Here is a 57671-nt window from a genome sequence, read left to right as displayed (position 1 = left end):
TCGGCGCCGAGGTGGTCCTCGTCCAGGCGGACGTGGCCGACCTCCGCCAGATGGAGCGCGTGCTGGAGCGGATCGACCGCACCCTGCCGCCCCTGCGCGGCATCATCCACGGGGTGGGCGTGTTGGATGACGGCATCCTCGCGCACCAGACGTGGGAGCGCTTCGCCCGGGTGCTGTCGCCCAAGGTCGACGGCGCGTGGAACCTCCACACGCTCACGGCCCACCGGGAGCTGGACTTCTTCGTCCTCTACTCCTCGGCGGTGTCCCTCATGGGCTCGCCGGGACAGGCCAACCACGCCGCCGCCAATGCCTTCCTGGATGGGCTCGCCAGCTACCGCCGCGCGCAGGGCAAGCCCGCGCTGAGCATCAACTGGGGTCCCTGGTCCGGCAAGGGCGCCGCGTCGGGCAAGGAGCTCGGTGACCGCTGGGCCTTGAAGGGCATCGGCACCATCGCGCCCACGCAGGGCATCGAAATCCTCGAGCAGCTCTTCCTCGGTGCCACGCACCAGGTGGGCGTGCTTCCCGTGCACTGGCCCGCGTTCCTGAGCCAGTTCCCCGAGGAGCAGGCCCCGCGGTTCCTCGAGGACGTCACCCAGGCCCTCGCGCCTCGGGAGGTGGAGCCGGTGCGCGAGGCGCCGCGCACGCCCCAGGCGCCCGCCAACGATCTGCGGCGTCAGCTGGAGCAGGCCGCGCCCGCGCAGCGCCAGCCGCTGCTGGTGACGTACATCCGCGAGTCCATGGCGCGCTCGCTCAAGCTGGCGGCGGCGGAGCTCGATGTCGAGCAGCCGCTCAACACCCTGGGCGTCGACTCGCTGCTCGCGGTGGAGTTCAAGAAGCGCATCCGGACCGACCTGGACATCGACGTCCCGGTGGTCAGCATGTTGGAAGGTCTGAGCATCGACCAGTTGGCGTCTCGCATCTCGGGAGCGGGGCCGTCGTCGGCGCCCGTCCCCGTCGCGGTGGCGGCGGAGCAGGTGCAGGACGTGATCGAGGGTGAGATATGAGTGTCGAGCTGTACGTCTCGGAGTTGGAGTCGCGGGGCATCGAGCTGTGGGTGGAGGCGGAGCGCCTGCGCTACCGTGCCGCCAAGGAGCAGGTGACCCCCGCGTTCCTCGCCGAGCTCAAGGCGCGCAAGGACGAGCTGCTGCCCTTCCTGCGCGCCCGCGCCGAGCTGCCCCGCAGCCACCCGGTCTCCCACGGGCAGCAGTCGCTGTGGATGCTCTACCAGCTGGCCCCCAAGAGCGCGGCGTACAACATCGTGTACGCGGCGCGGCTGTTCCCCTCGCTGGACGTGGAGGCGCTGCGGCGCGCGGCGGGTCTGCTCGTCGAGCGGCATGCGATCCTCCGCACCACGTACAGCTTCAGCGAAGGCAAGCTCGCCCAGCAGGTGCACCCGCGCGGTGAGCTGCGGCTCGAGGTCGTGGACACCTCGGGCCAGGACGCGCGGGCCGTCCAGGCGCTGATCGATCAGGAGTCGGATCGTCCCTTCGACCTGCGCGAGGGGCCGGTGCTGCGGCTCACGCTGCTCACGCGCCAGGACGCGGGCGCCACGGGCCCGACGCTGCTGTTGACGGTGCACCACATCGCGGCGGACTTCTGGTCGCTGGAGCTGTTGGTGAAGGACCTGAGCGCGCTGTACGAGTCGGCGCGCGCGGGCACGGCGCCCACGCTGGCCCCGGTGCGCGTGCGCTTCCCGGACTACGTGCGCTGGGAGTCCGAGCGCCTGTCCGGCGCACGCGGCGAGGCCCTGCGCACGTATTGGACGCAGCAGCTGCGGGGCGCCACCACGGTGCTCGAGCTGCCGACGGATCGGCCGCGTCCGCCGCTCCAGCGCTTCGACGGCGCGCGCTACTCCCTGACGCTCGATGCCACGCTGACGCGGCGGCTGCGCGAGCAGGCCAAGGCCCTCGCGGCCACGCCCTACGTGCTGCTGCTGAGCGCCTTCCAGGTGCTCCTGTCGCGCTACTCGGGCCAGGACGAGGTGATCATCGGCACGCCCACCGCCGGCCGGGACATGGCGGACTCGGAAGGCGTGGTGGGCAACTTCATCAACCCGGTGGCGATCCGGGGAGATGTCTCGGGGGATCCGAGCTTCAAGCAGCTCGTGGGCCGCGTGCGGGGCACCGTCCTGCGGGCGCTCGAGCACGCGGACTACCCGCTGTCGCTGCTGGTGAAGGAGCTGGCGCTGCCGCGTGACGCGAGCCGCTCGGCCCTGTACCAGGTGATGTACACGTGGCATCAGCAGCACCAGCGGGACGGGCAGGGCGCGCTGAGCGGCCAGGGCCTGGTGGCTGAGCTGCTGGACGGCACCATGCAGCGCGGCGCCTCGCAGGAACTGCTGCTGGCGGTGCACGACGCCCCGGAGCGGCTCGTCTGCAACTGGACCTACAGCGTCGACCTGTTCGAGCGCGAGACGGTGGAGCGCATGGGCGCGCACCTCCAGGGTCTGCTCGAGCGCATCGTGTCGGACGTGGACGTTCCGCTGTCGCGCCTGGAGTTCCTGCCGGAGGCGGAGCGGGCGCGGCTGGTGCGCGGCTGGAACCAGACGGACGTGGCGTACGAGGGGCCGGAGACGCTGCACGCCTGGATTGAGCGGCAGGTGGAGCGCACGCCCGGGGCGATGGCGGTGGAGTTCGAGGGCGAGCGGCTGACGTATGCCGAGCTCAACGCACGGGCCAACCAGTTGGCGCACCACCTGAAGCGGTTGGGCGTGGGCCGGGGCCAGCGGGTGGGCCTGTGCCTGGAGCGCTCGGTGGAGATGGTGGTGGGCCTGGTGGGGGTGCTCAAGGCGGGCGCGGCCTATGTGCCCATGGACCCGGGCTACCCGAGCGAGCGCCTGGCGTACATGGTGGGCGACGCGCGGGTGCCGGTGCTGCTCACCCAGCAGCGCTGCCTGTCCCTACTGCCCGCGCACGAGGCGCGCACGGTGGTGCTCGACAGCGGCTGGGCCGAGGTGGCGCGCGAGCCGGAGCACAATCCGGCCAGTGAGGTGGGCGGGGCGGACCTGGCGTATGTCATCTACACCTCGGGCTCGACGGGCAAGCCCAAGGGGGCGATGAACACGCACGAGGCCATCCGCAACCGGCTGTTGTGGATGCAGGCGGAGTACGGGCTGAGCGGGGCGGACCGGGTGTTGCAGAAGACGCCCTTCAGCTTCGACGTGTCGGTGTGGGAGTTCTTCTGGCCGCTGATGATGGGGGCGGGCCTGGTGGTGGCGAAGCCCGAGGGACACCGGGATGCGCGCTACCTGGCGGAGCTGATTGACGCGAGCGGGGTGAGCACGCTGCACTTCGTGCCGTCCATGCTGCAGGTGTTCCTGGACGAGCCGAGGGGCACGGGGCTCGCGAGCCTGCGGCAGGTGTTCTGCAGTGGTGAGGCGCTGCCCAAGGCCCTGCGCGACCGGTTCCTGGAGCGCTACCCGGGCAAGGCGTTGCACAACCTGTACGGCCCGACGGAAGCCGCGGTGGACGTGAGCTACTGGGACTGCCGCCAGGAGAGCGGGTACGAGGGCGTGCCCATCGGCAAGCCGGTGGCCAACACCCAGCTGTACGTGCTGGACAAGCACCTGCGGCCGGTGCCGGTGGGCGTGGCGGGCGAGCTGTTCATCGGCGGGGTGCAGCTGGCGCGCGGCTACCTGGAGCGGCCGGAGCTGACGGCCGAGCGCTTCATCCCGGACCCGCACAGCCCCGTTCCCGGTGCGCGCCTGTACCGCACGGGGGACCTGACGCGACGGCTGCCCGACGGCAACATCGACTACCTGGGCCGCATCGACCACCAGGTGAAGATCCGTGGCCTGCGCATTGAGCTGGGCGAGGTCGAGGCCACGCTCGCGTCGCATCCCGCCGTGCGCGAGACGGTGGTGGTGGCCCAGAAGCAGGGCTCGGGCAGCACCCAGCTCGTGGGCTACTACGTCGTGAAGTCCGGGGCACAGGTGAGCGATGCCGAGCTCCGGGCGTACCTGGGCAGTCGGCTGCCCGACTACATGGTGCCGCCGCACCTCGTGGTGATGGACGCCTTCCCGCTGTCGCCCAACGGCAAGGTGGAGCGCAAGCTGCTGCCCGCGGTGGGCGCGCATCTGGAGAGCAGCTACACGCCGCCCACCACCGAGCTCGAGCAGCTGCTCGTGGGTGTCTGGCGGGACGTGCTCAAGCGCGAGCAGGTGGGCATCCACGACAACTTCTTCCAGCTCGGAGGTGACTCCATCCTGAGCATCCGGATCGTCGCGCAGGCCGCGAGCCACGGCCTCTCGTTCTCGATCCAGGAGCTGTTCCAGTACCAGACCGTCAGCCAGCTCGCGGCGTTCGTCTCGGGAGGCCGGGCGGACACCGAGGCCCGCGCGAGTGCCGTGCGCTTCGGACTGCTCTCCGCGGAGGAGCGCGGCGCGCTGCCGGCCGATGTCACGGACGCCTACCCGTTGACGGCGCTCCAGGCGGGCATGCTGTTCCACTCGCAGCTGGACGCCGGAAGCTCCGTCTACCACGACGTGTTCAGCTTCCACCTGAGGGCCCGGCTGGACGTGGCGTTGATGGAGCGCGCCCTGGTGTCGCTGATGGCGAGCCACGAGGTGCTCCGCACGTCCTTCCTCCTGCGTGACGAGGCCCGGCCGCTCCAGCTCGTGCACCGCGAGGCCCCGACGCCGCTGGCGGTGGAGGACGTGAGCGGCCTGTCCACCGAGGCCCAGGAGACGCGCATCAAGCAGTGGTGCGCCGAGGAGCGGCACCGTCCGTTCGCCTGGGCGCGGGCGCCGCTGTTCCGGGTGCAGCTGCACCTGCGCGACGCGGAGCATTTCCAGCTCACCCTGAGCTTCCACCACTCCATCCTGGACGGGTGGAGCGTGGCGGTGCTCCTGTCGTCGCTGCTGACGGGCTACCACCGGCTGTTGGCCGGCCAGTCCGAGAGTCTGAGCGCGCCGGTGTCCCGGTTCCACGACTTCGTGGCGCTCGAGGAGCAGGAGATCGCCTCGGAGGCCAATCCGCGCTTCTGGCGCGAGGAGCTGAAGGGCGCGGTGGCGACGCAGCTGCCCCGGCTCCCGTTCGCCTCGACGCGCGCCAAGGGTCAGGAGCTGGGCTTCCACGAGGTGCCCCTGCCGGCGCGGCTGTCCGCCCGGCTGACCGAGCTGGCGCGCGAGACGCGGGTCTCGGTGAAGAGCGTGCTGCTCGCGGCCCACCTGAACGTGCTGGGTGTCGTGACGGGCCAGGACGATCTGGTGACCGGTGTCATCTCCAGCGGCCGTCTGGAGGAGGGCGATGGCGAGCGCGCGCTCGGCCTGTTCCTCAACACCTTGCCCTTCCGCCTGCGGCGAGGGGAGGGGACCTGGTCGCAGCTCATCCAGCGCACGTCCCAGAAGGAGCACGCGCTGGTGCCGCACCGGCGCTTCCCGCTGTTCGAGATCCAGCGGCTGCATGACCGGCAGCTCTTCTTCGAGACGGCCTTCAACTTCACCAACTTCCACGTCTTCCAGGACATGTTGACGCTGGAAGGGCTGAAGGTGGTGGCCGCGGACATCTTCGAGCAGACGAACCTGTCCTTCGTGGCCAGCTTCAGCCAGGACGTGCGCACGTCGACGCTGCGGTTGCAGCTGAACTTCGACAAGGCGCTCTATCCCGAGGCCCAGGTGGCGCAGCTCGCCACCTGTTATGCGCGGGTGCTCGAGGCGATGGCCTCCGAGCCCCAGCGGCGCTACGACACCTTCACCCTGTTGCCCGCCGATGAGCAGTCGCGGATCCTCCGGGGCTGGAACGAAACGGAAGTGGGGTACGAGGGGCCGGAGACGCTGCACGCCTGGATTGAACGGCAGGTGGAGCGCACGCCCGGGGCGATGGCGGTGGAGTTCGAGGGCGAGCGGCTGACGTACGCCGAGCTCAACGCGCGGGCCAACCAGCTGGCGCACCACCTGAAGCGGCTGGGCGTGGGCCGGGGCCAGCGGGTGGGCCTGTGCCTGGAGCGCTCGGTGGAGATGGTGGTGGGCCTGGTGGGGGTGCTCAAGGCGGGCGCGGCCTACGTGCCCATGGACCCGGGCTACCCAAGCGAGCGCCTGGCGTACATGGTGGGCGATGCGCGGGTGCCGGTGCTGCTCACCCAGCAGCGCTGCCTGTCGCTGCTGCCCGCGCACGAGGCGCGCACGGTGGTGCTCGACAGCGGCTGGAGCGAGGTGGCGCGTGAGCCCGAGCACAATCCCCAGAGCGAGGTGGGCGGGGCGGACCTGGCGTACGTCATCTACACCTCGGGCTCGACGGGTAAGCCCAAGGGGGCGATGAACACGCACGAGGCCATCCGCAACCGGCTGTTGTGGATGCAGGCGGAGTACGGGCTGAGCGGAGCGGACCGGGTGCTGCAGAAGACGCCCTTCAGCTTCGACGTGTCGGTGTGGGAGTTCTTCTGGCCGCTGATGATGGGGGCGGGCCTGGTGGTGGCGAAGCCCGAGGGACATCGGGACGCGCGCTACCTGGCGGAGCTGATTGACGCGAGCGGGGTGAGCACGCTGCACTTCGTGCCGTCCATGTTGCAGGTGTTCCTGGACGAGCCGAAGGGGACGGAGCTCGCGAGCCTGCGGCAGGTGTTCTGCAGTGGAGAGGCGCTGCCCAAGGCGCTGCGCGACCGGTTCCTGGAGCGCTACCCGGGCAAGGCGCTGCACAACCTGTACGGCCCGACGGAAGCCGCGGTGGACGTGAGCTACTGGGACTGCCGCCAGGAGAGCGGGTACGAGGGCGTGCCCATCGGCAAGCCGGTGGCCAACACCCAGCTGTACGTGCTGGACAAGCACCTGCGGCCGGTGCCAGTGGGCGTGGCGGGAGAGTTGTTCATCGGCGGCGTGCAGTTGGCGCGGGGCTACCTGGAGCGGCCGGAGCTGACGGCCGAGCGCTTCATCCCGGACCCGCACAGCCCCGTGCCCGGCGCGCGCCTGTACCGCACGGGTGACCTCGCCCGGCACCTGCTGGATGGCAACATCGACTACCTGGGCCGCATCGACCACCAGGTGAAGATCCGTGGCTTCCGGATCGAGCTGGGGGAGATCGAGGCGGCGCTCTCGGCGCATCCCGCCATCCGGGAGAGCGTGGTGCTCGACCAGACGGATCCCTCCGGGGACAAGCGGCTCGTGGCCTACGTCGTGCCGGATCAGGAGAAGGCGCTGCCCATCCGGCAGCGGCTGCGCCTGGAGCGCGAGGGCCTGGCCACCCGGAACGCATTCCACGATCTGCCCAACGGGATGACCGTCGCGCACCTCAACCGGGGCGAGACGGAATTCCTCTTCAAGGAGATCTTCGAGCAGCAGGGCTACCTCAAGCACGGCGTCACGCTGCGCGACGGCGACTGCATCTTCGACGTGGGGGCCAACATCGGCCTCGTGTCGCTGTACTTCGGCCTGTCGCGCAGGAACGTGTCCATCTACGCCTACGAGCCCATGCCCGAGGTGTACAAGGCGCTGTGTCTCAACGCGCGGCTCTATGACCTGGACGTGAAGGCCTTCAACCTGGGCCTGGCCGAGCGCGAGCGCGAGACGACGTTCACCTACTACCCGAACAACTCCATCATCTCCGGCCAGAGCTCCGACTCCGGCACCGAGCGTGAGGTGGTGAAGTCCTTCCTGCTCTTGCAGCAGAAGGCGGAGCTGGGCGAGTCCGAGGTGTCCACGTCGGCGGTGGACGAGCTGCTGCACGAGCGGCTCAAGAGCGAGCAGATCTCCGTGCGGCTGAGCTCCGTCTCGGACGAGATCCGCAAGCACGGCCTGAAGACGATCGATCTGCTCAAGGTGGACGTCGAGAAGAGCGAGATGGAAGTCCTCGCCGGCATCCGCGAGGAGGACTGGGCCATCATCAAGCAGGTCGTCATCGAGATCCACGACGTGGATGGCGCGCTGCACAAGGCCACGTCGCTGCTCGAGCGGCACGGCTTCTCGCTCACGGTCGAGCAGGACACCATGCTGCACGGCACGGAGCTCTACAACCTGTACGCCGTGCGGCGCGAGGCCCGCGCGGAGGGCCCCGCGGTGTCCGCCGAGCCCTCCCTGCGCCTGCCGATGTGGAGCAGCTCGGAGGGGCTGGTGCGCGAGCTGCGCGCGGCGCTCCAGGCGAAGCTGCCCGAGTACATGGTGCCCGCGTCCCTCGCGGTGATCGAGGCGCTGCCGCTCAGCCCCAACGGCAAGCTGGATCGCAAGGCGCTGCTGGCGCTCGAGGTGCGGCCCGCGCGCGAGCGGCGGGAGAAGGTCGCCCCGCGCAACGAGGTGGAGAGCCAGCTGGCGCGCATCTGGAACGACGTGCTGGGCCAGACGTCCATCGGCGTCCAGGACGACTTCTTCGAGCTGGGCGGGCACTCCATCCTGGCCATGCGGCTGGTGAACATGGTGAACCGCGCCTTCCAGCAGCGGCTGCCGGTGGGCGTGTTGTTCGAGTCGCGCACCATCGCGTCCCTGGCCGAGCACCTGGCCCGGGCCGCGGGCGGTGCCCTGGAGCACGCGAGCGCCTCGGGCGTGGTGGTGCTCAACAAGGGCAGGGCGTCCCAACCGCCCCTGTTCTTCGTGCACCCGGTGGGCGGCGCGGTGCTGTGCTATCGGCCGCTCGCCGAGGCGCTGGGCGAGGAGCAGCCCTTCTACGGCCTGCAGGCGGTGCCCGCCGGCGAGGACGCGGCGCCCCCGACGATCGAGGGGATGGCGGCGGCCTACGTGGAGGAGCTGCGCGGCCTTCAGCCCCGGGGGCCGTACCTGCTCGGCGGCTGGTCCCTGGGCGGCGTGGTGGCCTTCGAGATGGCGCGCCAGCTGCGCCTGCTTGGAGAGCAGGTGTCCCGGCTCTTCCTGGTGGAGGCGCACCTGCCGGGCCCGGGCAACGCGACGCTGATGCTGGACGAGCCCGCCTTGCCCCTGCTGACGCTCGCGCTGGATCTGGGCGTGTCCTGGGAGCGCATCGGCGCGCTGCGCGAGGCCCTGCACGCCGCGGGCGGCGTGGATCCCGCGGAGCTGCTACTGTCCTGGCTGCGCGCGGAGGGCCGGGTGGTGGGGGGCCTCACCGCGGCGGACCTCCGGCAACACCTCGTCACCATCGAGCGCAACCTGACGGCCTTCAAGGCATACACGCCCGGCGCGCTCGACGCTGAATGCACTGTCTTCAAGGCCGAGGAGCACCCGGTCGGCTCGGTGGTCGCGCCGGATCTCGGCTGGGGCCGGTGGACGCGCGGCACGGATGTGTATGACTTGAAGGGTGATCATTTCAGTACACTGCGACAGCCCTTCGTGGGTATGCTGGCGCTGCATGTGAAAGCGGAGATCGCGAAGGCCGTGGCGCGCAGTCCTCAACCGGACGACGTCCAAGGGCCCGACTCCCTCGCTTCGGAGCAGCCCGGAATGAGTGCGGCGAGCCTGGTGGGCTCGGCCGGGGATCGTCCGACGAACGTCTCGTTTGGAAAGGAATGACGATGGATGTGCTGAATTTCTGGTTGGATTCCTACAAGGATCCCATGTTCCTCAAGTTCCCGATCGCGACGCTCGTGCTCGCCTTCGTGGGCTTCCTTGTCTTCGCGCTGCCCCTGACGCTGCTGGCCTATCTGGATCCGGAGCCGCTGCGGAAGTACAAGGTCCAGCAGAAGCCCTTCCAGGTGAAGAAGTACTTCTGGCCGTCCATTGGCCGGCACTGCATGAACGCCGCCATCATGGCCGTGGTCATCTGCTTCCTGTGGCCGTTCCTGCGGCTCATCAGCAATGGCCGCATCGTGGATGGCGCGATGCCCGCCTGGTACATCATCGTCGCGCAGATCCTCTTCTTCATCTACTTCGACGACTTCATCCTCTTCTGGATCCACCGCGCGCTGCACTCCGGCTGGCTCAAGCGCAACGTGCACTCGGTGCACCACCGCATCACCCGCGCGTGCGCCATCGACAACGCGTATTTCCACTGGATCGAGTACCTGATGATCGGCGGCGTGGGCACGGTGGCCCCGCTCATCACGGGCACGCACATCTACGTGCTCTACGGGTGGATCCTCTTCCGCCAGTTCCAGGGCGCGGACGGCCACTGCGGCTACGTGTTCCCGTGGAACCCGGCGCACCTCATCCCGCTGTACGAGGGCGGCGACTACCATGACTTCCACCACTCCAGCTACAACGGCAACTACGCCGGCTACCTGAACTACCTGGACCGCTTCACCCAGACGTACTCGGGGGCGTACCTGCGCTGGAAGGAGTCGCGGGCGCTCGCGGGCGCCAAGGGCTTCCTCAAGCTCAACTGGCTGGGCGGCGGCGAGAAGAAGGCCGACGTGGAGCTGGGCGGCAATTCCTGACACGAAGACATGAACCCCCCGCGCCCGACAGGGCGCGGGTGTGACACCGAGGTGTGTGGATGCGGAAAGTGGAGAACGGCAAGACGACGGCCCAGATCGCGGCGTTCGCGCGCGCGCTGGGCACCCGGGAACCGGACCCGAAGGTGCGCAATCCGGACTACCTGGCCGAGCGCATGCTGCCCGCGCTGTGCCAGATCGCCTTCCTGCCCATGTTCCGGGGCCTGTCGCGCACGCTGTACGACGCGGGCGCCAAGGGCATGTACTGCTTCCACCAGATCCGCACCCACTACGTGGACGCGATCATCCGGAGCGAGCTGGAGCAGGGCCTCGAGCAGCTCGTCATCCTGGGCGCGGGCCTGGACACGCGGGCCTACCGGTTCTCGGAGCTCTTGCGCGGCCGGCCGGTGTTCGAGGTGGATCACCCCGGCACCCAGCGCTGGAAGCTCGCGCGGCTCGGCGCCGTGAAGGGCTCGCATGACGTGCGCTACGTGGCGGTGAACTTCGAGAAGGACAACCTCGAGGAGTGCCTCAAGGCCCAGGGCTTCGATGGCTCCAAGCGCACGCTCTTCCTGTGGGAAGGCGTGTGCATGTACCTCACCGAGGAGGCCATCTCCGCCACCCTGGGGTTCATCTCCCGCGCGGTGCCGGGCTCCTCGGTGCTCTTCGACTACATCTACCGGGGCATGCTGGACGGCAGCTCCGACTACTACGGCGCCCAGGAGAGCCTCCGCTCGGCCAAGCGGCTCGGCGAGCCCTACATCTTCGGCCTGGACGAGCACTCCGCGCGCGAGTTCCTCTCCGCCCGGGGCTTCGACATCGTCTCGGACGTGGACGTGGAGGCCGTGTCGCGGCAGTTCCTCACCAAGTCGGATGGCAGCCAGCTCGGCAAGACCGCGGCCTACGTGCGCTTCGCCCACGCCCGCGTCCGTCCGCGCTCCTAGTCCTGTTCGCGTCTGACCCACCGGAGCCCCGTCCCCCATGTCCCGGGGGGCGGGGCTCTTGTCGTTTCCGGGGGAACGCCGTCCCCGCGTGGGCCCCCACGCTGAGATTGACTTTGAAAATCAGTCTCAACTATAGCGGAAGCCCTTCGAGGTCCGACGGAGGTGTGGATGCGCGGGTGGTGGCTGAGCGGTGTCCTGGTGCTGGCGGGGCCCGCGCTCGCGCAGGCGCCCGGGGTGGTGGGGGAGGGGGAGGGAGGACGGACCACGGTGGTGACGGGGTCCCGCTCGGTGGAGCACGTCCAGGACGCGCCCGTGGCGGTGGAGGTCATCACCCGGCGGGACATCGAGGCCAGTGGCGCGCGGGACGTGGCGGAGCTCCTGTCCGGTCGGCCGGGCGTGGAGGTGATGACGGGCTTCGCGGGCGCGGGGCTGCGTCTGCGGGGCCTCGGGCCCGAGTATTCGCTGCTCCTGGTGGACGGGGAGCGGGTGGCGGGCCGGGTGGACGGGCAGCTGGATTTGTCGCGCCTGTCCACGGACAACATCGAGCAGATCGAGATCGTCAAGGGCCCCAGCTCGGTCCTCTATGGCAGCGACGCCATGGCCGGCGTGGTGAACATCGTCACGCGCAAGGCGCGCCGGCCGCTCGGCGCCGATGCGCGGGTGTCGTACGGCGGCCTGCGGCAGCTGGAGCTCGAGGGCGGCGGAGAGGCGCGGGGCGAGCGCTGGGGGCTGCGGCTGGGTGGAGGTTTCCGTCGCCGGGACGCGTATGCGTTGGACCCGTCGCGCCAGAGCACCTCGGGCAGTGATCTGGACAGCTACCGCTACGCGGGTCGGGGTGAGTGGAAGGCCTCGGAGCGCTGGCGGCTCGAGGCCAAGGCGGAGGGCAACCGCAAGGTGCAGCGGGGCGTGGACGCGCTGACCACCGGAGCGGTGATCGATCGCGCGAGCCAGGACGAGGCGCTGCTCGCCACGCTCCTGCCCACGTGGGAGTTGTCGGAACACACGACCTTGAGCTTCACCGCGCACTACTCGCGCTTCCGCCACCGCTTCGTCTACGACCAGCGCGGGGGCGCGGCGCTGGATCGGATCGATGAGACGCTGGAGCAGCTCGCCAAGGTGGGCGCGCAGCTCAACCAGGACCTGGGGGCGTCGCACCAGCTCGTGGCGGGCGCGGAGGGGCTGACCGAGGTGCTGGCGTCGAACCGCCTGTCGGGAGGGCGGGGCCGCCGCTCGCGCTTGTCGCTGTTCGCCCAGGACGCGTGGCGGGTGGTGCCCGGGCTCGTCGCGGTGCCGGGCCTGCGCGTGGACGTGGACTCGCAGTTCGGCACCGTGGCCACGCCGCGCCTGGCGGTGCGCGTGGATCCGCTGAGCGCGCTCACCGTGCGCGCCAGCTACGGCTTCGCGTTCCGCTCGCCGAGCTTCCAGGAGCTGCTCATCGACTTCGAGAACCCGAGCGTCGGCTACGTGGTGGCGGGCAACCCCGCGCTGCGGCCGGAGACGTCGCGGGGCGCGGACGTGTCGGCGGAGGCGCGGCCCGTGGACGGCACGCTGGTGTGGCTGAGCCTGTTCCAGAACGATTTGCGCGACATGATCACCGTCGTCACCCTGCCGGAGACGACCGCGGGGCTGCGCTTTGGCTACGACAACATCGCGCGGGCCCGGGTGCGGGGCGTGGAGGTGGGGTGGAACCAGCGGCTGCCGGCCTCGCTGCTCGTGGAGCTGGGCTACACCTTCACCCAGGCGCGGGATCTCACCGAGGACCGGGCCCTGCCGGGACAGGCGGCCCACCGGCTCACCGCGCGCGCGAGCTGGCGCTACCGGCCCTGGGGCCTGGAGGCCTCGGTGCGCGGCGGCGTCGTGGGCGCGCGGCCCTACTTCGAGGACGCGGAGGGCGACGGGGTGGAGGAGACGGTGCGCGCGCCCCGCTACGTGACCGTGGACGCCCAGCTCTCCAAGAGCCTGGGCGAGGCGGTGAAGCTCTTCGTCGCGGGCAACAACCTCGCGGGCGCGGGGGACGCGCGCTTCCTGCCCATTCCTCCACGGGCCCTCTACGCCGGAGTCTCGGCGCGTTTCTGATCGGAGCGTGACATGCGAATGAAGCGGACCGTGGTGGGGCTGGGCCTCGTGGGGCTGCTGGGGGCCTGTGGCGAGGACATTGGTTTGTCCCCCGAGCCCGAGACGAACACGCCCGAGGCCGGCCGGGTGAAGAGCGAGGCGGGCGCGGATGGGAGCTGGACCACGGTCGTGGACGCGACGAGCAGCGAGGTCTGGGTGGGCGTGGACCTGGACACGCGGGCCGAGGCGGACGCGGCGGTGGACGCGACGTGGGACCTGGCCTTCCAGCGCTTCCACGTGCGCACCCGGGGCGGCGCGAACGGCTCGGGGGGCGTGAAGGTGGCGGTGCTGGAGGGCGCGGACTTCGCCGCCCTGCGCGCCGCGCCGACGAGCGGCTACCTGGAGGACGAGGCCTCCGAGGGCACCACCCCGGGCACCGTCTTCGAGCGCGAGGGCGGCTGGTACAACTACGAGGTGGGCACGCACAAGCTCACGCCCAAGCCCAAGGTGTACGTGGTGCGCGGCGATCAGGGCCGCCACTTCAAGCTGCAGGTCGTGAGCTACTACGACGCGGTGGGCACCTCCGGCGTGATGACCGTGCGCTGGGCGGAGCTGCCGACCCCCTGAAAAGAACTTGGGGAGGAGCCACCCCCGCGGCTCCTCCCCAAATCCTCCCCTCGACTGCGTTCCCCCCGGCGAGATCCCCCGATTCCGCCGTCCCCTGCATCGTCCCCCCGGACGAATTCCCCCCGACTGCTGTGTCCCCCCGGACGAGGAGGAGACATAGCAGGCGGCGTGCCAGCCCCGTGGGCCTGGAAAAACCCTGGAGTTTCGCGGGTTTGTGGGAGTGGACGGGGGCGCGTGCGGCGCGGAAACGGTAGGACTTACCGGCGGCCGGGCCCGGGTCTATACAGGCGCTCTCCCTCAGGAGTTCCCCATGGCAATCAAGGTCGGCGACGAAGCCCCGGACTTCACCTTCACCCTCAAGAACGGAAGCGTGGCGAGCCTCGGGGAGCTGCGGCGGCAGGGCAAGGCCGTGGTGGTCTACTTCTACCCGAAGGACGACACACCGGGCTGCACCGCCCAGGCCTGCTCCTTCCGGGATTCCTATGAGGCCTTCTCCGACGCGGGCGCCGAGGTCATCGGCGTGAGCGCCGACGGCTCCGCGTCGCACGAGGCGTTCGCCTCCAAGCACCGGCTGCCCTTCTCGCTGGTGAGTGACGCGGATGGCTCACTGCGCCAGCGCTTCGGTGTGCCGCGCTCGTTCCTGGGGCTGATGCCGGGCCGGGTCACCTACGTCATCGATCGGCAGGGCATCGTGCGGCACGTGTTCAGCTCGCAGCTCCAGGCGACGCGGCACATCTCCGAGGCCCTGGACGTGCTCAAGGGCCTGCACGCGCCCTGAGCGGCGCCTCCCGCGCGGTCTCCCATGCGGCGCGCTCGCCTGCTGATGGCGGTGGGAGTGTCCCTCGTGCTGCACGGGGCCCTGGGGCTCTGGGTGTGGCGGCGAGAGGCGGCGCCCGTGCGTCCCGAGTCCGCGCGCGTCCGCGCCGCGCCGCTCGTCGTGGAGATCCTCCCCCCCACGCCCCGGCGTGAGCCGCCACCTCCCACGCCCGTCCCTCCGCCTCCGGCTCCCGCCAGGCCCCCCGCGCGAGGGCCCGCTCGGGCACGACCTCCGCCCGAGGTCGCCGCGCCTCTGCCGCCGTCGGTGGGGCCGCCCGTCGTCGAGGCCCCCCGACAGGACGTGCCCCGGGCCGTGCGGCTGTTTCCCGGCGCGGGAGGTCTGCCGGTGGCCCCCGCGGCGCCGGGGGCCTCGGCGTCCTCCGAACCTCCGGCGCTCACGGAGCGCGAGCAGGAGCAGGTGAGGGTGACGGAGCGGGTCCAGGGCTTCGTCGCGGACGAGCTGGCGACGGAGCGGGTGGAGAACGGCCTCGTCGACAGCTATTTCGGCGAGATGGATCGCGCGTTGGAGAAGGGGCTCACCGGCGCGCCGCTCTTCTCCTACGAGGGCGTGCTCAAGCACTTCTTCAAGCCCGGCCCGGCGTGGACCGAGGGGCTCAACGCGATGAAGGCCGAGGCCAAGGCCTATGGCGCCTGGGGCGCGCCGGACGCGGTGGGCGGACCCCTGGGCACGGACCGTCTGCAGGACGTGGCGCTCTCGGGAGCGGCGGGGGCGAGGGCCCGCACGGGAACGACGTTCGCCGACCGGGTCGATGCCTACTCCCGGGGCGCGAGCGCGCTGCGGGTCCAGGTGGAGCTGGAGCAATCCCCCTCGGGTCGGGTGCTGGGGGTGAAGCTGCTCGAGTCCTCCCACAATCCGCTCTTCGACACCTATGTGCTGGAGAACGTGCCCAAGGCCCTGGCGGCGCTGGGGCCCGCGTCCGAGCACTTCGCCCAGCGCTCGCGGGCCCCCACCGTGCGCAGCGTCTGGTCGGTCGCCGGGCGGGTGAGCTTCACGCGGACGGTGAAGGTGTCGGAGCTCCCCAAGCTCGGGGCCTCGGATGCCGCCTACTTCTCGGCCCTGGGCGCGCTGGGCGTGTTGTCGGGCGGCTTCGACGAGGTGCGCGGCGAGGTGTACGTGCCGGACTTGCGCCAGCCGCACTTCGACATCCAGACCCGACTGTTACGGGTCTACTGAGGCCCCAGGGAAGACGAGGCCCGCGAAAGGCGAGGAGCCCGTGACCACCGGCGCGCGGTGCCCACGAGCTCCCGTCATCTCCCGCGAGGCGGGACTCAGGCGTTGGCCGTCTTCTCCTGGCCAACGTTGATGCCCTGCTTGCCGAGGTAGTCGATGGCGCGGTCCTTCACGTCCGTGCGCAGCTCGGGGCCGGTCTTGGGCGTGAGCAGCAGGGCGGCGATGCCACCCACGGCGCAGCCGATGACGAAGGCGCCGATGCCGGCGAACGAGGCGCGGGCGGGCTTGTAGGTGGTCAGCCCCACGTAGCGCAGCGCATCATCCGGCTCGAAGTCGTTCCACTGGGTCCGGGCGTACTTCGGCAGCTCCTTGAAGAGCTTCTTGGCGAGATACTTCCGGTACAGGTCGCTCTTCACCGCCAACTTGGCCTTCTTCTCGAAAAACATACCCATCCTCCTCCTGGCCCTCGGCCATGCAAGACGGTGAAGGCCCCCGCGGCGCATCACCCTTGTAAGACGGAAATGTAGGGAGGGTTTTCCGGGCTGCCATCCCCCAGGATCGCGTGTCACTCGGGTCGCGGGGCAGACGTTGAGTGGTGGTCGGATGCGCTCGCCCCGATGGAAAGCAGCCAGCCGAGCGCCTTTCTGGTATGCCGTCGAGCCCCGGGGATGCCGCTTCGGTGGCCCCGTCCACCCCTTTGGTATAGATGCCCCCCATGGACTTCGAACTTCCCGAAAGCCATCGCGCCCTTCAGGCGTCCCTCCGAGACTTCTGCGAGCGGAAGGTGCGGCCCCACGCGCGCGAGTGGGACAAGGACGAGCACTTCCCCCTGGACGTGGTCCGGGAACTGGGCGCGCTCGGTGTGATGGGCATGCTCGTCTCCGAGGAGTACGGCGGAGCGGCGATGGACTCGCTGGCGGTGGCGGTGGCGGTCGAGGAGATCGCCCGCTATGACGGCTCGCTGGCGCTCACGGTGGCGTCGCACAACGGCCTGGGCACGAGCCACCTGCGCGTGTTCGGCAACGACGCGCAGCGGAGCAAGTACCTGCCCAAGCTCGCCACGGGCGAGTGGCTGGGGGCCTGGGGGCTCACCGAGCCGGGCAGCGGCTCGGACGCGGCGGGCATGAAGACCACGGCGGTGCGCAAGGGCGACGGCTGGGTCATCAACGGCGCGAAGATGTTCATCACCCAGGGCACCGTGGGGGACGTGTTCGTGGTGCTGGCGGTGACCTCGCCGGAGAAGAAGCAGAAGGGCATCACCGCCTTCCTCCTGGAGAAGGGCATGAAGGGCTTCAGCCAGCGGTCCATCCACGGCAAGCTCGGCATGCGCTCCTCGGACACGGCGGAGCTGGTGATGGAGGACGTGGAGGTGTCGGACTGGCACCGCCTGGGCGAGGTGGACGCGGGCTTCATCGACACGATGAAGATCCTGGACAAGGGTCGCATCACCATCGGCGCCTTGTCGGTGGGCCTGGGCCGTGGCGCGCTGGAGGAGTCGGTGCGCTACGCCCGCGAGCGCACCGCCTTCGGCCAGCCCATCTCCGAGTTCCAGGGCCTGCGCTGGATGTTCGCGGACATGAAGACGGAGGTGGACGCGGCGCGCCTGCTGGTGCACCGCGCGGCGTGCCTCGCGGACGCGGGCAAGCCCTACAGCCAGGAGGCCTCCATGGCCAAGCTGTTCGCCTCCGAGGCGGCCACGCGCGCGTGCAACAAGGCGGTGCAGATCCACGGCGGCTACGGCTACACGCGCGAGTTCCCCGTGGAGCGCTACCTGCGTGACGCCAAGCTGTGTGAGATCGGCGAGGGCACGAGCGAGATCCAGCGCTCCATCATCTCGCGCGAGGTCTTCAAGCAGGCGTGATGGACTCCGGCCGGCTCGCACAGCTCGGACTGGAGGCCCGGGAGGGCGCGGGCGGCCCGGAGGTGCACCTCGTGCTGGCCGAGCCCCTGGACAACCCGGTGGGGCAGCGCCAGGTGTCGCGGGTGGTGTTCCTCGTGCGCGAGGAGCGGCTCGTGCCCATCTCACCGCCGGAGGTGATGGGGCTGAAGGCCATCGCGCTCGGCGCGGTGACGGGCCGCGGGGACGTGGAGTCCGAGCTGGCCGATGCCTTCCACGAGCACCTCTTCCACGTGCAGCGCCGGTCCGCGGAGCTGCGGGCCCTGGGGCTCGCGCCCCGGGTGGATCCCGTGTCCATGGGCCTGTCGGCGCACCTGTCCGAGCAGGGGCTGTCGCTGACGCTGGTGGCGGACCGGCAGGGCAACTTCCAGGTGTCCAGCGCGGTGCGGCAGGGGCAGGCGCTCGTGGTGCCGCCGGGGCATGGCTTCGAGCTGTCCGAGTTCCGGGAGCGGGGCGCGCTGGTGGGCTACCTGGCGGCGCTCTTCGGCGAGGAGGCCCGGACCCGGGCGCCCACGCCGGGGGAGGGGGAGGGCGTCTTGCGCTTCTCCGAGGTCCTGCGGGCCTTCGGGGAGCGGGCGCTGATTCCGCCGCGCAGCGCCCTGGAACTGCTGGTGGTGCTGGAGGTGGGGGGCAAGCCGTACCGGTTCGCGGCGGCGCGGGTGTCGGGGCGGACGTTCCGGGGCCTGCTCGCCGGGCCCCAGGGCAAGGTGTGGGCGGAGCGCTTCGAATTGGAGGGATTCCCCGGCGTGATTCCCCTGGTGGCCAGTTTGTTGAAGGTCCCAGCGGAGGCGGTGAAGCTGATCGCGACGGATCCCCCACAGGAGTAGGGTTTTGGCACAGGCGAGGCGCACCCAGAGGATGTCCCACCCCGGCGCGTGGATGGCGGCGTGATGACGGGGCAACAGGCCGAGCGGGTGAAGGCGCTGGAGGAGCGGCTGGGCGCGCCCTTCGCGCGGCCAGAATTGGCGCTCGTGGCGCTCACGCACAAGAGCTGGATCAACGAGCACCGCAGCGAGGGGGCCCAGGACAACGAGCGGCTGGAGTTCCTCGGCGACGCGGTGCTCAACCTCGCCGTGGGCCACCGGCTCATGGAGCGCTTTCCCCTGATGAAGGAGGGCGAGCTCACGCCCCTGCGCGCGCGCATCGTCAACGAGGAGGGCCTGTCGCGCATCGCCCGGCGGCTCGCGCTCGGCGAGCTGTTGCTGCTCGGCCGGGGCGAGGAGCTCAGCGGCGGCCGGGACAAGCACTCGCTGTTGGCCAACGCCCTGGAGGCCGTGTTCGCCGCGGTGTACCTGGGCGAGGGGCTCGCGCCGGTGATGACCCTGGTGGACCGGCACTTCGCCGAGGCCCTGGACGGCGTGGCCCAGGCCCTCAGCCGCCTGGACTACAAGACGAAGCTCCAGGAGGCCGCCCAGGAGCACCTCAAGCTCACGCCCCGCTACCGCACCGTGTCCGAGTCCGGCCCGGACCACGAGAAGATCTTCGAGGTCCAGGTGCTCCTAGGTGAGGAGCTGTACGCCACGGCCACGGGGCGCAGCAAGAAGGACGCCGAGCAGATGGCGGCCCGGACGGCGCTGGAGGAGTGGCGGAAGCGACGGGAAAAGCCGGAAGCCCCGGAGGGAATGGGACCCGCGGGCACGCCGGGCTGAAATCTTGGTGTGCTCGGCGGTGGCGAACAAGTAAGGTCGCGCGCCCGCTTTCCGACCGGAAAGGGCGGGACGGATGTTGTTCCGCATGTTGTTGCGGGGAGGAACCCGTCGTCCGGGTTCATCCCGATCACCTTCGACCTTCTGAAGCTCCAGATGCCTTCAACGACACACCGCAGCGGATTCGCCGCGCTCATCGGCCGTCCCAACGTGGGCAAGAGCACGCTGCTCAATCAACTCACCGGCGAGAAGCTCGCCATCGTGTCCCCCAAGCCGCAGACGACGCGCAACCGGATCCTCGGTGTGGTGTCGCGGCCCGAGGGGCAGGTGGCCTTCCTCGACACGCCCGGCATCCACCAGGCCAAGGGGCAGCTCAACCGGTACATGGTGGACGTGGCCCTGCAGGCGGCGGAGGAGGTGGACCTCGTCCTCTTCGTCATCGAGGCCTCGGACAAGGTCGAGGTCGGGCCGGGCAACCGCGTCATCCTCGAGCAGTTGCAGAAGCTCGGCAAGCCCACCTTCCTGGTCATCAACAAGATCGACACGGTGGCCAAGCTGGTGCTCCTGCCGCTCATCGACCTGTACCGCCGCGAGTTCCCCTTCGCCGAGGTGATTCCCATCTCGGCCAAGGAGGACGACGGGGTGGAGGGGCTGTTTCGCACGGTGCTCTCGCACATGCCCGAGGGCGAGCCGCTCTTTCCCGAGGACGTGCTCACGGATCAGGCCGAGCGCACGCTCGTGGCCGAGTACGTGCGCGAGCAGGTGCTGCGCCACTGCCACCAGGAGATTCCCTACTCCACGGCCGTGGTGGTGGACTTCTTCGACGAGTCCGAGCGCGAGCCCCTGCCGGGCACGCCCCCGGGCAAGCTCGCCGGGCTCATCCGGATCTCCGGCTCCATCTACGTGGAGCGGGACAGCCAGAAGGCCATCATCATCGGCAAGCAGGGGCAGATGTTGAAGACGATCGGTACGGACGCGCGCAAGGCCATCCAGCGGCTCTTGGGGGCGCACGTGTACCTCTCGCTCCGGGTGCGGGTGGAGCCCCGCTGGAGCGAGCGGCCCGAGGGCCTCAAGAAGCTGGGTTACGAGTAGGAAGCCGTCAATGAAGCCTTTGGTCGCCATCGTCGGACGCCCCAACGTGGGCAAGTCCACGCTGTTCAATCGCCTCGCCCGGCGCCGCATCGCGCTGGTGGAGGACATCCCCGGCGTCACCCGGGACCGGCATTACTGGGACGTGGAGTGCGAGGGCCGGTTCCTCACCCTCATCGACACGGGCGGCTTCGTGCCCGGCGAGAAGGACTCGCTCCTGCAGCAGGTGCGCGAGCAGGCGCAGCTCGCCGTGGAGGAGTGTGACGCCATCGTGTTCGTGACGGACGCGCGCGCGGGCCTGACCGCGGCGGACCAGGAGGTCGCCACCTACCTGCGCCAGAGCGGCAAGCCCGTGGTGGTGGCCGCCAACAAGCTCGACAGCGAGTCGCACACCGTGCAGGCGCACGCCGCCGAGTTCTTCCGCCTGGGCCTGGGCGAGGTGTTCGCCATCTCCGCCGAGCACGGCCTGGGCGTGGGCAACATGATGGAGGCGGTGGTCGGTAAGCTGCCGCCCATGGACGACGAGGAATTGGCCGCCAAGGCCTTCGCCGAGACGTCCGAGGACGGCGACGCGCTCACCGAGATCGACTTCGGTTTCCAGCCCGACGCGGACGACGACGATCTGGACGACGACGACGAGGACGGCCCGGGCAAGAAGGCGGCCTCGGACACGTCGGACAAGGGCGAGGCGGACGAGGAGGGGGAGGGGGACGCGGGTCCCGCCGCCACCGCGGACGAGGACGAGGAGGAGGAGCGCCCCATCCGCATCGCCATCATCGGGCGGCCCAACGTGGGCAAGAGCACGCTCGTCAACGCGCTGCTCAAGGAGAAGCGCGTGGTGGCCAGCGAGGTGCCCGGCACCACGCGCGATCCCATCGACTCGGCGCTCACCTACAAGGATCGCCAGGTCATCCTCACGGACACCGCGGGCATCCGGCGCAAGAAGACGATCGCCCACCGGTTGGAGAAGTTCTCGGTGGTGGCGGCGCTCAAGTCCATGGAGCGCAGCGACGTGGCGGTGCTGCTCATGGACGCCACCGAGCCCGCGGTGGACCAGGACGCCCGGCTCGCCGGCATCGCCGAGGAGAAGGGCCGCGCGCTGGTCATCGTGGTGAACAAGTGGGATCTCATCAGCACGGATCAGCGCAAGCAGGAGCTCTTCCGCGAGGAGCTCAAGTACGCGCTGAAGTTCGTGCACTACGCGCCCATCGTCTTCACCTCGGCGCTCAACGGCTCCAAGGTGGAGAAGGTGCTGGAGCTGGCGGTGGAGCTGGCGGACCAGTTCCGCTACCGCTCGCCCACGCCGCAGCTCAACCGGCTGCTCAAGCACATCGAGGACAACCACCCGGCGCCCATCGTGGGCCGGGGACCCCTCCGGGTGTACTACATGGCCCAGGTGGGCACGGCGCCGCCCACCTTCGCCATCACCTGCAACCGTCCGGAAGGCGTGCCGGACATGTACAAGCGCTACATCACCAACCAACTGCGCAAGACCTTCGACATCCGCGTCCCCATCCGGCTGCTATTCCGCGAGCGTCCGGGCCGGGAGAAGCGGGAGGCGCGCAAGCGCCCCAAGCCGGCCGGAAAGCGATAGCCGGTCCGCGTTGACACTGCTGGTGCGCGCTCCGTAGATTGCGCGCCCTTCGACCCCCGAAAAAGGTGCGAACCCCGTGGCCGAGAAGTCCGAGAAGATGACGACGACGCAGCAGGAGCAGCCGGTGCGTGCTCCGGACGCCTTCCAGCTCTACGGTGCCGAGGCCAGTGACTGGCTGCAGAAGCGCCAGCAATACATCGGCCTGGCGGTGGGGGCGGTGCTGGTGCTGGGCTTGATCATCGCCCTGGTGAGCTACTTCTCCGGCCGCAAGGAGGAGAGCGCGTCCCGGGAGCTGGGTGACGCCCTGGCGGTGATGGAGATCCCGGTGGTGACGGGCGTGGACCTGCAGCCCGCGGCCGAGGGCCAGGAGAAGCCCTTCAAGAGCGAGGCGGAGAAGGACGAGAAGATCGTCGAGTCGCTCAACGGCTTCCGCGCGAAGTACCCGGGCTCGAACGCCGCGGCCATGGCGGCCCTGCCCATGGGCAAGGCCGAGTACCGCCGGGGCCACTACAAGGAGGCCCTGGCCGCCTTCGACGAGTTCCTCGGCAAGGCGGACAAGGCGGACCCGTTGACGGTGTCGGCGCGCGAGGGCCAGGGCTACGCCCACGAGGCGCTGTCGGATCTGGACAAGGCGCTCGTGTCCTTCCAGGAGATGTCCAAGCTCGACGCGGGCGGCTTCCTGCAGGGCATGGGGCAGTACCACCAGGCGCGCATCCTCGCGGCGCAGGGCAAGAAGGACGAGGCGGCCAAGATGCTGTCGGATCTGAAGACGGCGCAGACGAACACGGCGGCGGGCCGGCTCGCCACCGAGCGGCTCGCGGTGCTGGTGGCGCAGGGCGCGAAGGTGCCCGAGCCCACGCCGGCTCCGGCGGCGACCCCGGAAGCGAAGTAGCCAGGGACTGGTCTCGATGCGGAACGCGAGCGGGTGGAAGCGTTGGATGGGTGGGCTCGCGGCGGCGGGCCTGTTGGTGGGTTGCGGCACGCCGGTGAAGATGTTCCGCAACGCGGAGGCCGGCACGTCGCAGCCCCCGAACCACTTCTTCACGGTGGACTGGTGGACGCAGCTGGTCTCCCCCTCGCTGCTCGAGTACGCCCCGCGGGAGCAGGCGCGGCCCGCGTACGATGAGCGCAACGATCGGGTCGTCACGCTCACGCGTGACGGGGTCGTGCGCAGCATCGGGGATGGCGGCAAGGAGGCCTGGCGCTACAGCGTGGGCAACCGCTTCTACGCGGGGGCGGCGGTGCACGAGGGCACGGTGTACGTGCCCGGCACGGATGGCGCGCTGCACGCGCTGGACGCGAAGACCGGGGCCCTGCGCTGGAAGTACGTGGCGGGCGAGCCCCTGGGCACGACGCCCGTCGTCGAGGGCGAGCTCATCCTGGTCGCCTCCCAGACCGACACGCTGTTCGCGGTGAAGCGCGACACGGGTGAGTTGGCGTGGCTCTACCGCAGGGACGCGCCCGCGGGTTTCACCATCCACCGCACCTCGGCGCCCGTCGTACGCGGGCAGACGCTCTGGGTGGGCTTCTCCGACGGCGCGCTGGTCTCGCTGGACCTGGCCGACGGCGGCGTGCGCTGGGAGCGGTCGCTCGCCCCGGGCGCGGGCAGCACCGGCCAGTTCGTGGACGTGGACACGACCCCCGTGCTGGACAACGAGGGGCATGTGTTCGCGGCCTCCTACACGGGCGGGCTCCACTGCCTGGACGCGGACTCCGGCGACGTGGTGTGGACCTCGGTGTCCCAGGGCATCACGTCCCTGTCGCTGCACGGCGAGGTGGTGATCGCCACCGGGGATGACCGCCTGGATACCTACCTGGCGGACACCGGACGGCTCATCTGGTCGCGGGGTCTGGAGGAGCGGGCCGGTCTGGACGTGGAGCTGGTCAAGGGCATGCTGCTCGTGCCCGTGCAGCGCTCGCTGCTCTTCGTGGAGCCCCGGACGGGCAAGAACCTCCTGTCATGGAACCCCGCCGAGGGTGTGACCGCGCCGGTGCGGGTGGTGGGCGGCAAGGTCTACGTGCTGTCCAACAACGGCTACCTGTACGCCCTGATCATGGACGGGAGGAGCGGTTGACGGAGCAGCAGGCGAAGAAGAGGGTGCACGTGGTGGCGGCCCTCCTCTTCCGTCCCGGTGATGACACGCGGTTCCTGGTGCAGCAGCGGCTGCCCGGTGGAAGCCGCGGGCTGCTCTGGGAGTTCCCGGGGGGCAAGGTGGAGCCCGGAGAATCCGAGCCCGAGGCGCTCGCCCGGGAATGTCGGGAGGAACTGGACATCACGCTCCACGTGGGAAGGCGGCTATGGGCGGGCAGACACGAGTACCCGGACCTGACGGTGGACCTGGTGCTGTACGGGGCGCGGCTGGAGGCGGGGGAGCCCAAGACGCTGGGGGCCCAGGCCCTGGCGTTCCTGACGCCGGAGGAGATGCGGGCCCTGCCGTTCTGCGAAGCGGACCTGCCGCCCCTGGAGGAGCTGGCCTCGGGGCGCCTGACGCCGCTTCTCTGATGATCCGCCGCACGTTCCAACTCCTGCCGGGGGTGGGTCCCTGGAAGGAGAAGGATCTGTGGGCGCGGGGCATCCACACCTGGGAGGACTTCCCGGACAGTGGCGTGGTGCTCGGGCAGAAGGCGGATGGACCGGCGCGCCAGCGGCTGGCCCAGGCACGCGAGGCGCTCGCCCGGCGGGACCTGGGCGCCCTGGCGGAGATGATGCCGCCTCGGGAGCATTGGCGGCTGTATCCCGCGTTCGCCCAGGACGCGGTGTACTTCGACATCGAGACGAACGGAAAGCAGGAGCAGGAACCCACGGTGGTGGCCCTGTTCGACACGCACGGTCTGCGCGTCTTCATCCTCGGCCGCGACATGGACGCGCTGCCCGAGGCCCTGGCGGAGCGGCGGCTGTGGGTGACGTTCAACGGCTCGTGCTTCGACGTGCCGGTGCTGCGCAACTACTTCGGGGCGCGCTTTCCCACGCCCCAGGCGCACATCGACCTGCGCTTCGTCTGCCGACGGCTCGGCATGGGGGGAGGGCTCAAGGAGATCGAGGACAAGCTCGGCCTGGGGCGACCCCCTCACATGAAAGGCGTCAATGGCTGGGACGCCGTCCTGCTCTGGCGCGCCTATCTCGCCCGGGGCGACGTGGAGGCCCTGCGCTTCCTCGTGGAGTACAACCTGTATGACTCCTTCCAGCTGCGCTCGTTGATGGACGCGGCGTACAACCGCGCCCTGGACGACCTGAACCTGGAGGACGTCGCGCGACTGCCCGTGTTCGAGCGGGGCGAGGTCCTCTATGACGTCAGCCGCCTCATCCTGGAGCTGGGGCCGACGCAGCGGGACTTGAAGGTGCTCGAGCGCGTGCGCGCCCAGGACCGCGACCTGCGCCAGGATTGACGCCGCGCCCGGGGGGGACGTGAGGCCGGAGGTCAAACGGACGTGTCAGCCCGGATTGGTAGGGTGTTGACGCGGGAGGTGGGCGGGACAAGGCCTACCTCTCGTATCCCCTAGGTGCGGCGTTGGCGTGCAACACAGGAGCGTCCGAAGATGTCCATCGATAGACCCGAGTCCTCGACCCCTTCCAGACTTCTTTTTTGCGTGGATGGCACCCGGTACGAACTCGTTCGCGAGCTGGGGCGGCGAAGCACGGGGGACGTGGTGTTGGCCTGGCGCCGCCTGGCCAAGGGGCCCGCCGGGTGCGTCCTCATCAAGCAGCTGTCGCGGCCCGCCAACGCGCAGCAGCGTCTGCGGCTGGAGCAGGAGGTGCAACTGGCCTACCGGCTCGAGCATCCGGGCATCGCGCGGGTGTTTCACTGGGGAACGCGGCAGGGTCTGCCCTATGTGGTGATGGAGTATGTGGAAGGGCGCTCCCTGGACTCGGTGCTCAGCGTCGCCGCCATGCGCCAGCGGCCCCTGTCCGAGGCCTTCGTGTGTCACGTGGCGTCGGAGGTCGCCGATGCACTCCATTATGCGCATACCCGGACCGATGAGCAGGGCCAGTTCCTGGGAATCGTCCACCGGGATGTGTCGCCGGAGAACATCCGGGTGGGCGTGAATGGCGAGGTGAAGCTGGTGGACTTCGGCGTGGCGTACTCGTTGTTGCCAGGCCGCGAGGCCACCACGGCCTCGGTGCTCCGGGGGGACATCGCTTATGCCTCTCCCGAGCGGATGCGCCTGGAGCGGGTGGATCACCGCTCGGATTTGTTCTCGCTGGGGCTGGTGATGCTGGAGCTGCTCACGGGCCGGCACCTGTTCGATCTGGAAGACGTGGAGCAGGCGGCGAGCGCCCAGGGCGAGGGCCTCGTGCCACCCGAGCTGCAGTGTGAGGAGCCCAGCTGGGTGCCGGTCGCGCAGATGGCGGCGCGCATCGCACGAGTGGGTCCAGAGGACGTCGCGCGGGCCACCCAAGGGATCTCCGAGCCCTTGCGGAGCGTGCTGCACCGGCTGCTCCAGCGCGAGCCCTCGGGGCGCTACCAGACCGGACTGGAGCTGAGGGATGTGCTTCGGAGCATGCTCCTGGTGCAGGGCAAGCCCTATGGACGTCCCGAGGCCGCGCGCGAGGTGCTGATCGCGGTGAAGGAAGCGGAGCTGCTGCGCGAATCCGCGGACGTCCTCGAGCCGGGCGTGTTCCCGGAGCCCGCGATCGGCCGGCTCGAGCACTGAGCCCGTGCTCAGCGACGGCGGGACTTGGCGGCCTTCGCGGGCGGCGGGGGTTTTTCCTTTTCGCCCGCGACCTGGAAGGCCAGGCGGACGTCCGCGAGCTCCTGGCCCCGGGCGTCCGTCATCGAGGTGCCGGTCTGGGCATCGACGACCAGGACGTACCGGTGGCCGCTCTTGAGGGCGGTGGGCAGGACGATCCGGTAGACGAGGCCCGAGGCGGACTCCTCGGCGGCGTCGTCGGAGGCCAGGGCGCGATCGGCCTCGTCGAAGACGCGAACCCGGTAGTTGTGGAGGGGCTGGGAGCTGCGCAGTTCGAGCGTCGCGGTGGGCTCGATGAGCGGCCGTCCTTCCTCCTCGCCGACGATGGGGATGGCTTCCAGGCCCGCGTCGGGCAGGACGTACTGGAGCGTGAAGACCGCGGGAGCGGGAGCGGCGGACGCCACGCCAGAATCTAGAGCGGGGGTGCTGACGGCCACGCCCGCGTCCTCGGCGGGAGTGGAGGGCCTGGTGCAGCCGACAAGCGCGAGCGCAACCGCGCAGGCAAGGCGCAGGGAAAGAAGTCGCATCGTGGGTCGGACCCTATGTCTCCAGGACGTGGCCTCGAAGCACGAAAGTCCGGTTCCGGTGCCTGGGCGACGGTGGCCGGGGGGGCGCCGACGAGGGCTCCCGTCCCTCCCCAGGAATCATGCCGTAACGTCTGATAATATGCGTTATGTAAACTACATCCGGACGAATCCAGGGACCCCTGGGTGGTCCGCCGGAAATCAAAGTTCCCCTCCTGCGTTGGGAGGCCCGGCATGCTCCGCCCACCCGACACGGGCTTTCCCCCGACACAAAGGAACCTCATGAAGCGCCTTCTCATCATGGCCTCCCTGCTTGGCGCCGCCCCAGCGCTCGCCGACGAGGGCATGTGGACGTACAACAATTTCCCCTCCTCCAAGGTCAAGGAGAAGTACGGCTTCGCCCCCTCCCAGGAATGGCTCGACAAGGTCCGCCTGTCCTCGGCGAAGTTCGGCGGTGGCTGCTCGGCGAGCTTCGTGTCCGCCGACGGCCTGGTGATGACCAATCACCACTGTGCCCGGGGCTGCATCCAGCAGCTCTCCACCGCGAAGAAGGACTTCATCGCCAACGGCTTCTACGCGAAGACCGCCGCCGAGGAGCTGCGGTGCCCAGCGCTCGAGGTCAGCCAGCTGCTGGAGATCACCGACGTCACCGAGCAGCTCAACACCGCCACCAAGGGGCTGACCGGCAAGGCGTACGCCGATGGGCTCAAGGCCGAGATGGCCCGCCTGGAGAAGGACTGCACCACCAGCGAGCAGTTCCGGTGCGACGTCGTCACCCTGTACCAGGGCGGCAAGTACAACCTCTACAAGTACCAGCGGCACCAGGACGTGCGGCTCGTCTTCGCGCCCGAGCACGCCATCGCCTTCTTTGGCGGTGATCCGGACAACTTCGAGTTTCCCCGCTACGACCTGGACGTGACGTTCCTGCGCGCCTACGGCAAGGACGACAAGCCGGTGAAGGCCGAGCACTTCTTCAAGTGGTCCGAGCACGGCGCCAAGGAAGGCGAAGCGACGTTCATCTCCGGGCACCCGGGGCGCACGTCGCGGGGCCTGACCGTGTCCCAGCTCGAGACGCTGCGGGACGTGTCCCTGCCCAAGATGCTCTTCCGCCTGTCGGAGATCCGCGGCCAGCTCACCGAGTTCCAGAACCGCGGCGCCGAGCAGAAGCGCATCTCCACGAACAACCTCTTCGGCGTGGAGAACGCCTTCAAGGCCAACAAGGGCAAGCTCGAGCAGCTGTCCGACAAGAACTTCTTCGCCCAGAAGGTCGCCGCCGAGCAGGAACTGCGCACCAAGGTCAACGCGGATCCGAAGATGAAGGCCAAGTACGGCGCCGCCTGGGACGAGATCGCCCGCGCCCAGCAGTCCTATCGCGAGCTGCGCAAGGACTACGAGAGCCAGGAGAACGGCCTGTCCTCTCAGCTCTTCTGGACCGCGCGCGCCCTGGTGCGTCTGGCCGACGAGCAAGGCAAGCCCGACGCCGAGCGGCTCCGGGGCTACAACGACGCGAACCTGCCCCAGCTCAAGGTCCAGCTGATGAGCAAGGCGCCCATCTACCCGGAGCTGGAGACGCTCCAGCTCGCGTTCGCGTTCACCAAACTGCGCGAGGAGCTCGGCACCGAGCACCCCTTCGTCAAGAAGGTCCTCGGCAAGGAGTCGCCCCGGTCGCTGGCCACGCGGCTCGTCAAGGGCTCGAAGCTGGCGGACCTCAAGACGCGTGAGCAGCTGCTCGCCGGCGGCAAGGCGGCCATCGAGGCCTCCAAGGATCCGATGATCCAGCTGGCGGTGCTCATCGATCCGGACGCGCGCGCCATCCGCAAGCGCTACGAGGAAGAAGTCGACGCCGTGGTGCGCAAGAACAGCGAGCTCGTCGCCCAGGCGCGCTTCGATGTCTACGGCACGCAGATCTACCCGGATGCCACGGGCACGCTGCGCCTGTCGTTCGGCGCCGTGAAGGGCTACGTGCAGGATGGCAAGCAGGTGGCGCCCTTCACCGTCATGAGCGGCACGTTCGACCACGCCACCGGGGAGGAGCCGCTCGCCCTGCCCAAGAGCTGGCTCGCCGCGCAGAAGACCCTCAAGGGCACCACCCCGATGAACTTCGTCACCACCAACGACATCATCGGCGGCAACTCGGGCTCGCCCGTCATCAACCAGAACGCGGAGGTCGTCGGGCTCGTGTTCGACGGCAACATCCAGTCGCTCGGCGGTGACTACGGCTACGACGAGACCGGCAACCGCGCCGTGTCCGTGCACAGCGACGCGCTCATCGAGGCGCTGCGCTCGGTGTACAAGGCCGACCGCGTCCTGCGCGAGCTGCGTCCCGACGCGGCCTCGGGCAAGGGCGGCTCGGGTCAATAGCCCCACACGACTCCCGGGCGGGCGCCTTCGTCGCGCCCGCCCTCTTGTGCGCCCTACCCCTCGCCTACTCCCACTCGATCGTGGCCGGCGGCTTGGAGGAGACGTCGTAGACGACGCGGTTGATGCCGCGCACCTCGTTGGTGATGCGCGTGGAGATGCGCTCGAGCACCGGGTACGGCAGCCGGGCCCAGTCCGCCGTCATGCCATCCACGCTCGTCACCGCGCGCAGCACGCACGTGGACTCGTACGTGCGCTCATCGCCCATGACACCCACGCTCTGCACGGGCAGGAGCACCGCGAAGGCCTGCCACAGCTCCCGGTACAGGCCCGCGTCGCGGATCTCCTGCTGGACGATCGCGTCCGCGCGCCGCACGAGCTCCAGCCGCGGCTCGGTGATCTCGCCCAGCACGCGGATGGCCAGGCCCGGCCCCGGGAACGGCTGGCGCGAGACCATCTCGTCCGGCAGCCCGAGCTCCCGACCCAACACCCGCACCTCGTCCTTGAAGAGCTCGCGCAGGGGCTCCACGAGCTTGAGGTTCATCTTCTCCGGCAGCCCGCCCACGTTGTGGTGGCTCTTGATGGTGACGGACGGGCCCTTGTACGACACGGACTCGATCACGTCCGGGTAGAGCGTGCCCTGCGCGAGGAAGCCCGCGCCCTGCACCTGCTGGGCCGCCTCCTCGAACACGGCGATGAACTCGCGGCCAATCGCCTTGCGCTTCTGCTCGGGATCCGTCACCCCGGCGAGCTTCGCGAGGAAGCGCTCGCGGGCGTCCACCGTGCGCAGCGGCACGTGGAAGCGGTCCACGAACAGCGCCTCGACCTGGGCACGCTCGTCCTGCCGCAACAGCCCGTTGTCCACGAAGATGCACTGCAGGCGCGCGCCGATGGCCCGGTGCAGCAGCAGCGCCGCCACCGAGCTGTCCACGCCGCCCGACAGGCCGCAGATGACCCGGCCGTGCTCGCCCACCTGGCGGCGGATGGCCTCCTGGGCCTCCTCGATGAAGCCCTTCATCGTCCAGGTGCCGCTCACCGCGCAGTCGGTGAACAGGAACGCGCGCAGCATCTCCTTGCCCAGGGGCGTGTGCACCACCTCGGGATGGAACTGCAGGCCGTAAATGGGCTTGCTCGTGTGCGCCGCGGCCGCGAAGGGCGAGTTGCCGCTGCGGCCAATGGACTCGAAGCCCGGCGGCAGCGCGTCCACGCGATCACCGTGGCTCATCCACACCTTCACCCGCTCGCCGGACTTGAACGCCGCGAGCGGCCCGCGCGCCGTGAGCACCTCCACCTCCGCGGCGCCATACTCGCGATGCGCGGAGCGATCCACCCGGCCGCCCAGCAGCTTGGACAGCAGTTGGAGCCCGTAGCAGATGCCCAGCACCGGCACGCCGGCGTCGAAGACGAAGGGGTCGCACCGGGGCGAGCCCTCGGCCTCCACCGACGCGGGGCCTCCGGACAGGATGATGCCGCGCGGGGCGTAGCGGCGGATGTCCTCCGCGGGCAGGTCCGGCCGGTGGATTTCGCAATACACCCCGAGCTCGCGCACACGGCGCGCGATGAGCTGCGTGTACTGACTGCCAAAATCGAGGATGAGGATCTTCTCGGCGTGAATGTCCACCACACTCTCCAAGGGGGGCGCGCGTTGACGGATGCGGCCCTTACCGCTAGAAACTTTCGGAAATCAACCTTTAAGTCCCACTCGAAGAAGAGGTCCTGGATGCGCCTGCCCGTCGTTGCAACCGTCCTGCTGCTCGCCACCCCCGGTTGCATTAAGGAAATCTCGTCGGATGAGCGTCTGGACCGCGAAACGGAGGGCCTGGGCTCTCCGCGCAGCACGCCGGATGCCGCGGCGCTCGGCAAGGTGCACTGCGATGACACGGCCGAGGCGCTCAACCAGGCGCGCAACGTGAACCTGCCGGAGACGGACCGGGTCATCAGCTACATGGACCTCTACAAGCGCCTGCTCAAGAGCAACGCCACCTTCGAGGAGGCGATGACGCGCAACCCCGACCTCCACTACACCGAGGGCAGCCAGAAGCTCGTGGCCGCGCGCGACAACTGCATCCAGCAGGCCGCGGACGTGCGCGTGGAGTTCGAGACCTACGTGCGCGAGCTCGTGAGCGTGCCCACCGTGCAGGAGATCAAGGGCGGCAACACCGTCACGGTCGCCCGCCTGGACTTCAACACCCTGCGCCAGGCCATCGAGTCGCTCAACGCGGACGACAAGGAGCAGATGCTCACGCGCGTGGCCAACGCCGAGCGCAACGTGGCGCCCCTGACGCCCGCGGAGGACGCGGCCACCAACAGCAGCCGCGGCGGCAAGCGCGCGGGCGGCAAGTAGGCCCCCTCCCACGCGCCGTGCCCGAGCGCCCGACTACTCCACCCGGTAGTTGGGCGCTTCCTCGGTGATGATGACGTCGTGCACGTGGCTCTCCTTGAGCCCCGCCGAGGTGATGCGCACGAAGCGCGCGTTGGCGCGCAGCTCGTCGATGGTGCCGCAGCCCACGTAGCCCATGCCGCTGCGCAGCCCCCCCAGCATCTGGTGGATGTTCATGCCCAGGCTGCCCTTGTACGGCACGCGGCCCTCGATCCCCTCGGGCACGAGCTTCACCGCCTCCACGTCCGACTGGAAGTAGCGATCCTTGGCGCCCTGCTTCATGGCGCTCAAGGAGCCCATGCCCCGGTAGCTCTTGTAGCTGCGGCCCTGGTAGAGGATGACCTCGCCCGGGGCCTCCTCGGTGCCCGCGAAGAGCGAGCCGATCATCACCGTGCTCGCGCCGGCCGCGAGCGCCTTGACGATGTCGCCCGAGTACTTGATGCCGCCGTCGGAGATGATGGGCACGCCGTGCTTGTCCGCCTCGCGCGAGCACTCGTCCACGGCGGTGAGCTGGGGCACGCCCACGCCGGCCACCACGCGCGTGGTGCAGATGGAGCCGGGGCCGATGCCCACCTTCACCGCGTCCACGCCCGCCTCGATGAGCGCCCGGGTGCCCGCGGCCGTGGCCACGTTGCCCGCGATGAGCTCGAAGCCCCGGAAGTTCTTGCGCGTGTCGCGCACCGCCTCGATGACGCCCTTGGAGTGGCCGTGGGCCGTGTCGATGACGATGACGTCCACGCCCGCCTTCACCAGCGCGTCGATGCGCGCCTCGCGGTCCGCCGAGGCCCCCACGGCCGCGGCGCACAGGAGCCGGCCCAGGGCGTCCTTGGCGGCGTTGGGCCGCGTGCGGCGCTTCTCCATGTCCTTGATGGTGATGAGGCCGCGCAGCTCGAACTGCTCGTCCACGATGAGCAGCTTCTCGATGCGGTGCTCGTGCAGGAGCTTCTGCGCGTCGGGCTGGGAGATGCCCTCGCGGCCGGTGACGAGCTTGCGCGTCATCACCGCCTCCACGCGCTGGTCGAGATCCGTGACGAAGCGCACGTCGCGGCTGGTGACGATGCCCACCAGCTTGCGGCCCTTCACCACGGGGATGCCGGAGATGTTGTGCTGGTGCATCAGGGCGATGGCGCGCGCCAGCGGCACCTCGGGCTCCACGGTGATGGGATCCACCACCATGCCGCTCTCGAACTTCTTCACCTTGGTGACCTCGAGCGCCTGCTGCTCGGGGGTCATGTTCTTGTGGATGACGCCGATGCCGCCTTCCTGCGCCATGGCGATGGCGGTGCGCGCCTCGGTGACGGTGTCCATGGCCGCCGAGAGCAGCGGCATGTGCAGGCGCAGGTTCCGGGTCAGCCGGGTGCCCAGGTTGGCGTCTCGAGGAAGGAGGTCGCTCTCCGCGGGCAGCAGGAGGACATCATCGAAGGTCAGCGCGAGCGGGACGTCCGCGGTCAGCATAGGTGGGCCCCTGGGAAGGAAGCCGGTTGCATAAAGGGTGTCGCCGCGCCGCGCAACGATCCCGCCGCCTTTTCGCTCGCCGGCTTCCTGCGTCGGGCGACGAGCGGTGCTAGGCTCCCGGCCGCCCTCCTGGACCTGCCTTCAAGGAATCGCATTGAAGCCGTCATCCCCGAGCGCCCTGGGTACGCCCCTCGGCCTGGTCGTCAAGCTCCCCTTCGCCACCCCCGAGGAGTTCCTGGAGAAGTACGGTGCCCACCTCACCCGGGGTGGAATCTACCTGCGCTCCAAGACCGTGAAGCCTCCGGGCACGGCGGTGCGCCTGGACATCATGCTGGCCGACGGCCGCCGCGCCATCCACGCGCTGGCCATCATCCAGTTCGTCACCGGGCAGGCGGGCCAAGGACTGCCCGGCATGGGCTTCCGCTTCCTCACGGTGGACGAGGACACGCAGCGGCTGCTCGACACCGCCGTGACCGTGCTGCCCCACGCCGACTCGCTCCTGCCTCCCCTGCCCGCGGGCGTGGGCCCGGCGGACGCCACGCTCCCCGCGGAGGCATCCGCGCCAGGTGGCCCGCTCCAGGCGCCCACGGTCTCGCCCACGCTCGCGAGCGAACCCGGCAGTCCGCAGATCCTCATCCCCGCGCACACGCCCCTGCCCGGCACCATTCCCACCGTGAAGTCCGCCGCCGAGCGCGCTTCCGCGTCCCCGCCTCCGCCGCCGTCCCCCCCACGTCGGCCCGAGCCTCCCGCCGAGCCGCCCCCGTCCCTCCAGGCCGCGGCGGGCGCGCCCCCCGTGCCGCAGGCCCCCACTTTCGAGGCCCCCACCGAGGAGCCCAAGCGCACGGGGCCGGTGATCGGCATCGACCTGGGGACGACCAACTCGTGCGCCGCCTTCGTGCGCAACAACAAGCCGGGCGTGCTGCCCAGCCGCGAGGGCCACAACACCGTGCCCTCCATCCTCGCGCTCAACACGCGAGGCCGACTCGTGGTGGGCCACCCCGCCAAGGGGCAGATGCTCACCAACCCCCGGCAGACGGTGTACGGCGCGAAGCGGCTCGTGGGCCGCCTCTTCGACTCCCCCATCGTGCAGCAGATCCGCGACCGCTTCGCCTACGAGATCGCCCCCGGTGAGCAGGGCGAGGCGGCGGTGCGGCTCGGCGATCGCGTCTACTCCCTGCAGCAGATCTCCGCGCTCATCCTGCGCGAGGTGCGCGAGGTGGCGCAGAACCAGCTCGGCCAGTCCGTGTCGCGCGCGGTCATCACCGTGCCCGCCTACTACAACGACAACCAGCGTCAGGCGGTGCGCGAGGCCGGTCGGCTCGCGGGTCTGCACGTGGAGCGCATCCTCAACGAGCCCACCGCCGCGGCGCTCGCCTACGGCTTTGGCCGCAAGCTGCGGCAGCGCGTGCTCGTCTACGATCTGGGTGGCGGCACCTTCGACGCCTCGGTGCTCGAGCTCCAGGACAACCTCTACGAGGTGGTGTCCACCGGCGGCGACACGTTCCTCGGCGGCATCGACTTCGACCACGCCATCGTCGAGTACCTGCTGCGCCAGTTCCACGAGCGCACGGGCCTCACCTTCCAGGGAGACCGGGTGGCGCTGCAGCGGGTGCAGGACGCGGCCGAGCGCGCCAAGTGCGCCCTGTCCGAGCGCGCCGAGGTGCGCGTGCACGTGGCCTTCCTGATGATGGTGGAGGGCAAGCCGGTGGACCTGGACGTGAGCCTGTCGCGCGATCAGCTCGTGGCGCTCACCGGCCAGCTCGTGGACCGCACCCTCCAGGTGTGCGCCGAGGTGATGGACGCCAAGGCGCTCACCCCCCAGGACATCGACGAGATCATCCTCGTGGGCGGCCAGAGCCGCTCACCGCTCGTGCACGAGAAGATCTCCGCCTTCTTCGGCAAGTCGCCCACCAAGAACGTGCACCCGGACGAGGCCGTGGCGCTCGGCGCGGCGCTGCTGGCGCACAGCCTGGGCCAGGCCGAGGCCGCCGTGACGCTCGTGGACGTGCTGCCCATGGCCATTGGCGTGAGCCTGCCCGGCGGGCGCTTCAAGGCCGTGCTGGAGCGCAACGTGTCCCTGCCGGCCACCAAACGCTACGAGCTGGCCACCAGCCGGGACGATCAGCCGGAGCTCGAGCTCATCATCCTCCAGGGGGACTCGGAGCGCGCCTTGGAGAACGAGTACCTGGGCACCCTCAAGGTCTCGGGGCTGCCCGCGGGGCCCCGGGGCTCGGTGCGCGTGGGCATCACCTTCGCGGTGAACAACGAGGGCATCCTCCAGGTGCTCGCGCGCGAGGAGTCCCTGGGCATCGAGGTGATGAGCCAGTTCAGCACCCGGGACACGCCCACGGAGCTCAAGGCCAAGCGCGACGGGGGGGCCAAGGAACCCGTCCCCGCGACCCGGCGCACCGTGGCCCACGTGCCCCTGCCCCTCCTGGAGCAGGCCCGGAGCGTGCCCGCCGGTGGACTCGTGGGGTGGCTCAAGCGCCTGCTCGGCAAGGCCTGAGCGCCGCGCCTTCCCCCGTGAGCGCCCTACTCCCGGGCGCGCAGCCCGTCGGTGCCCGAGGCCTTCTCGGCCAGCTCGAACACCGGGGCCGGCGTGGCGGAGACCTCGGTGGCCACGCCGCTGAGCAGGTGGGTGGGCAGCGACGTCACGCCCGTCTTGAGGGCCGCCTCGCGCTGGGAGGCCGCGCGCTTGCGCCACAGGAAGACGGCGAGGCCCACCACGGCCAGCGCGCCGAACACCACGATCTGCCCTTCCTTCATCTTCCCGATGGCGTAGTCCAGCTTGTCGCCGAAGTAGAAGCCGAGCCACACGAAGAACGGCGCGGACAGGAGCGCCGCCAAGCCGTCCCAGAAGATGAAGCGCGCGTAAGACATGCCCGCCGAGCCCGCGGTGAAGTACGTCACCGCGCGCACCCCGGGCAGGAAGCGGGCGATCATCACGATCTTCTGCCCGTGCAGGCCGAACAGGGCCTCCACCTTCGCGCGCTTCTCCGGGGTGACGATCTTCGCGAAGAAGCCCGTGGGCGAGCGGCCCACCTGCGCGCCCAGCCGCCGACCCGCCAGGAAGATGAGGCTGTCGCCCACCAGGATGCCGCCGAAGCCGATGGCCATCATCAACGACAGATCCGCGGCGCCCTTGTGGGCGAGGAACCCACCCAGGATGAGCGAGATGTCCTCGGGCAGCGGCACGCCGAGCCCACACGCCACCAGGATGCCGAACACGGCGGCATAGGCGAAGACTCCGTGGGTGTCGCCGAGCAGGGAAGTCAGGAATTCTTGCACGCGCGTCTCGTCTCTTTCGCTTCCGTTGGAGGTCCGACGGGATGTCCCGCGCCGGAACCACCCAGCGCCCCCGCATCAACCGGGCCCGCGCCACTAAAACTCCGGGCTTCGCCCCGGCACGCCCAGGATTCCCTCGCAGAGCCCCCTGCTCTGGGTACGAGCGTCCAGGCTCGCTCGCCACCTTTCCGCCCTCCGCCCCGTCTCCCGCCACGCCTCTCGCGTGGGAGGAAGTCAGGGGATGCGCCCCATTGTCCTACGTCCGGGCCCTACTTCCGGGTCCTACTTCCGGGTCCTCCCCCGAGAAGGTAGCACGGGGCGCAAGGGGGACGGGGTGGGCTCACGTCTTGCCCACGAGCGACTTCATGGCCTCGCGGTTGTCGCGGACCTTCTGGCTGAAGTGCAGGACGATGCCCATGAGCAGCTTCACGCAGGCCTGGGGCTTCTGGGCGGTGAGCCGCTGGAAGTCCGCGTGGCGCAGCTCCACCGCGGACACGTCCGTGAGGGCGGTGGCGGTGCACTGCCGCTCGCCCTTCTGGAGCAGGGCCAGCTCGCCCAGGGGTTCTCCCGGGCCCACCTCGCCCAGGGATGTCTCCTCCCCCGAGGTGCTCCGGGCGCTCAGGCGCACCGAGCCGTCGTGGATGATGAGCAGGGACTCGCCCGGACGGCCCTCGGTGAAGAGCACGGAGCCCTTGGGAAACGCCCGGGACACCCCGATGGCGGCGAAGATCTGCAGGCCGACGTCGGAGAAGTCCTTGAAGAGCGGGCACGCCTTGAGTGCGGCAACGACCTCCATGGGGTGTGGGTCCTAGCACACACCCCGGGGAGACGTCACGCGACCACGCACGATTCGGCGGGCTGGGGCACTTCGGCGGGGGGCGCCACGGTGGGCGGGCTGAGCACGGCGAGCTGCGTGCCGGTGAGCTGGTTGGGCGTGGCGCTCTCCACCTTCACCTTCACGAAGGCGCCGGCCGGGGCATCGCCCTCGAAGTTGACGGTGCGGTTTTCCGCTGTGCGGCCAAAGCGCTTGAGGGGGTTGTAGCGCGAGGGGCCCTCCACCAGCACCTCCACCTCCTGCCCCACCTGCGCCTGGGTGATCTCCCCGCTGATGCGCCGCTGCAGCTTCTGCAGCCGCTCGAGCCGCTCGATCTTCACCTCGTGGGGCACCGGGCCCCAGTCGTTCTCGCGCAGCGCCGCGCCCGTCTTGGGCCGGGGGCTGTAGATGAAGGAGAACTGGTTGTCGTAGCGCACCTCCTCGGTGAGCGCGAGCGTGAGGGCGAAGTCCTCCTCCGTCTCGCCGGGGAAGCCCACGATGATGTCCGTGGTCATCGCGATGCCGGGCCGCGCCGCGCGCAGCTTCTCCAGGCGCACCTTGTAGTCGGCCACGGTGTAGTCGCGCCGCATGCGCTTGAGCACCGGGTTGGAGCCGCTCTGCACCGGCAGGTGGAAGTGCGGGCAGATCTTCGGCTGCACCCGGAAGGCCTCGATGAGCTCGTCGGACAGGTCGTGCGGGTGGCTCGTGGTGAAGCGCACGCGCTCGATGCCCGGCACCTCCGCGCAGCGCAGGAGCAGCTGCGCGAAGCTCACCCCGCCCAGGTACGAGTTCACGTTCTGTCCGACCAGCGTCACCTCGCGCACGCCCACCTGGGCGAGGCTCGCCACCTCGGTGAGGACTTCCGGGAAGGGCCGGCTCACCTCGCGGCCGCGCGTGTGCGGCACCACGCAGAAGGAGCACACGTTGTCACAGCCCTTCATCACCGTGACGAACTCGGTCACCTTGCCGCGGCTCGTCTCCGGGTCCGCCCGCGGGAAGACGTACTCCTCGGAGTCCACCCACGCCGTCTCCACCACGCGCTCGCGCTCGCCCTTCACCCGCTGGATGATGTCCGGCAGCTTGGCGATGGAGTCCGGCCCGAAGACGAAGTCCAGGTAGGGCACCTTCTTGAGCAGCTTGTCCTTCTCCTGCTGCGCCACGCACCCGCCCACGCCCAGCAGCGTGCCGCGCGTGAGCTTCACCTGCCGGTAGCGCCCCAGCGCCGAGAGCATCTTGTCCTCGGCCTTCTCGCGGATGGAGCAGGTGTTGAGGATGATGAGGTCCGCCTCTTCCGCCACCGGCGTGGGCCGGTACTCGAGCGTGCCCAACACCTCGCTCATGCGCATCGAGTCGTTGACGTTCATCTGGCAGCCGAAGGTGTGGATGAAGTAGCGCTTCATGGGTCTTTCCGTAAGAAGAACAAGCCCTTATCCGATGGGGCCCGGCGGAATGCAACACCTCGGGGGGTCGAAGCCGCCTCCCACCCCGCCTCCCGGCCTCAGGTCCGGGTGAGGGTGCGCTGCATCCGGGTGTGCAGGGCGACGAGCCGGTCCTCGTGGGCCCCGAGCAGGTCCACCGACGCCTGGCCGTAGCGCCGGGCCAGGGGCTCCAGGTCCTCGATGCGCCGTAGCTCCCCCTGGATCTTCCCCGCCCGCTCCCGGGAGGCCTCGTCCGTCCGGTCCGCCAGGGAGGCCAGTCGCTCGCGCAGCGTGCGGGCCGTCCAGCGCTGGCCGGCATAGGCGCGCAGCATCGCCGTGCCCAGCTCCACCACCTTCACCGCCAGCCCCGAGGCCGCGAGGCCCTTGTCATGGGCCTCCACCAGCGCCGCCGCCTCCCCTCCCGCCGCCTCCACATGGGCGAGAAAGGCCTCCTGGTAGCGCAGGAGGCCCTGGAGCTCCGCCTCGGTGAGCGGGTGGGCGGCCAGCCTCAGCGTCCGGGAGTCGGCCGTGTCCATCTGGGCCGAGTGCGAGGCGTCGAGGTCGTCGAACATGGAACGGGACATGGGCTTTTCCTTGCTCTCTCAAGCGGGGACGAGCTGCTCCGCGATGCGGGACAGATCGGCCACGGAGTTGACCACCACGGCGTGGTGGCACTGCTTCGCGTAGGTCAACATCTCGCTGTCGCCAAAGCCCCAGTTGGCGCGCTCCTCGGGGCACACCCACAGCAGGCGCTTGCACTTCTGCCGCAAGTCCTTGAGCGCCCAGGCGTTGGCCGCGTTGTAGTTGTTGCGCCCATCCCCGATGATCATCACCGTGGTGCGGCGGGTGATGGCACCCAGCTGGTTCTTGGTGAAGGAGGACAGCGCCCGGCCGTAGTTGGAGTTGGCCGTGAGCGACACGGCGCCCCCCAGGGTGGCCAGGTCGATGGCGCGGTCCACGTCCTGCTCCTTGAAGTGCTGCGTCACCTCGCCCACGTCGGACACGAAGACGAACGAGCGCACGCGCACGAAGAGCGACTGCAGCGTGTAGGTGAACAGCAACATCATCCGCGAGGCGTTGCGCACCGAGTCCGAGATGTCGCAGAGGACCACGACCTCGGGGCGCTCGGGGCGGCGGGCGCGGAACTGGGGCACCATGGGCACCCCACCCCACGGCAGGTTGCGGCGCAGCGTGCGGCGCACGTTCAGCGTGCCCTTGCGCCGCGAGCGCTGCTTGCGGATGAGCCGCGCCTTGAGCTTCTCGGCCAGGGTGCGCACCGAGGCCTGCATCTGATCCAGCTCGGCCTGGCTCAACTGGTGCAGCGGCTTGTCCGCCACCCCGCCCGAGGGCTTGCGGATGCGCGCGTCCGCCTGGCGCCGCACCTCGCGCCGCGCCGCCTCCTCCACCTTGCGCAGCGCCTCGGCCACGTGGCGCGAGACGATCTCCACGCCCTCCACCGCGAGGCCCCGCTTGCGCAATTCCTCCTCGAAGCCCTTGAGCTCCGAGCGCGCGCGCTCCATTCCCGCCGCCATCATCAGCCGCCGCGAGAAGAAGCCCTGCTGCAGGCTCGTGCCCATGCGCGCCAGGTCCAGCTGCAGCGTGGCCGCGCGGAAGATCTGCGCCAGCCGCGCCCGGTCTCCCAGCAGCGCCGCCTGCGCCAGCGGAGACATCTCCGGGAAGAGCAGGTTCATCTGGTACAGGAGCATCGTCAGGTTGTCGCCCTCGATGAGCCCCTGGTCCTGGATGCTCTGGGCGAGCGACTTGTCGATCCCCTCGAACGTCTTGGCCGCCCCGGAGAAGAAGAAGTCGAAGGCGCGCTGGAACAGCTCCACGTCCTGCTCGCGCTTGATGAGCGTGGTGCGCAGGACGGCGCGGAACACGGTCCGATCCTGAAGCCCGACCTCGGCGGTGGCCCGCGCCGCGTCCACCACCTCGGACGTGCTCACCCGCACGCCGTTCTGGCGGAGGACCTCGGCGAACTCGACGATGCGTGCGTCCATGGGGACTCGGGACGTAGCGGGAAGCCCCGGGAAGTGCACGTCCTTTCGGCGCGCGCGCCTTCCCGTCGCGGCTACCGGGACGACGTCACGCCCGCGGGCGCGGAGGCGAGGAGGACGTCACCCGCCCGCACGTGCTGGTGCAGGAAGTCGAGCGCCTCGTCCGCCTGCTCGGCCCGCTTGAGCTGGAGCCGGTAGACGCCCGCTTCCCCCACGGGCACCAGGGGCACGTGCCGCAGGTGGGTCCGCGCGTCCCCCGGCGGGCTCACCTTCACGGTGAGGTACTGGCCGGGCGTGAAGGCCGCGAGGGGCTGGCCATCCTCGGGCCGCAGCTCGAACACCGTGGCACGGGGGTCCTCCGTGCGCCATGTGTTGGCCACCACGAAGCGCCGGAACCCCGGCCAGCCGCCCGCCTGGGCGTGGGCCTTCGCATACAGGTCACGCTCCACCGCGATGAAGACGGACGCGATCTCCTGGTAGGCCTCGGCCCAGGCGCCGAGGATCTCCGGAGTGGCGGCCTCGCCTAGCACCTCGCGGATGGCCGCGAGCAGGTGCTCGCCCACGAGGGGGTAGTGCTCCGCCTGGACGCCCAGGCCGCGGTGCTTGTGCGCGATGCTCACCACCGCGGGGAGGATGGCCTCCAGCCGCGCGATGTTCTGCGCCGCCGCGTAGACGGCGTTGGCCAGGGCGGCCTGCTGCTTGCCCTCGCGCTGGCGCGCCTGGTTGAAGACGTCGCGCAGCTCGGGGTGGCTCTCGAACAGGCGCTGGTAGAAGCGGGTGGTGATGGCCTCGCCGTGCACCTTCAGGACCGGCACGGTGGATTGGATGATCTCGATGGTTCGGGGCGCGAGCATGGGCCTAGCATAGCGCCCCTCCGTCCCCGTCAAGGACTGGCGATGGGCGCTTCCCAGCTCTGGTAGCGGCTGGATTCGAGCAGCCACCCCAGATGGGCCGAGGGCACCTGGCACAAGGTCGCCGTCAGCCGCAGCAATCCGGGGGTGTCCAGCGCCAGCCGGCGCGCCTCCCGCCGCAGCGCCTGTTCGGCCGTGGCGAGATCCTTCCACCGCTCCTGGATGCGCCCGCGCACCCGCGCCACGGCGGTGGGCGTGTCGCACCCCAGGGCATGTTGGAAGACGAAGACATAGTTGGTCGTCTCCCCGTCCGCCGCGTCGCGCGCCACCGAGACGATGTCATTGCACCAGGCCATGAGATCGTTGATCGGCTCGCACAGGGCCAGCCAGGCGGGGAGCAGGGCCGGCGCGATCTCCAGGGCGTAGACGGGCTCGCTGAGGTCGAACGCGAAGATGGAGTTGGTGTGGCGGCGCAGCCGGGGATACTCGTCGAGCGTGGGCACCCGGCCCGAGCGCCGCAGCCGGGTCTGCTCGATGAAGGCGTCGCGCTGCAGGCGCACGTGCCCGATGAACCGCTCACGCCAGGCCCGGGACATGGGCGTCGCGGTGCGCGACCAGAGCTCGGCCAGGGCGCGCTCCACGGCGGGCGCGTCGGCGTCGGTCCCCTGCCCTTCCAGGATGCCCTCCAGCCGCGCGTAGGCCCGGTGCACCGCGCCGGAGTCCAGGCCGGGTCCGGCCTCGTCCTGGAGGTCGTCGATCACGATGATCCAGGTGAGCCACTGCGCGAACAGCACGACCCGCTCCACCGGTGCGTGCCAGGCGATCCGGGCGGCCGCCTGGGCGATGCGGGCGCGCCGCAGACGCTCCTCGCCGCGTGCGTCCCCCACCAGCCCCAGGCGCCGGGCCCAACGGAGGTTCTCCGCCTCGATCACCTCGACCTCGGGATGGATGAGGGGAGACGCGGGAATGCCAAAGGGCTCGAGGGGGGTGGCCATGGGTCCGACTCACGGTAGGAACCGGCGCCCACCCCCTCAAGCAGCCCTCCCAGCCCGGGCGCTGTACGTCAGGCGGCACCGCGCGGCCGTCGGCGCTCCAGGGCCATGGACACCCCGAACAACGCCAGCCCCGCCACCGCCATGGCCGCGCCCACCCAGCCGGTGGCGTTCCAGCCCAGGCCCGCCGCGATGACGAGTCCCCCGAGCCAGGCCCCCAGGGCGTTGGCGAGGTTGAAGGCCGAGTGGTTGAGCGACGCGGCCAGGGTCTGCGCGTCGGCGGCCACGTCCATGAGCCGCGTCTGGAGCCCCGGCACGAGCGCGAAGCCCATGCCGATCGCGAACGCGGACAGGGACGCGAGCCAGGGGTTGTGCGCGGTGAGCCAGAAGGCGCCGAGCGTGACGACGTTCCAGAGTAGCGCCGCGACGATCGTCCGGGGCAGGGAGCGGTCCGCGAACGCGGCGCCCACCAGGTTGCCCACCACCATGCCCAGGCCCACGCCCGCGAGCACCAGGGGCACGAGCGCCAGGCGCATGCCCGCGAGCTCCGTCAGGGTCGGGGTGATGTAGCTGTAGACGGCGAACAGCCCGCCAAAGCCCACCGAGCCCACGCCCAGCGTCAGCCACACCTGCACGCGCCGCAGCGCCCCGAGCTCGCGCAAGGGACTCGCCCCCTCGAGGGCCCGGGTGCGCGGGATGTGCAGGAGCGTGAGCAGCCAGGCGCACGCGGAGAGCCCGCCGATGAGCAGGTAGGCCGTGCGCCAGCTCGCGACCTGCCCGAGTCCCGTGGCCAGGGGCGAGCCCACCACGCACGCGATCGTCAGACCGAGCATGAGCCGTCCCACCGCGCGGGCCCGGGCCTCGGGGCCGGCGAAGTCCGCCACCACCAGCGCCGCCACGCCGAAGAAGGTGCCGTGGGGCAGCCCCGACAGGAAGCGCAGCAGCCACAGGCTCTCGTAGGACGGTGCGAGCGCGCTCGCGAGGTTGCCGAGCGTCAGGGCCGCCAGCAGGCCCAGCAACACCCGGTGACGCGGGAGCCGGGCGCACACCACCGCGAGCACGGGCGCGCCCACCATCACCCCGAGCGCGTAGGCACTGATGAGATGGCCCGCCTGGGGCACGGAGACGTGCACCTCCCGGGCGACGTCCGGCAACAGGCCCATGATGGAGAACTCGCTCGTGCCGATGGCGAAGCCCCCGAGCGCCAGGGCGAACTCGGTCCAACGGGCCTGGGCCCGGGACACGGGCGCGGCCAGCGTGCCGAGCGAGGTGAGCGGAGCGGAATGCATGACGGTGTCCTTCGGAAGTCAGGGGGTGAGGTCGGGGGGCAGCGCGCGGAAGTCCTCCGCGATCCACCGCGGCGCCTCGTGCAGGAGCACGTCCCGGGGAAACGAGGTGGTCAGCGCCACGCAGCTCGCGCCAGCGGCCCGGGCGGCGCGCAGACCGGACAGGGCATCCTCGAACACGAGGCACGCGCTCGGGGCGACGCCCAGCGCCGCCGCCGCCTTGAGGTACACCTCGGGGTGGGGCTTGCCCTGGGTGACGTTCGCCGCGGTGATGCGCACCGGGAACGCCTCGCTCAGGCCCAGGCGCGATAGGGCGCTCTCGGCGTGCGCGGGTGTGGCGCTCGTGCCCAGGGCCCAGGGCACCCCGGCGGCCTTCAGGGCCAGGAGGAACTCCTCCACCCCGGGAACCGCGGACACGGGCTCGGTCTCCAGGGCCTGGACGACCAGCGTCTCCAACTCCCGCAGCATCGCGGCGACCTCGTCCGCGCCCAGGGCCGTGCCGAACCAGTCGCGCAGGGTCTCCCGGGCCGGGCGCCCGTTGCTGGCGAGCAACTGGGCCGGGGTCGGCACGAAGCCGCGCGTGAGCCCGAACCGCTCCCACACCCGGTAGTGCATGGCCGTGGTGTCGATGATGACGCCATCCAGGTCGAACAGGACGGCGGAGAACGGATAGGGTGTGGCGCGCCGGAGCTGCATGAAGGTGCACCTTTCCGCACGGAAGCTGCACGTTCGTGCCGAATCGGGTAATATTAGGGAGGTAACATGCCCGTTTCGGCGGTTTCAAGTCGAAGGCATGGGAAGGCATGCGGAATCGGGCACATGCGTGCACGTTTTCGCCGGTTTCTGTCGGAAAGGCGGTTGGCCGGATGCTCACCCTGGAGCGGCGCAGGAGGATCCTCGAGACCCTGGCGAATGACCAGCGCGTGGTGGCGAGCGCCCTGGCCGCCGAGTTCGGCGTGTCGGAGGACACGGTGCGCAGGGACTTGCGGGAGCTCGCCGAGGAGGGCTTGCTGCGGCGGGTCTACGGCGGAGCGGTTCCCCGGACGCCCGTGTCCCCCACGTACGCCGGGCGCCGGGGTGAGTCGGTGGCGGCCAAGAGCGCCATCGCGGCCACGGCGGCGGGCTTCTTCCGCGCGGGACAGGTGGTGTTCATCGACGCGGGCACCACGGCCCTGGCGGTGGCCACACACATTCCCAAGGAGCTGGCGCTGACGGTGGTCACCCACAGCCTGCCGGTGGCCTCGGCGCTGGCGGAGCATCCGACGGTGGAGGTGATCCTCCTGGGCGGGCGGGTGCTCAAGGCGGCGCTGGCCACGGTGGGCGCCGAGACGGTGGAGGGCTACCGGCGGGTGCGCGCGGACCTGTGCGTGCTGGGCACGGCGAGCGTGCACCCGGACCTGGGCCTGGGGGTGTTTGTCCACGAGGACGCCGAGGTCAAACGCGTCATGGTGGGGGCGGCCTCGGAGGTGATGGTCGTCGCGGCGGGCGAGAAGCTGGGCACCACGGCGCCCTTCCTCGTGGGGCCGCTGTCGATCGTGGATCGCCTGGTGACGGATGGCGCCGCGCCGGAGGAGATGACGCGCTCGCTCGCCAAGGCGGGCGTGGAGATCGTCCGGGGCTGAGGCGAGCCTCGGGCGCGGTCCGACGCTTCATTTCAAGAGCTTGATCTTGGCGCCCTTGAATTGGACGGTCGAGCCGTCGATCGTGAGCGTCTTGGGCGTGAACTTCACCTTGCCCGACTTCTCGATGCGCAGGATGGGTTTGCCATCGACCACGAGGGAGAACGTCTCGGCCTTGAACGCGAACGTCTTGGCGAGGCAGGCGGCCTCCTGCTTCACGCTCAGCTCGGACTTCTTCGAGACCTTCTCCTCCAAGTCCTTGCCGATCACCCGCGACAGGTCTCCCTTCACCCGGGATTGGAAGTTGAGCTTCACCTGGGCGTCCGAGTCCTCGGCGATCGTCTCCTGCCGACTGCCCCCGACACGCTCGAGGCGGACGGCGCCGACCCGCACGTGCTTGTCCTCCGCGACGTCCTCGCTGAGCGCCAGGCCCACGTTGATGGCGTAGCCCGCGCCCACGGTGAGGGCCTTGGCGGAGCCCACCGTCTCCGCGGAGGTCAGCGCCACCGTCGTCGTGACGTTCCGCTGCACGCGGATGGACTGGAGCACATCCACCGTCTCGTCATGACTGCCCAGGGTGGAGGTGGTCCGGTGGCCGCGCACCCGCAGGCCCTGGTTTCCCTCGATGAGGGAGGCGTCGTCGAGCGAGACGGCGAGGCGTTGGTTTCCCTCTACGAGTTGCTGGCGATCCTTCTTCACCCGGAGGGCCTCGTGGCCACGAACCTCCTGGTCCTTGTCGTTCTCGGTGAGCAGGGCCTCGTCCTTCTGGGCGTGGGTGAAGATCTCCTCCTGGCCGGCGGCGTCCTCGATGCGCAGCTCGTTGAAGCCGGCGCCACCGGGGCTGGACGCGCTCTTGAGGGTGGAGGTCGTCTTCTCGTCCGGGAGCGTGTAGGGCGTGGGATTGGCGCCGTTGTAGACGGTCCCGGCCACGAGCGGCCTGTCCGGATTGCCTTCCAGGAAGCGCACCAGCACCTCCTGCCCCACCCGGGGCAGATAGACCGCCCCCCAGGCGAGCCCACCCCAGGCCTGGCCCACCCGCACCCAGCACGAGGCCCTGTCGTCGCGTTGGCCGTCCCGATCCCAATGGAACTGCACCTTGATGCGGCCGTGACCGTCGGTATGGATTTCCTGCCCCGCGGGCCCCACCACGGTGGCCGTCTGGAGACCCGCCAACGTCGGCACGTCCGTCGTTCGCCGGGGACGGAAGGGGACGCTCTGGGGCATGCACTTGAAGCGGCACGTGTAGAGCCCCCCCGTCGTCTCGGGAGTGCCGGGGGTCTCGGGCAGCCAGCCTGAATGGATGACCTCCACCGCCGTGTACTCGCCGGCGTGGTGCCCCGCGTCCTCCACCTGGAAGCGAAAGCCAGGGGTGAGGCTCGGCGCCACGCCCTCGCCCTCCAGCGTGCGCGTGGCCTGGACGGCCTCCTCCAGGCGCACCTTCGCCACGGCCTTGCCCACCGCGGGCGTCACGTACGCGGCCGGGTAGTCGTACACCTCCAACGCGCCCCGCTCCTCCGGTCCCTTCGCCTTGCCCGACACATCCAGCGCGGGCCGCTCGAAGTCGTAGTCCTTGAGATGCACCGTCCCGGGCCGCAGCCGGAGGATCCGCTCGAGCGCATGGAGGGACTCGCCGTCCTCCACACGGCCCTCCTGGTCGCGCACGGGCAGCGCGGACACCTGGGGCAAGTGCGCGTGCACGTCAGGCGAGTCCCCGACCACCAGGACATGGCCTCGCGCCGTATGCTCGAAGAAGTAGAAGAGTCCCTCCCACTCCATCAGGCGACTGAGGAAGGCGAAGTCCGTCTCGCGGTACTGCGTGCAGTACTCCCGCGCCTCGTACTTGCCCGTCAACAGCAGCCGCGCGTCCAGCTGGGCCTCCGCCAGCACTGCCTGGAGGATGTCGGGGACGGTCTTGCCCTGGAAGATGCGGCTGCGCTGGATGCGCGTGAGCCGCCAGAGTCGCGGGACCACCCACGCCCGGTAGCACCAGTGGCCCTCGCGCCGACCCAGCACCTCCACCCGGCAGGCCATTCCATGCACCTGTCGTGGAGGGCCTCCGAGGGTCCGCAGGGTCAGCACGGCCTCGGTGCCGAGGAGCGTCTCCGCGTCCAGGGGGTCCACACCCGTGGGATGGAAGTCCACCTGGAACTCGTACAGGCGGCTCAGTCCCTCCGCTCCCGCGAAGCGACTGACGGCGAGCGACTCCGCGTCGTACGCGCCGATCTGGAACGTGAAGGCGGTCCTTGTTTGCTGCGCCATGCGCCCCCTCGCCTCGCGAGAACACCCTCGCGCACGAGCCTAACGCGAGCCGCCCGCGCGCATGACAGGCGGAATTGAAAAAACGTCGACACACCAACAGGCCGCCCTGTTGCGTGGAGGTGACAGGACATGCTTTCTCCACCCAGGCGCATGAACTGAAGGGGGACTTCGTGATCGCGACTGCCGCGCTCCGGGCCAATCAGGCTGAGTTCGAGTTTCAGATGGGACCGCATGCGGCGGGAGAGCTCGCGGTCGTGAGCTTCGAGGCGCACGAGACCCTCTCCCAGCCCTATTCCCTCGAGGTGACCCTGGCGGCGTCATCCACCGTGGAGGTGCAGGAGCAGAGCTTGCTGGGCCAGAGCGCGCTGTTGACGGTGCACCTCGGCGATGGAACGGCGCGCTTCTTCCATGGGCTCGTGGCGCGCATCACCCGCTGGGATGCGGGAGCGTCTCCGGAGAAGCAGCGTCACCGCGTCCTGGTGGTCCCCCGCTTGTGGACGCTCCGGCATACCCGCCGCAGCCGCATCTTCCAGGAGCTGTCCGTTCCAGACATCGTGCACGAGGTCCTCGGCGAGGCGCGGGTGGAGCATCGGCTCGCGCTCACCGGCGCCTACCGCCCCCGGAACTACTGTGTGCAGTACCGCGAGTCGGATCTGGAGTTCGTGCACCGGCTGCTCGAGGAAGCGGGCATCTTCTATTACTTCGAGCATGCCGAGGGCGCGCACGTGATGGTGCTCAACGACGCGTCCCAGACCGTGCCCTCCCTGCCAGGAGAGGCCCGCGTCGTCTTTCGCGAGGACAGCAAGATGGTGGCGAGTCGCGAGTCGGTGCATGCGTTCGCCTCGCGGGTGCAGGTGCAGCCCGGCGCGGTGGTGCTGCGAGACTTCAACTTCGTGCGGCCCGGCCAGTTGTTGACCGCGAACACCACGGACGACGCGGGAGAGGCGGCGCTCGAGATCTACGACTACCCCGCCCGCTACGAGGAGCCCGGCGCGGGCAAGGCCCTGGCCAAGGTCCGCCTGGAGGAGCTCCGCGCGCAGGTGGAGCAGCTGGAGGGGGCCAGCAACTGCCGGCGTCTGAGCCCGGGCCACGGCTTCGAGCTGGACGAGCACCCGGTGGGCACGTTCAACCGCGGCTACCTGCTGCGCTCCGTCAAGCACGTGGGCCGCCAGCCCGAGGTCCTCACCCTCTTGCAAGCACGGCCCGACGGGAAGGAAGGCTACCTCAACGAGTTCACCTGCCTGCCGGCCCAGGTGCCCTACCGCCCGCCGCGCGAGACCCGGCGGCCCGTCATCGCGGGAGCCCAGACGGCCCTGGTCGTGGGGCCGCCCGGGCAAGAGATCCACACCGATGAGTACGGTCGGATCAAGGTCCAGTTCCACTGGGACCGAGAGGGCCAGCGGGACGACAAGAGCTCGTGCTGGATCCGGGTGAGTCAAGCCTGGGCGGGGCCGGGTTGGGGCGCGCTCTACCTGCCGCGCATCGGGCACGAGGTCGTGGTGGAGTTCCTCGAGGGAGATCCCGACCGGCCCATCGTCACCGGGAGCGTCTACAACGGCCAGAATCCGCCGCCCCTCGATCTGCCCGGGGACAAGACCCAGAGCACGCTGCGCTCCAGCTCGAGCCCGGGTGGCAATGGCTCCAACGAGCTGCGCTTCGAGGACGCGGCGGGCCAGGAGCAGATCTACCTGCACGCCCAGAAGGACTTCCAGATCGTCGTGGAGAACGACAAGACGCAGGAAGTCCGTGGCCACGAGACGCTGCGGGTGAAGAAGGATCGCCGCCGCACGATCGAGGGCTCCCAGACCCTCGAGGTGAAGCAGAACGACGACTCGCTCATTGGCGGCAACCAGAGCCTGGAGGTGAGGCAGGATCGCTCGACGGTGGTGGAGGGCAACCACTCCGAGACCATCGTGGGGGACCAAGCCATCCAGGTCGGTGGCGGCCAGAGTGTGGCGGTGGCCCTGGCCTCGGTGGAGACGGTGGGCCTGGGCAAGATGCTCAGCATCGGGGGGGGCTACGCCGTCTCGGTGGGAGGTGCCCTCAACCAGTTGGTGGGGGGCCTCAAGTCCGAGCAGGTCGGAGGCGCCAAGGTGGAGGTGGTGGGCGCGAAGAAGTCCGAGAAGGTGATGGGCTCACGGACCCTCCAGGTGGGCGGAGACATGTCCGAGCAGATCGACCAGTCGCGCACGCTCACGGTGGGCAAGGATCTGCGGCTGAGCGTGGGCGGCAAGCTCAACCACGCCGTCAAGGAGTCCTACACGATCTCCGCCAAGGAACTCTCGCTGGTGGCCCAGGAGCAGTTCACCCTCAAGGTCGGCTCCGCCACCTTTCAGGTGAAGAAGAACGGGGACGTGGTCATCAAGGGAGCGAAGATCGAGGTTACCGCCAGCGGGGACGTGATCATCAAGGGAGGGAAGATCTCGGAGAATTAGATTCGCAGCAACAACTTGTAGGCTCGTCGTGTCGGATCCGGTGGGTGTCAAGAAAATGTCTGTACTGACTCGCGTCGCATCTTTTTCATAGGCGCACCTACCCGCCACTGCAAGAGGGCCGCACGAGGTACACTCGCTGCACTTTCGGACCGAGCGGACATAAGCATGAAACCTGAGAGCAAGCGCTTCCTTTCAGAATTGCAATCCCAAGAGCCCTTCCTGGGTAGCCGGGCCGGCCGCCTTACCGGTGCCGATGCCTCAGGTTCGCTACTCGTGGACTTTCCAGGAAACACCGCTGGACCCGTACCCGCCAGGCTGGCGGTGGCAGTCGACGCGACCGTGATCCAGGCAGCCGTCGCCCAACAACAGAAGGTTGTCCTCCTTTTCGAAAATGGAGATCCACGCCTCCCCTTCATCATGGGATTCATCCAGGAGACCAATGCGACACCACTACTAAACGCCTTGCTAGCTCCCCTACGCGAAGCGCCTCCACCCGCCGTGGAAGCTCGCATTGATGGCAAGCGCGTTACCATCGAGGGACGGGATGAGGTGGTCCTCCGGTGTGGAGAGGCCAGCATTACATTGCGTCGAAATGGCAAGGTCATCGTCAAGGGGACACAACTTGAGTCCCGCGCCACTGGAGCCCACCGCATCAAAGGCGGCTCAGTGGAGATTAATTAGTGACATGGGTATGCGTGGGACTGATCCGCTTTTGTCCCACTCTCGCATTGCTTGTGCTCCGTGAGCAAGGGAGCCTGTCGCTACGACAAGCGGAGATCGGCACTTGCGCGTAGAGCATACGAAGCACGAGAGAGCCAGAAGCGACTCAGTCCCAGCCTTGTTGGGTGAAAAGATGACGGCGGCTCTGAAGAGGCCTGTTTTTCGCTGTTGTGATGTATGATCCGAAGGAGATGGACCTCCTGACCCTACCTGCCTTCGCTTTAGAGCAGCACGCTGAAGACATCCTCTGGGATGTGGTCGAGCAGCACCTGGACGAGGCGACGTTCCTCTGGTGGCAATGGGAACGACACCTCGTCGCACCGGCTTTCTCGTTGTCAGAAGTGGCGGAACGGATTGAGCCTCGCTTGCTGGCCCATCTCCAAGGCTTGGCAGTCGGTGGAGCACCCGTCGCCGAGCGACTGCTGCTGCCATTGCTTGACCTTGAAGAGGAAGAAGTAGCGGGGGAACCCTTGCGCGTGAGCGCCGGTGCCCGGGCACTCCTCGAGGGTTGGAGCGAGCCAGCGGCAAGGGCCGTGTTCGAGTGCTTCGGGCAGGCCGGTCCCACTCTCCGTCGTGCCCTCCAGCGGTCCCTAGAACTCTGCGAGAGGCAGGATGTTGCCGCTCGGCTGATGCCCCTTCTTATAGAATACGGAGCCGATGTCCAGGCCGCCGTGCTGGAGGTTCTCGCCTTCAGGGACGAGCCATCCTGTGACACACTGGATGCCTTCCTCTCCAGCGAAGAGCCTGCGGTGGTCGCCGGGGCATTACGCCTAGCTGAATCATGCCCCTCCCTGGCCGTCAAACCCGAGGTGCTGCGCAAACTGCTCAGTCGTCCCGAGTTGCGCGAGCCGGCCATCGCGGTGGGGCTCTTGCGAGGGCATCGTGAGTCATGGGATCTGTGCCAACAGGTCCTTGCGACACGCGAGCCGGATTCGGGCTCTTTGTTTGTCTGGATGTCTTTAGTGGGTGGTCGAGCGGAGGTCCAGCGATTAATGGACTGTCTGGACAACCCCAAGTTGCGCAAGGATGCCCTCTGGGCGCTCGGTTACAGCGGATGGGTGGAAGCCGCAGATAGGTGCGTGGAACTGATCAGTGATGATTGGACTGGCCGGGTTGCGGCGGAGGCGTTTTGCGCCATCACCGGGCTGGTGTTGGAGGATCAATTCATTCGCGAGGTGTCCGACGCCGGGCAGGAGGAGCCCATCCCGCTGGAGGAAGAGGACTTGGACGCGGATCTGTCGCTTTCTCCAGAGGATGGGCTGCTTATTGCCGAGCCTGATGCCGTGCGCGAGTGGTGGCGGAAGACGCGGAGCGGCTTCGATGCTGGCATCCGCTATCTGGGAGGCCGGCCGTTGAGCGGCGAGGTTCTCGTCGACGCGCTTCAGACGGCTGCGATGCGGCGGCGGCATGTGCTGGCTCGGCAGCTTGCGCTCGGGAGCCGTGGGATGCTGCGGGTCAACCCTCGTGCAAGCACACGCCGACAGCTACGACAACTCACGCAGGCCCGGGAGGTGCTCGCCTCGTCGGGGCGCGCGCTATGCAAATGGAGAGCGGACGCTTGGAGTTCCTATGATCATCGATAACCTGCTGGCGCCGCTCCAGGCGGGGCTATCACTAGCCACGGATAAGCACGGCCACGAGCATGTACTTACAGTTGTAAAGGGAACATTTGATGTCGGGCCGGATGGGACCTGCGTACCCGCCATAGAGCAGTCGCCTGCGGTGAGGGCCGACGTCTTCCACGGAGAGCCTGGACTCAGCAGCGTGCGCTGGGAGTCTGACTTCGCGCTGCGCAAGCCACTGACGGACGTGCTCGTGCTCGGCAACGCGTATGCGCCAAGGGGTGAACCAGTGGAGTCGATGCTGGTGGGACTGAAGGTAGGCTCCGTGCGCAAGGTGCTCCACGTCTTCGGGGACAGGGTATGGGAGCGCACTCTGGTAAGGGGGCATCGTCCCTCGCGTCCCCAGCCCTTCGTGAAGCTGCCATTGCTCTACGAGCGCGCCTTTGGAGGGGCTGACCTCAGCCATCCGGATGTTCGTCGGCATGTGTATGAGGCGGCCAACACGGTAGGGGTCGGCATCCATGCGCGGACACATGACCGCATCCGTGATACGCCTCTGCCCAACTTGGAGGATCCGGAGCGACTCATTACAAGTCCCATGGATCGGCCTCGCCCCATGGGGTTGGGCTTCATCAGCCGCAACTGGACACCCAGGCGCCTGTACGCGGGAACCTATGACCAAGCATGGCGCGATTCGCGTTTTCCCTTCCTCCCGCTCGATTTTGACGACCGCTACTTCCAAGGCGCACCCGAGGACCAGACTTGTCCGTATCTCAAGGGGGGGGAACAGGTGTTGCTGACCGGAGGGACACCCGATGGCCGGTGGGCGTTCACGCTCCCGCGACTGTCCGTCCCGGTAACGCTCCATTACCGCTCGGGTCCTCGCGACCTGCTGGGGCTCCTCGATACCATTATGCTCCTGCCAGATGAGAAACGCTGCGTGCTCGTCTGGCGGGCCACAGCGCGTCTGGAGGGGAAACCAACGCATTTGCGAGAGGTGCAGGTGGGCACTACGCTTGGTCGAGAGCGTGCGCGGCAGACAGGCAAGCGCTACATCCGCTGGGGACGGGGAGCCGTATGAGTACACTGGGACTGGGCGCTCCAGGTGCGAAGCTGGTGGTGCAGGGCGTGGGTATGGTGTGCCCCGTCGGTCTGAATGCGGCCTCTGCCAGCGCCGCCGTGCGTGCTCGCCTGCCTCGCTTTCAAGAACTGCCCTTCCACGACACGCGTCACAGACCCATCATCGGCGCGTCCGTTCCTGAAATCGTGCGCTCGGGTCATGGATTCCGCCGTTGCGTGCCGCTGCTAGTGAGGGCTCTTCAAGAGTGCTTAGCCCGGCGTGAGCGTTGGGTGGAAGCGCCGCTGCGGCCCGTTCCGTTGCTGCTCGCCCTCGGTGGGCCAGAGAGGCAGGATCTTCCCGGGGACGTGGACGCGCAGGTGCTGGGGGAGGTCCAATCGCGGCTCACTGTACCGCTCGGCCACGGTTCGCGAACCTTTCGCCTGGGCGCGCTAGGCATCTTCCACGCCCTTGAGGTGGCTCGCCAGTTGCTGGCGCGTCGTGAGTGCGACGGCTGCCTTGTTGCGGCTGCCGACTCACTGGTGGGCCACAACGCACTCCACTGGCTTGAGCGCCAGGACCGCCTGAAAACGGAGTCGAACTCGGATGGGGTGATTCCCTCGGAAGCTGCCGCGGCGCTATGGGTCACGCGGGCCGGAACCCGAACTCCCTCAGTGATGGACATCCTGGGCGTAGGCTTGGCCGAGGAGCTCTCGGTTGGGAAGCAGGATGCCGCGAACTTGGCGGAAGGTCTCGCCCAGGCTCTACGGCTGGCTCTGGCTGAGTCCCGACTGGCGCTCCGTGATGTGGACTTTCGCGTAGGTGATGTCACGGGCGAGCGGACCGCCTTCATGGAAGTATCGACCGCCTTCGCCCGGCTCTTTCGCGAGCCGAGGCCCTTCTTTCCCCTATGGCTGCCTGCGGAAATCCTGGGGGACGTCGGGGCGGCACTTCCCGCATGTATGTTGGTGCTCACGGCCGTCGGCATGGCGCATGGGTATGCACCTGGCCGCAGTGCTGCCCTGTTCGCTTCATCACAAGGACCTGGGCGCGCGGCCTGCGTCGTGGCCGCGCCTCAAAGAGGTGGATGATGGGAAACAATGCCTACGCCAACGGTCGCTCCATCTCGTGCAAGACTGGCTCGGGGCAGGTCACGGCCGCATTTCCGGACGTCTGCCTCTCTCCGCCAGGACCACCCGCTGGCCCCGTTCCCATTCCGTACCCAATCTCGTCTTCCGCATCGGACATGACGAGCGGGAGCAAGACAGTGCTTATCGGCGGCAAGGAGGCGATGCTTCGCGACAAGTCCTACTTCAAGAAGAGCACGGGGGACGAGGCTGCGACAAAGTCCTTCGGACAGGGCGTCGTCAACCACCAACTATCCGGCAAGGTGTACTTCCTGTCGTGGTCCATGGACGTCCAGTTCGAGGGGGAGAATGTCGTCCGGCATCTGGACATGACGACCTCGAACCACGAGGGCACGCCGGGTAACGAGGCCGTGCCTGTGCCGCAACTGGAGTCGATGACGGCGGCCGATGCGGCTCGTTGCTCCGAAGTCCTCGCGCGCTACCCGGTGGAGTCCTACAAGGACCAGAAGGGCAAGACGGAAGGGGTGCATGCGGGTGCTCAGTCCCACCACGTCATCCAAAATGCCCACTTCCAGGTGGGCCGCGGCTCGGGCAAACCCTCGACGGTCGCCGGCGGCTGCCCGAACTACACGGAAGATGCAGCGCCCTGCATCCCTCTCAAAGACGGGACCGATATAACCACCGAGCACGGATGGGTCTCCCGGATGCAGAAGGACCGCGCCCGTTCCTACCGGGAGCGATACAAGGAGTCGGGCATGAATGTCACCTATAAGGAAGCACGCCAGGATGCCCAGGCGCAGCTTTGTGCTCCTGACCCCGGGCCGGGCCTAACTAGGGAGGAGGCTGAGTGCATTCTCATCGAGGTGGACAGGAAATTCATTGAGATCTGCGGTGGCACAGGCAACCTAGAGCTTCGTCCACCTGGTCGTCGAGGCGAATGGAAGCTCTCGACGCCGACACCGTCCAGTGAGACGGATGGAGGGGCGAGTGGCGCTTTCTAGGCCCACCGGCTTTCTTCGGTGGGAGGACTCTGGAGAATGGAATGAGCACTGCGTCGGATCACCAAACGAGCTTCATCAGCATTGTCGGTACTCACACACGAGATCTGCAAATGCTGGTGAACCTGTCTCCACTCGTAGACGACCCCGACTCGATCCTCACCGTTATTGTTTCCCTGGTACACGAGACGCCAGTCACCTGGACGAAGCTCCGAGAGATCGATGCCTGGGTGACGGATCTGGCTCGGTCTTCCACCGGAAAGCTCTATGCGGTGGACATGGACGGTCAGCTTCACTTCACGGAGCCTGCGGGGATGTGGGCGACCCGCGACTTGGGCTGCCCGGATGGACTGGTATCTCTCTGGGTGGAGTCGGATGACCTGTTATTCGTCGCCGGAGACCATGGTGAGCGCGTGCGGGTATCGGGAAACCAGGTGGACGTGGCGCAGGACGACCAAGAGCGTCGACTGAACGCGGTGCATGGTTGCTCGGCGGACGACGTCTACATGGTCGGTGAGGCCGGAACTCTCTTCCGATATCATGGACAAAAGTGGTCGGAGTTGGAGTCGCCGACCAACTACACCCTGTTGTCGGTACTTTGCCGCTCATCTCATGAGGTCTATATCGCCGGGGCTCGCGGGATGCTGTTTAGGGGACATGGAAACTCGTGGGAGCAGCTAAAGGCGCCCGCTGTGACCATCACCAGCCTCGCGTGGTACCGCGATGCCTTGTATGCTGCCGCAGGCAAGGATGGCATTTTCCGACTGGAGTCCCACGGGCTTGAGAAGATCAAGGATGTCACACTCTACCGGTTGAGAGTGATTGGCGATCATCTCTTCGGCTTGGGGGGCAGGTTCGTGGCCCGGTTCGACGGTAAGGGCTGGTGGGGTGGCCCGGTAAACAGTCTCTGACAGTGAGACTGATTTACGGCTCGGGAACTACGACGCCGCCTCGAAGGCCATGACGGCTTCCACGTGGTGCGTCTGGGGGAACATGTCCACCACCTGGAGGGCCTGGGGCGCATAGCCCGCCTCCACGAGGCTGCTCGCGTCTCGAGCCAGGGCGCCAGGGTCGCACGCCACGTACACCACGCGCCGCACGCCCAGGGACTTGAGCCACTTCGCGAGACCCGGCGCGCCGGTGCGCGGCGGATCCACCAGGGCGAGGTCGAAGCGGCGCCCCTCGCGCAGGAGGTTGTCGCAGGCCCTGCGGGCATCGCCCTGGATGAAGCGCACGTTGCCCACCCCGCCCTCGCGCGCGGCGCGCTGGGCCAGGTCCACGGACACCGAGGAGGATTCCACCCCGAGCACCTGGGCGGCGAGCGCGGCGATGGGAAAGGTGAAGTTGCCGTTGCCCGAGTACAGCTCCAGCACGGTGTCCGTCTCGCGCGGGGCGAGCGCGTGCACGGCGGCGGTGACGAGGCCCACGTTGGCCTCGCCATGGGCCTGGGAGAAGGCGTCCGGCCGGAGGAACAGGGGCACCTCCGGGCGCAGGGGCGAGAGCGAGCGCAGCACCGGCTTGCCGAGGACCCGCGGCGAGCCCTCCTTGGGCACGAGCACCGCGCCCTCGAGCCGCAGCGCGCGCACCGCGGCCTCGGCCGCCTCGACGTGCCGGGACGTCACCTGTCCCTGGAGCATCACCGCGAAGGCGGCCTTCTTCCCCTCGGCGAGCAGGTGGACCTCTTCCGCCTCGCGGGACAGGGGCTTGAGCAGGGGCCCGAGCTTGCCGGGCAGCTCCGCCAGGGCGGGCACGAGCGCGGGG

Annotated in this window: 44 protein-coding genes (2 of these 44 cut by a window edge); 29 read left to right on the top strand and 15 right to left on the bottom strand. The window is 69.2% G+C overall.

Annotated features, from left to right (window positions below; all coding sequences use genetic code 11):
* From I3V78_RS22760 to I3V78_RS22725, 8 genes are all read left to right on the top strand, one after another.
* Nucleotides 1-1004: the final stretch of a type I polyketide synthase gene (locus tag I3V78_RS22760; RefSeq protein WP_204490556.1), read on the top strand. 12136 nt of this gene lie to the left of the window's left edge; the window shows 1004 of its 13140 coding nt (coding positions 12137-13140); the start codon falls outside the window, past its left edge; it ends in the stop codon at nucleotides 1002-1004.
* Nucleotides 1001-9403 carry a non-ribosomal peptide synthetase gene (locus tag I3V78_RS22755; protein ID WP_204490555.1) on the top strand — a complete coding sequence of 2801 codons (8403 nt, stop codon included), beginning with the start codon at nucleotides 1001-1003 and terminating at the stop codon, nucleotides 9401-9403. The genes I3V78_RS22760 and I3V78_RS22755 overlap by 4 nt, the downstream gene beginning before the upstream one ends.
* A gap of 2 nt (nucleotides 9404-9405) precedes the next feature.
* A complete protein-coding gene (locus I3V78_RS22750) occupies nucleotides 9406-10266 on the top strand; it encodes a sterol desaturase family protein (protein ID WP_204490554.1) in 861 nt (286 codons plus the stop codon).
* A 59-nt stretch (nucleotides 10267-10325) separates the two neighbouring features.
* Nucleotides 10326-11207, top strand: coding sequence for a class I SAM-dependent methyltransferase (locus tag I3V78_RS22745; RefSeq protein ID WP_204490553.1), 882 nt, complete (start codon nucleotides 10326-10328; stop codon nucleotides 11205-11207).
* A 168-nt stretch (nucleotides 11208-11375) separates the two neighbouring features.
* A complete protein-coding gene (locus I3V78_RS22740) occupies nucleotides 11376-13283 on the top strand; it encodes a TonB-dependent receptor plug domain-containing protein (RefSeq protein WP_204490552.1) in 1908 nt (635 codons plus the stop codon).
* 12 nt (nucleotides 13284-13295) lie between these two features.
* Nucleotides 13296-13889 (top strand): HmuY family protein, encoded by a 594-nt coding sequence (locus tag I3V78_RS22735; protein ID WP_204490551.1) that lies wholly within the window; start codon nucleotides 13296-13298, stop codon nucleotides 13887-13889.
* A 310-nt stretch (nucleotides 13890-14199) separates the two neighbouring features.
* Nucleotides 14200-14667, top strand: coding sequence for a peroxiredoxin (locus I3V78_RS22730; protein WP_204490550.1), 468 nt, complete (start codon nucleotides 14200-14202; stop codon nucleotides 14665-14667).
* A gap of 24 nt (nucleotides 14668-14691) precedes the next feature.
* Nucleotides 14692-15900 carry an energy transducer TonB gene (locus tag I3V78_RS22725; RefSeq protein ID WP_204490549.1) on the top strand — a complete coding sequence of 403 codons (1209 nt, stop codon included), beginning with the start codon at nucleotides 14692-14694 and terminating at the stop codon, nucleotides 15898-15900.
* Between the two features lie 95 nt (nucleotides 15901-15995).
* On the opposite strand, the gene I3V78_RS22720 is transcribed toward I3V78_RS22725, so the two are convergent.
* Nucleotides 15996-16343 (bottom strand): YtxH domain-containing protein, encoded by a 348-nt coding sequence (locus tag I3V78_RS22720; protein WP_204490548.1) that lies wholly within the window; start codon nucleotides 16341-16343, stop codon nucleotides 15996-15998.
* A gap of 269 nt (nucleotides 16344-16612) precedes the next feature.
* On the opposite strand from I3V78_RS22720, the gene I3V78_RS22715 reads away from it, so the two are divergent.
* The 10 genes from I3V78_RS22715 to I3V78_RS22670 all read left to right on the top strand — a co-directional run bounded on the left by I3V78_RS22715 (nucleotide 16613) and on the right by I3V78_RS22670 (nucleotide 26776).
* Complete coding sequence (locus I3V78_RS22715) at nucleotides 16613-17758, top strand: acyl-CoA dehydrogenase family protein (protein ID WP_204490547.1); 1146 nt, start codon at nucleotides 16613-16615, stop codon at nucleotides 17756-17758.
* Nucleotides 17758-18621 carry a hypothetical protein gene (locus tag I3V78_RS22710; RefSeq protein WP_204490546.1) on the top strand — a complete coding sequence of 288 codons (864 nt, stop codon included), beginning with the start codon at nucleotides 17758-17760 and terminating at the stop codon, nucleotides 18619-18621. The genes I3V78_RS22715 and I3V78_RS22710 overlap by 1 nt, the downstream gene beginning before the upstream one ends.
* Nucleotides 18622-18684: 63 nt before the next feature.
* The gene (rnc, locus tag I3V78_RS22705; RefSeq protein WP_204490545.1) at nucleotides 18685-19443 is read left to right on the top strand and encodes a ribonuclease III; all 759 of its coding nucleotides are present in this window, start codon (nucleotides 18685-18687) and stop codon (nucleotides 19441-19443) included.
* 153 nt (nucleotides 19444-19596) lie between these two features.
* Nucleotides 19597-20532, top strand: coding sequence for a GTPase Era (gene era, locus I3V78_RS22700; RefSeq protein WP_204490544.1), 936 nt, complete (start codon nucleotides 19597-19599; stop codon nucleotides 20530-20532).
* Between the two features lie 10 nt (nucleotides 20533-20542).
* Nucleotides 20543-22123: a ribosome biogenesis GTPase Der gene (gene der, locus I3V78_RS22695; RefSeq protein WP_204490543.1), complete on the top strand. Its 1581-nt coding sequence runs from the start codon at nucleotides 20543-20545 to the stop codon at nucleotides 22121-22123.
* A 76-nt stretch (nucleotides 22124-22199) separates the two neighbouring features.
* Nucleotides 22200-23015, top strand: a complete 816-nt coding sequence (locus tag I3V78_RS22690) for a tetratricopeptide repeat protein (RefSeq protein ID WP_338023715.1) — start codon at nucleotides 22200-22202, stop codon at nucleotides 23013-23015.
* Nucleotides 23016-23061: 46 nt separating this feature from the next.
* Complete coding sequence (locus I3V78_RS22685) at nucleotides 23062-24198, top strand: outer membrane protein assembly factor BamB family protein (protein ID WP_204490542.1); 1137 nt, start codon at nucleotides 23062-23064, stop codon at nucleotides 24196-24198.
* Nucleotides 24195-24626: a (deoxy)nucleoside triphosphate pyrophosphohydrolase gene (locus I3V78_RS22680; protein WP_239576536.1), complete on the top strand. Its 432-nt coding sequence runs from the start codon at nucleotides 24195-24197 to the stop codon at nucleotides 24624-24626. The genes I3V78_RS22685 and I3V78_RS22680 overlap by 4 nt, the downstream gene beginning before the upstream one ends.
* Nucleotides 24626-25510: a ribonuclease H-like domain-containing protein gene (locus I3V78_RS22675; protein WP_204490540.1), complete on the top strand. Its 885-nt coding sequence runs from the start codon at nucleotides 24626-24628 to the stop codon at nucleotides 25508-25510. Before I3V78_RS22680 ends, I3V78_RS22675 begins: the two co-directional genes overlap by 1 nt.
* A gap of 150 nt (nucleotides 25511-25660) precedes the next feature.
* Entirely contained in the window at nucleotides 25661-26776 is a 1116-nt protein-coding gene (locus I3V78_RS22670) for a serine/threonine protein kinase (protein ID WP_204490539.1), read from the top strand.
* Nucleotides 26777-26784: 8 nt separating this feature from the next.
* Here I3V78_RS22670 and I3V78_RS22665 read toward each other — a convergent pair whose 3' ends face one another.
* Entirely contained in the window at nucleotides 26785-27216 is a 432-nt protein-coding gene (locus I3V78_RS22665) for a hypothetical protein (protein ID WP_338023714.1), read from the bottom strand.
* A 402-nt stretch (nucleotides 27217-27618) separates the two neighbouring features.
* On the opposite strand from I3V78_RS22665, the gene I3V78_RS22660 reads away from it, so the two are divergent.
* The gene (locus I3V78_RS22660) at nucleotides 27619-29697 is read left to right on the top strand and encodes a S46 family peptidase (RefSeq protein WP_204490537.1); all 2079 of its coding nucleotides are present in this window, start codon (nucleotides 27619-27621) and stop codon (nucleotides 29695-29697) included.
* Between the two features lie 64 nt (nucleotides 29698-29761).
* Here I3V78_RS22660 and guaA read toward each other — a convergent pair whose 3' ends face one another.
* On the bottom strand, nucleotides 29762-31315 hold the full coding sequence (guaA, locus tag I3V78_RS22655) for a glutamine-hydrolyzing GMP synthase (RefSeq protein ID WP_338023713.1): 1554 nt from the start codon (nucleotides 31313-31315) through the stop codon (nucleotides 29762-29764).
* Between the two features lie 99 nt (nucleotides 31316-31414).
* On the opposite strand from guaA, the gene I3V78_RS22650 reads away from it, so the two are divergent.
* Nucleotides 31415-32038 (top strand): hypothetical protein, encoded by a 624-nt coding sequence (locus I3V78_RS22650; RefSeq protein WP_204490535.1) that lies wholly within the window; start codon nucleotides 31415-31417, stop codon nucleotides 32036-32038.
* 33 nt (nucleotides 32039-32071) lie between these two features.
* Here the strand turns inward: I3V78_RS22650 and guaB are convergent, their stop codons facing one another.
* Nucleotides 32072-33529 carry an IMP dehydrogenase gene (guaB, locus tag I3V78_RS22645; RefSeq protein ID WP_204490534.1) on the bottom strand — a complete coding sequence of 486 codons (1458 nt, stop codon included), beginning with the start codon at nucleotides 33527-33529 and terminating at the stop codon, nucleotides 32072-32074.
* A gap of 154 nt (nucleotides 33530-33683) precedes the next feature.
* Here guaB and I3V78_RS22640 point away from each other — a divergent pair, with 154 nt between their 5' ends.
* Entirely contained in the window at nucleotides 33684-36035 is a 2352-nt protein-coding gene (locus I3V78_RS22640; RefSeq protein WP_239576534.1) for a TIGR02266 family protein, read from the top strand.
* 26 nt (nucleotides 36036-36061) lie between these two features.
* On the opposite strand, the gene I3V78_RS22635 is transcribed toward I3V78_RS22640, so the two are convergent.
* From I3V78_RS22635 to I3V78_RS22595, 9 genes are all read right to left on the bottom strand, one after another.
* Complete coding sequence (locus tag I3V78_RS22635; protein WP_204490533.1) at nucleotides 36062-36817, bottom strand: VTT domain-containing protein; 756 nt, start codon at nucleotides 36815-36817, stop codon at nucleotides 36062-36064.
* 337 nt (nucleotides 36818-37154) lie between these two features.
* Entirely contained in the window at nucleotides 37155-37610 is a 456-nt protein-coding gene (locus I3V78_RS22630) for a cyclic nucleotide-binding domain-containing protein (RefSeq protein ID WP_204490532.1), read from the bottom strand.
* 35 nt (nucleotides 37611-37645) lie between these two features.
* On the bottom strand, nucleotides 37646-39028 hold the full coding sequence (miaB, locus tag I3V78_RS22625; RefSeq protein WP_204490531.1) for a tRNA (N6-isopentenyl adenosine(37)-C2)-methylthiotransferase MiaB: 1383 nt from the start codon (nucleotides 39026-39028) through the stop codon (nucleotides 37646-37648).
* A 98-nt stretch (nucleotides 39029-39126) separates the two neighbouring features.
* Nucleotides 39127-39630, bottom strand: coding sequence for a hypothetical protein (locus tag I3V78_RS22620; protein ID WP_204490530.1), 504 nt, complete (start codon nucleotides 39628-39630; stop codon nucleotides 39127-39129).
* 18 nt (nucleotides 39631-39648) lie between these two features.
* The gene (locus I3V78_RS22615) at nucleotides 39649-41046 is read right to left on the bottom strand and encodes a VWA domain-containing protein (RefSeq protein ID WP_204490529.1); all 1398 of its coding nucleotides are present in this window, start codon (nucleotides 41044-41046) and stop codon (nucleotides 39649-39651) included.
* 71 nt (nucleotides 41047-41117) lie between these two features.
* Entirely contained in the window at nucleotides 41118-41897 is a 780-nt protein-coding gene (locus I3V78_RS22610; RefSeq protein ID WP_204490528.1) for a globin domain-containing protein, read from the bottom strand.
* Nucleotides 41898-41926: 29 nt separating this feature from the next.
* Nucleotides 41927-42889 carry a terpene synthase family protein gene (locus tag I3V78_RS22605; RefSeq protein ID WP_204490527.1) on the bottom strand — a complete coding sequence of 321 codons (963 nt, stop codon included), beginning with the start codon at nucleotides 42887-42889 and terminating at the stop codon, nucleotides 41927-41929.
* A 68-nt stretch (nucleotides 42890-42957) separates the two neighbouring features.
* Complete coding sequence (locus tag I3V78_RS22600; RefSeq protein ID WP_204490526.1) at nucleotides 42958-44175, bottom strand: MFS transporter; 1218 nt, start codon at nucleotides 44173-44175, stop codon at nucleotides 42958-42960.
* An 18-nt stretch (nucleotides 44176-44193) separates the two neighbouring features.
* Nucleotides 44194-44868 carry an HAD family hydrolase gene (locus I3V78_RS22595; RefSeq protein WP_204490525.1) on the bottom strand — a complete coding sequence of 225 codons (675 nt, stop codon included), beginning with the start codon at nucleotides 44866-44868 and terminating at the stop codon, nucleotides 44194-44196.
* A gap of 170 nt (nucleotides 44869-45038) precedes the next feature.
* On the opposite strand from I3V78_RS22595, the gene I3V78_RS22590 reads away from it, so the two are divergent.
* On the top strand, nucleotides 45039-45794 hold the full coding sequence (locus tag I3V78_RS22590; RefSeq protein ID WP_239576533.1) for a DeoR/GlpR family DNA-binding transcription regulator: 756 nt from the start codon (nucleotides 45039-45041) through the stop codon (nucleotides 45792-45794).
* Nucleotides 45795-45821: 27 nt separating this feature from the next.
* Here I3V78_RS22590 and I3V78_RS22585 read toward each other — a convergent pair whose 3' ends face one another.
* Nucleotides 45822-48050: a type VI secretion system Vgr family protein gene (locus tag I3V78_RS22585; protein ID WP_204490523.1), complete on the bottom strand. Its 2229-nt coding sequence runs from the start codon at nucleotides 48048-48050 to the stop codon at nucleotides 45822-45824.
* A gap of 221 nt (nucleotides 48051-48271) precedes the next feature.
* Here I3V78_RS22585 and I3V78_RS22580 point away from each other — a divergent pair, with 221 nt between their 5' ends.
* The 7 genes from I3V78_RS22580 (at nucleotide 48272) to I3V78_RS22550 (ending at nucleotide 56821) form a co-directional block, all read left to right on the top strand.
* Nucleotides 48272-50485 carry a type VI secretion system Vgr family protein gene (locus tag I3V78_RS22580; protein WP_239576532.1) on the top strand — a complete coding sequence of 738 codons (2214 nt, stop codon included), beginning with the start codon at nucleotides 48272-48274 and terminating at the stop codon, nucleotides 50483-50485.
* Between the two features lie 165 nt (nucleotides 50486-50650).
* Nucleotides 50651-51166: a DUF6484 domain-containing protein gene (locus I3V78_RS22575; protein ID WP_239576531.1), complete on the top strand. Its 516-nt coding sequence runs from the start codon at nucleotides 50651-50653 to the stop codon at nucleotides 51164-51166.
* A gap of 230 nt (nucleotides 51167-51396) precedes the next feature.
* Complete coding sequence (locus I3V78_RS22570) at nucleotides 51397-52788, top strand: TIGR02270 family protein (protein WP_204490521.1); 1392 nt, start codon at nucleotides 51397-51399, stop codon at nucleotides 52786-52788.
* Nucleotides 52775-53848, top strand: coding sequence for a DUF2169 family type VI secretion system accessory protein (locus I3V78_RS22565; RefSeq protein ID WP_204490520.1), 1074 nt, complete (start codon nucleotides 52775-52777; stop codon nucleotides 53846-53848). The genes I3V78_RS22570 and I3V78_RS22565 overlap by 14 nt, the downstream gene beginning before the upstream one ends.
* Before the next feature lie 269 nt (nucleotides 53849-54117).
* Nucleotides 54118-54915, top strand: a complete 798-nt coding sequence (locus I3V78_RS22560) for a hypothetical protein (protein WP_204490519.1) — start codon at nucleotides 54118-54120, stop codon at nucleotides 54913-54915.
* Nucleotides 54912-55913 carry a PAAR-like domain-containing protein gene (locus I3V78_RS22555; RefSeq protein ID WP_204490518.1) on the top strand — a complete coding sequence of 334 codons (1002 nt, stop codon included), beginning with the start codon at nucleotides 54912-54914 and terminating at the stop codon, nucleotides 55911-55913. The genes I3V78_RS22560 and I3V78_RS22555 overlap by 4 nt, the downstream gene beginning before the upstream one ends.
* Before the next feature lie 41 nt (nucleotides 55914-55954).
* Nucleotides 55955-56821: a beta propeller repeat protein gene (locus tag I3V78_RS22550; RefSeq protein ID WP_204490517.1), complete on the top strand. Its 867-nt coding sequence runs from the start codon at nucleotides 55955-55957 to the stop codon at nucleotides 56819-56821.
* Between the two features lie 27 nt (nucleotides 56822-56848).
* Here the strand turns inward: I3V78_RS22550 and I3V78_RS22545 are convergent, their stop codons facing one another.
* A protein-coding gene (locus tag I3V78_RS22545) for a class I SAM-dependent RNA methyltransferase (RefSeq protein WP_204490516.1) crosses the window boundary here: on the bottom strand, nucleotides 56849-57671 show its 3' portion. Its footprint extends 464 nt past the window's final position; the window shows 823 of its 1287 coding nt (coding positions 465-1287); its start codon lies off the right edge, out of view — the gene reads right to left on this strand; its stop codon occupies nucleotides 56849-56851.

It is taken from the genome of Archangium primigenium (assembly GCF_016904885.1).
Taxonomy (GTDB): domain Bacteria; phylum Myxococcota; class Myxococcia; order Myxococcales; family Myxococcaceae; genus Cystobacter; species Cystobacter primigenius.
This window is presented reverse-complemented; position numbering and strand designations above follow the sequence as displayed.

Excerpts from the sequence above, each read along its gene's own strand:
- I3V78_RS22585 (WP_204490523.1), bottom strand. The coding sequence starts at position 48,050 with ATGGCGCAGCAAACAAGGACCGCCTTCACGTTCCAGATCGGCGCGTAC.
- era (WP_204490544.1), top strand. The coding sequence starts at position 19,597 with ATGCCTTCAACGACACACCGCAGCGGATTCGCCGCGCTCATCGGCCGT.
- I3V78_RS22660 (WP_204490537.1), top strand. The coding sequence starts at position 27,619 with ATGAAGCGCCTTCTCATCATGGCCTCCCTGCTTGGCGCCGCCCCAGCG.
- I3V78_RS22550 (WP_204490517.1), top strand. The coding sequence starts at position 55,955 with ATGAGCACTGCGTCGGATCACCAAACGAGCTTCATCAGCATTGTCGGT.
- rnc (WP_204490545.1), top strand. The coding sequence starts at position 18,685 with ATGACGGGGCAACAGGCCGAGCGGGTGAAGGCGCTGGAGGAGCGGCTG.
- I3V78_RS22745 (WP_204490553.1), top strand. The coding sequence starts at position 10,326 with ATGCGGAAAGTGGAGAACGGCAAGACGACGGCCCAGATCGCGGCGTTC.
- guaB (WP_204490534.1), bottom strand. The coding sequence starts at position 33,529 with ATGCTGACCGCGGACGTCCCGCTCGCGCTGACCTTCGATGATGTCCTC.
- I3V78_RS22615 (WP_204490529.1), bottom strand. The coding sequence starts at position 41,046 with ATGGACGCACGCATCGTCGAGTTCGCCGAGGTCCTCCGCCAGAACGGC.
- I3V78_RS22580 (WP_239576532.1), top strand. The coding sequence starts at position 48,272 with ATGGGACCGCATGCGGCGGGAGAGCTCGCGGTCGTGAGCTTCGAGGCG.
- I3V78_RS22755 (WP_204490555.1), top strand. The coding sequence starts at position 1,001 with ATGAGTGTCGAGCTGTACGTCTCGGAGTTGGAGTCGCGGGGCATCGAG.
- I3V78_RS22715 (WP_204490547.1), top strand. The coding sequence starts at position 16,613 with ATGGACTTCGAACTTCCCGAAAGCCATCGCGCCCTTCAGGCGTCCCTC.
- I3V78_RS22575 (WP_239576531.1), top strand. The coding sequence starts at position 50,651 with ATGAAACCTGAGAGCAAGCGCTTCCTTTCAGAATTGCAATCCCAAGAG.
- I3V78_RS22610 (WP_204490528.1), bottom strand. The coding sequence starts at position 41,897 with ATGCTCGCGCCCCGAACCATCGAGATCATCCAATCCACCGTGCCGGTC.
- I3V78_RS22630 (WP_204490532.1), bottom strand. The coding sequence starts at position 37,610 with ATGGAGGTCGTTGCCGCACTCAAGGCGTGCCCGCTCTTCAAGGACTTC.
- I3V78_RS22725 (WP_204490549.1), top strand. The coding sequence starts at position 14,692 with ATGCGGCGCGCTCGCCTGCTGATGGCGGTGGGAGTGTCCCTCGTGCTG.
- I3V78_RS22600 (WP_204490526.1), bottom strand. The coding sequence starts at position 44,175 with ATGCATTCCGCTCCGCTCACCTCGCTCGGCACGCTGGCCGCGCCCGTG.
- I3V78_RS22620 (WP_204490530.1), bottom strand. The coding sequence starts at position 39,630 with ATGTCCCGTTCCATGTTCGACGACCTCGACGCCTCGCACTCGGCCCAG.
- I3V78_RS22570 (WP_204490521.1), top strand. The coding sequence starts at position 51,397 with ATGGACCTCCTGACCCTACCTGCCTTCGCTTTAGAGCAGCACGCTGAA.
- I3V78_RS22750 (WP_204490554.1), top strand. The coding sequence starts at position 9,406 with ATGGATGTGCTGAATTTCTGGTTGGATTCCTACAAGGATCCCATGTTC.
- I3V78_RS22670 (WP_204490539.1), top strand. The coding sequence starts at position 25,661 with ATGTCCATCGATAGACCCGAGTCCTCGACCCCTTCCAGACTTCTTTTT.
- I3V78_RS22595 (WP_204490525.1), bottom strand. The coding sequence starts at position 44,868 with ATGCAGCTCCGGCGCGCCACACCCTATCCGTTCTCCGCCGTCCTGTTC.
- I3V78_RS22710 (WP_204490546.1), top strand. The coding sequence starts at position 17,758 with ATGGACTCCGGCCGGCTCGCACAGCTCGGACTGGAGGCCCGGGAGGGC.
- I3V78_RS22735 (WP_204490551.1), top strand. The coding sequence starts at position 13,296 with ATGCGAATGAAGCGGACCGTGGTGGGGCTGGGCCTCGTGGGGCTGCTG.
- I3V78_RS22730 (WP_204490550.1), top strand. The coding sequence starts at position 14,200 with ATGGCAATCAAGGTCGGCGACGAAGCCCCGGACTTCACCTTCACCCTC.
- I3V78_RS22605 (WP_204490527.1), bottom strand. The coding sequence starts at position 42,889 with ATGGCCACCCCCCTCGAGCCCTTTGGCATTCCCGCGTCTCCCCTCATC.
- I3V78_RS22720 (WP_204490548.1), bottom strand. The coding sequence starts at position 16,343 with ATGTTTTTCGAGAAGAAGGCCAAGTTGGCGGTGAAGAGCGACCTGTAC.
- I3V78_RS22675 (WP_204490540.1), top strand. The coding sequence starts at position 24,626 with ATGATCCGCCGCACGTTCCAACTCCTGCCGGGGGTGGGTCCCTGGAAG.
- der (WP_204490543.1), top strand. The coding sequence starts at position 20,543 with ATGAAGCCTTTGGTCGCCATCGTCGGACGCCCCAACGTGGGCAAGTCC.
- I3V78_RS22740 (WP_204490552.1), top strand. The coding sequence starts at position 11,376 with ATGCGCGGGTGGTGGCTGAGCGGTGTCCTGGTGCTGGCGGGGCCCGCG.
- I3V78_RS22565 (WP_204490520.1), top strand. The coding sequence starts at position 52,775 with ATGATCATCGATAACCTGCTGGCGCCGCTCCAGGCGGGGCTATCACTA.
- I3V78_RS22685 (WP_204490542.1), top strand. The coding sequence starts at position 23,062 with ATGGGTGGGCTCGCGGCGGCGGGCCTGTTGGTGGGTTGCGGCACGCCG.
- I3V78_RS22555 (WP_204490518.1), top strand. The coding sequence starts at position 54,912 with ATGATGGGAAACAATGCCTACGCCAACGGTCGCTCCATCTCGTGCAAG.
- I3V78_RS22650 (WP_204490535.1), top strand. The coding sequence starts at position 31,415 with ATGCGCCTGCCCGTCGTTGCAACCGTCCTGCTGCTCGCCACCCCCGGT.
- miaB (WP_204490531.1), bottom strand. The coding sequence starts at position 39,028 with ATGAAGCGCTACTTCATCCACACCTTCGGCTGCCAGATGAACGTCAAC.
- I3V78_RS22590 (WP_239576533.1), top strand. The coding sequence starts at position 45,039 with ATGCTCACCCTGGAGCGGCGCAGGAGGATCCTCGAGACCCTGGCGAAT.